55 protein-coding genes and 2 riboswitches (1 of these 57 cut by a window edge) are annotated in these 56,503 nt (G+C 72.8%); of the genes, 26 read left to right on the forward strand and 29 right to left on the reverse strand.

Annotated elements, in window-relative coordinates:
* The first annotated feature begins 216 nt into the window (after window positions 1–216).
* Window positions 217–636, forward strand: coding sequence for a hypothetical protein (locus ACFQ46_RS09335; RefSeq protein WP_380259241.1), 420 nt, complete (start codon window positions 217–219; stop codon window positions 634–636).
* A 130-nt stretch (window positions 637–766) separates the two neighbouring features.
* On the opposite strand, the gene ACFQ46_RS09340 is transcribed toward ACFQ46_RS09335, so the two are convergent.
* The gene (locus tag ACFQ46_RS09340) at window positions 767–1,246 is read right to left on the reverse strand and encodes a hypothetical protein (RefSeq protein WP_380259242.1); all 480 of its coding nucleotides are present in this window, start codon (window positions 1,244–1,246) and stop codon (window positions 767–769) included.
* Window positions 1,247–1,483: 237 nt separating this feature from the next.
* Here ACFQ46_RS09340 and ACFQ46_RS09345 point away from each other — a divergent pair, with 237 nt between their 5' ends.
* Window positions 1,484–1,891, forward strand: a complete 408-nt coding sequence (locus ACFQ46_RS09345; RefSeq protein ID WP_380259243.1) for a hypothetical protein — start codon at window positions 1,484–1,486, stop codon at window positions 1,889–1,891.
* A 52-nt stretch (window positions 1,892–1,943) separates the two neighbouring features.
* Here the strand turns inward: ACFQ46_RS09345 and ACFQ46_RS09350 are convergent, their stop codons facing one another.
* The 3 genes from ACFQ46_RS09350 to ACFQ46_RS09360 form a co-directional block, all read right to left on the reverse strand.
* Window positions 1,944–2,567, reverse strand: a complete 624-nt coding sequence (locus ACFQ46_RS09350) for a nucleotidyltransferase domain-containing protein (RefSeq protein ID WP_380259244.1) — start codon at window positions 2,565–2,567, stop codon at window positions 1,944–1,946.
* A 276-nt stretch (window positions 2,568–2,843) separates the two neighbouring features.
* On the reverse strand, window positions 2,844–5,036 hold the full coding sequence (locus ACFQ46_RS09355) for an MMPL family transporter (protein WP_380259245.1): 2,193 nt from the start codon (window positions 5,034–5,036) through the stop codon (window positions 2,844–2,846).
* 1 nt (window position 5,037) lies between these two features.
* Window positions 5,038–5,619, reverse strand: a complete 582-nt coding sequence (locus ACFQ46_RS09360; RefSeq protein ID WP_380259246.1) for a TetR/AcrR family transcriptional regulator — start codon at window positions 5,617–5,619, stop codon at window positions 5,038–5,040.
* A gap of 106 nt (window positions 5,620–5,725) precedes the next feature.
* Here ACFQ46_RS09360 and pcrA point away from each other — a divergent pair, with 106 nt between their 5' ends.
* A complete protein-coding gene (gene pcrA / locus ACFQ46_RS09365) occupies window positions 5,726–8,056 on the forward strand; it encodes a DNA helicase PcrA (protein ID WP_380259247.1) in 2,331 nt (776 codons plus the stop codon).
* On the opposite strand, the gene ACFQ46_RS09370 is transcribed toward pcrA, so the two are convergent.
* From ACFQ46_RS09370 to ACFQ46_RS09380, 3 genes are read right to left on the reverse strand one after another with little or no spacing between them, the layout of a single operon-like run.
* Window positions 8,028–8,771, reverse strand: coding sequence for an alpha/beta fold hydrolase (locus ACFQ46_RS09370; protein ID WP_380259248.1), 744 nt, complete (start codon window positions 8,769–8,771; stop codon window positions 8,028–8,030). The two genes, pcrA and ACFQ46_RS09370, sit on opposite strands and share 29 nt — an antisense overlap.
* A 55-nt stretch (window positions 8,772–8,826) precedes the next feature.
* Complete coding sequence (locus ACFQ46_RS09375; RefSeq protein WP_380259249.1) at window positions 8,827–9,189, reverse strand: hypothetical protein; 363 nt, start codon at window positions 9,187–9,189, stop codon at window positions 8,827–8,829.
* Window positions 9,190–9,193: 4 nt separating this feature from the next.
* Window positions 9,194–10,102 carry an acetamidase/formamidase family protein gene (locus ACFQ46_RS09380; RefSeq protein WP_380259250.1) on the reverse strand — a complete coding sequence of 303 codons (909 nt, stop codon included), beginning with the start codon at window positions 10,100–10,102 and terminating at the stop codon, window positions 9,194–9,196.
* 2 nt (window positions 10,103–10,104) lie between these two features.
* Between ACFQ46_RS09380 and ACFQ46_RS09385 the strand changes: the two genes are divergently transcribed.
* Window positions 10,105–10,497, forward strand: coding sequence for a PPOX class F420-dependent oxidoreductase (locus tag ACFQ46_RS09385; protein WP_380158321.1), 393 nt, complete (start codon window positions 10,105–10,107; stop codon window positions 10,495–10,497).
* A gap of 32 nt (window positions 10,498–10,529) precedes the next feature.
* On the opposite strand, the gene ACFQ46_RS09390 is transcribed toward ACFQ46_RS09385, so the two are convergent.
* Window positions 10,530–11,882, reverse strand: a complete 1,353-nt coding sequence (locus ACFQ46_RS09390; protein ID WP_380259251.1) for an alpha-L-fucosidase — start codon at window positions 11,880–11,882, stop codon at window positions 10,530–10,532.
* Window positions 11,879–12,790 (reverse strand): MurR/RpiR family transcriptional regulator, encoded by a 912-nt coding sequence (locus tag ACFQ46_RS09395; RefSeq protein ID WP_380259252.1) that lies wholly within the window; start codon window positions 12,788–12,790, stop codon window positions 11,879–11,881. Before ACFQ46_RS09395 ends, ACFQ46_RS09390 begins: the two co-directional genes overlap by 4 nt.
* A gap of 226 nt (window positions 12,791–13,016) precedes the next feature.
* Between ACFQ46_RS09395 and ACFQ46_RS09400 the strand changes: the two genes are divergently transcribed.
* From ACFQ46_RS09400 to ACFQ46_RS09420, 5 genes are read left to right on the forward strand one after another with little or no spacing between them, the layout of a single operon-like run.
* Entirely contained in the window at window positions 13,017–13,784 is a 768-nt protein-coding gene (locus ACFQ46_RS09400; RefSeq protein ID WP_380259253.1) for a sugar isomerase domain-containing protein, read from the forward strand.
* Between the two features lie 31 nt (window positions 13,785–13,815).
* Window positions 13,816–15,222, forward strand: a complete 1,407-nt coding sequence (ngcE, locus tag ACFQ46_RS09405) for an N-acetylglucosamine/diacetylchitobiose ABC transporter substrate-binding protein (RefSeq protein ID WP_380259254.1) — start codon at window positions 13,816–13,818, stop codon at window positions 15,220–15,222.
* Window positions 15,219–16,148: a carbohydrate ABC transporter permease gene (locus ACFQ46_RS09410; RefSeq protein ID WP_380259255.1), complete on the forward strand. Its 930-nt coding sequence runs from the start codon at window positions 15,219–15,221 to the stop codon at window positions 16,146–16,148. Before ngcE ends, ACFQ46_RS09410 begins: the two co-directional genes overlap by 4 nt.
* Window positions 16,145–17,041 carry a carbohydrate ABC transporter permease gene (locus ACFQ46_RS09415; RefSeq protein ID WP_380259256.1) on the forward strand — a complete coding sequence of 299 codons (897 nt, stop codon included), beginning with the start codon at window positions 16,145–16,147 and terminating at the stop codon, window positions 17,039–17,041. The genes ACFQ46_RS09410 and ACFQ46_RS09415 overlap by 4 nt, the downstream gene beginning before the upstream one ends.
* On the forward strand, window positions 17,038–18,000 hold the full coding sequence (locus ACFQ46_RS09420) for an N-acetylglucosamine kinase (protein WP_380259257.1): 963 nt from the start codon (window positions 17,038–17,040) through the stop codon (window positions 17,998–18,000). Before ACFQ46_RS09415 ends, ACFQ46_RS09420 begins: the two co-directional genes overlap by 4 nt.
* On the opposite strand, the gene ACFQ46_RS09425 is transcribed toward ACFQ46_RS09420, so the two are convergent.
* On the reverse strand, window positions 17,978–18,580 hold the full coding sequence (locus tag ACFQ46_RS09425; protein WP_380259258.1) for a LysE/ArgO family amino acid transporter: 603 nt from the start codon (window positions 18,578–18,580) through the stop codon (window positions 17,978–17,980). The two genes, ACFQ46_RS09420 and ACFQ46_RS09425, sit on opposite strands and share 23 nt — an antisense overlap.
* Window positions 18,581–18,651: 71 nt before the next feature.
* Here ACFQ46_RS09425 and ACFQ46_RS09430 point away from each other — a divergent pair, with 71 nt between their 5' ends.
* On the forward strand, window positions 18,652–19,506 hold the full coding sequence (locus ACFQ46_RS09430; RefSeq protein WP_380259259.1) for a LysR family transcriptional regulator ArgP: 855 nt from the start codon (window positions 18,652–18,654) through the stop codon (window positions 19,504–19,506).
* Between the two features lie 26 nt (window positions 19,507–19,532).
* The gene (locus tag ACFQ46_RS09435) at window positions 19,533–20,015 is read left to right on the forward strand and encodes a DUF427 domain-containing protein (RefSeq protein ID WP_380259260.1); all 483 of its coding nucleotides are present in this window, start codon (window positions 19,533–19,535) and stop codon (window positions 20,013–20,015) included.
* A gap of 20 nt (window positions 20,016–20,035) precedes the next feature.
* Here the strand turns inward: ACFQ46_RS09435 and ACFQ46_RS09440 are convergent, their stop codons facing one another.
* The 7 genes from ACFQ46_RS09440 to ACFQ46_RS09470 form a co-directional block, all read right to left on the reverse strand.
* Window positions 20,036–21,304, reverse strand: coding sequence for a cation:proton antiporter (locus ACFQ46_RS09440; RefSeq protein WP_380259261.1), 1,269 nt, complete (start codon window positions 21,302–21,304; stop codon window positions 20,036–20,038).
* A gap of 5 nt (window positions 21,305–21,309) precedes the next feature.
* Complete coding sequence (locus ACFQ46_RS09445; RefSeq protein ID WP_380259262.1) at window positions 21,310–21,576, reverse strand: GlsB/YeaQ/YmgE family stress response membrane protein; 267 nt, start codon at window positions 21,574–21,576, stop codon at window positions 21,310–21,312.
* 189 nt (window positions 21,577–21,765) lie between these two features.
* The gene (locus ACFQ46_RS09450; protein ID WP_380259263.1) at window positions 21,766–22,386 is read right to left on the reverse strand and encodes an L-threonylcarbamoyladenylate synthase; all 621 of its coding nucleotides are present in this window, start codon (window positions 22,384–22,386) and stop codon (window positions 21,766–21,768) included.
* A gap of 84 nt (window positions 22,387–22,470) precedes the next feature.
* Complete coding sequence (locus ACFQ46_RS09455) at window positions 22,471–23,169, reverse strand: GNAT family N-acetyltransferase (RefSeq protein ID WP_380259264.1); 699 nt, start codon at window positions 23,167–23,169, stop codon at window positions 22,471–22,473.
* A complete protein-coding gene (locus ACFQ46_RS09460; RefSeq protein ID WP_380259265.1) occupies window positions 23,166–23,630 on the reverse strand; it encodes a hypothetical protein in 465 nt (154 codons plus the stop codon). Before ACFQ46_RS09460 ends, ACFQ46_RS09455 begins: the two co-directional genes overlap by 4 nt.
* Window positions 23,627–25,609 carry a primary-amine oxidase gene (locus ACFQ46_RS09465; protein ID WP_380259266.1) on the reverse strand — a complete coding sequence of 661 codons (1,983 nt, stop codon included), beginning with the start codon at window positions 25,607–25,609 and terminating at the stop codon, window positions 23,627–23,629. Before ACFQ46_RS09465 ends, ACFQ46_RS09460 begins: the two co-directional genes overlap by 4 nt.
* Window positions 25,606–27,117 (reverse strand): APC family permease, encoded by a 1,512-nt coding sequence (locus ACFQ46_RS09470; protein WP_380259267.1) that lies wholly within the window; start codon window positions 27,115–27,117, stop codon window positions 25,606–25,608. The genes ACFQ46_RS09465 and ACFQ46_RS09470 overlap by 4 nt, the downstream gene beginning before the upstream one ends.
* Before the next feature lie 223 nt (window positions 27,118–27,340).
* Between ACFQ46_RS09470 and ACFQ46_RS09475 the strand changes: the two genes are divergently transcribed.
* Both ACFQ46_RS09475 and ACFQ46_RS09480 read left to right on the forward strand, forming a co-directional pair.
* The gene (locus tag ACFQ46_RS09475) at window positions 27,341–28,771 is read left to right on the forward strand and encodes an APC family permease (RefSeq protein WP_380259268.1); all 1,431 of its coding nucleotides are present in this window, start codon (window positions 27,341–27,343) and stop codon (window positions 28,769–28,771) included.
* A complete protein-coding gene (locus tag ACFQ46_RS09480) occupies window positions 28,768–29,394 on the forward strand; it encodes a helix-turn-helix domain-containing protein (RefSeq protein ID WP_380259269.1) in 627 nt (208 codons plus the stop codon). The genes ACFQ46_RS09475 and ACFQ46_RS09480 overlap by 4 nt, the downstream gene beginning before the upstream one ends.
* 9 nt (window positions 29,395–29,403) lie before the next feature.
* Here the strand turns inward: ACFQ46_RS09480 and ACFQ46_RS09485 are convergent, their stop codons facing one another.
* From ACFQ46_RS09485 to ACFQ46_RS09495, 3 genes are read right to left on the reverse strand one after another with little or no spacing between them, the layout of a single operon-like run.
* Complete coding sequence (locus ACFQ46_RS09485; RefSeq protein WP_380259270.1) at window positions 29,404–30,333, reverse strand: NAD-dependent epimerase/dehydratase family protein; 930 nt, start codon at window positions 30,331–30,333, stop codon at window positions 29,404–29,406.
* A 9-nt stretch (window positions 30,334–30,342) separates the two neighbouring features.
* On the reverse strand, window positions 30,343–32,010 hold the full coding sequence (locus ACFQ46_RS09490; protein ID WP_380259271.1) for a dihydroxyacetone kinase subunit DhaK: 1,668 nt from the start codon (window positions 32,008–32,010) through the stop codon (window positions 30,343–30,345).
* Complete coding sequence (locus ACFQ46_RS09495; protein WP_380259272.1) at window positions 32,007–33,425, reverse strand: aldehyde dehydrogenase (NADP(+)); 1,419 nt, start codon at window positions 33,423–33,425, stop codon at window positions 32,007–32,009. The genes ACFQ46_RS09490 and ACFQ46_RS09495 overlap by 4 nt, the downstream gene beginning before the upstream one ends.
* A gap of 406 nt (window positions 33,426–33,831) precedes the next feature.
* Here ACFQ46_RS09495 and sucC point away from each other — a divergent pair, with 406 nt between their 5' ends.
* From sucC to ACFQ46_RS09510, 3 genes are all read left to right on the forward strand, one after another.
* Window positions 33,832–35,004: an ADP-forming succinate--CoA ligase subunit beta gene (sucC, locus tag ACFQ46_RS09500; RefSeq protein WP_380259273.1), complete on the forward strand. Its 1,173-nt coding sequence runs from the start codon at window positions 33,832–33,834 to the stop codon at window positions 35,002–35,004.
* A gap of 3 nt (window positions 35,005–35,007) precedes the next feature.
* Entirely contained in the window at window positions 35,008–35,907 is a 900-nt protein-coding gene (gene sucD, locus ACFQ46_RS09505) for a succinate--CoA ligase subunit alpha (protein ID WP_380259274.1), read from the forward strand.
* 120 nt (window positions 35,908–36,027) lie between these two features.
* Window positions 36,028–37,275 (forward strand): DUF6350 family protein, encoded by a 1,248-nt coding sequence (locus ACFQ46_RS09510; protein ID WP_380259275.1) that lies wholly within the window; start codon window positions 36,028–36,030, stop codon window positions 37,273–37,275.
* Here ACFQ46_RS09510 and ACFQ46_RS09515 read toward each other — a convergent pair whose 3' ends face one another.
* Entirely contained in the window at window positions 37,276–37,926 is a 651-nt protein-coding gene (locus tag ACFQ46_RS09515; RefSeq protein ID WP_380259276.1) for a VOC family protein, read from the reverse strand. It abuts the gene before it with no gap.
* Between the two features lie 151 nt (window positions 37,927–38,077).
* Between ACFQ46_RS09515 and purN the strand changes: the two genes are divergently transcribed.
* From purN to ACFQ46_RS09530, 3 genes are read left to right on the forward strand one after another with little or no spacing between them, the layout of a single operon-like run.
* Window positions 38,078–38,656, forward strand: coding sequence for a phosphoribosylglycinamide formyltransferase (purN, locus tag ACFQ46_RS09520; protein ID WP_380259277.1), 579 nt, complete (start codon window positions 38,078–38,080; stop codon window positions 38,654–38,656).
* Window positions 38,657–38,674: 18 nt separating this feature from the next.
* Window positions 38,675–40,255, forward strand: coding sequence for a bifunctional phosphoribosylaminoimidazolecarboxamide formyltransferase/IMP cyclohydrolase (gene purH / locus ACFQ46_RS09525; protein ID WP_380259278.1), 1,581 nt, complete (start codon window positions 38,675–38,677; stop codon window positions 40,253–40,255).
* A gap of 22 nt (window positions 40,256–40,277) precedes the next feature.
* A complete protein-coding gene (locus ACFQ46_RS09530; RefSeq protein ID WP_380259279.1) occupies window positions 40,278–40,562 on the forward strand; it encodes a DUF3017 domain-containing protein in 285 nt (94 codons plus the stop codon).
* 87 nt (window positions 40,563–40,649) lie between these two features.
* Here ACFQ46_RS09530 and ACFQ46_RS09535 read toward each other — a convergent pair whose 3' ends face one another.
* Genes ACFQ46_RS09535 through ACFQ46_RS09545 form a run of 3 tightly spaced genes read right to left on the reverse strand, consistent with a single transcriptional unit; the run spans window position 40,650 to window position 43,307 of the window.
* The gene (locus tag ACFQ46_RS09535) at window positions 40,650–41,564 is read right to left on the reverse strand and encodes a MetQ/NlpA family ABC transporter substrate-binding protein (protein ID WP_380259280.1); all 915 of its coding nucleotides are present in this window, start codon (window positions 41,562–41,564) and stop codon (window positions 40,650–40,652) included.
* Window positions 41,554–42,315, reverse strand: a complete 762-nt coding sequence (locus ACFQ46_RS09540) for a methionine ABC transporter permease (protein WP_380259281.1) — start codon at window positions 42,313–42,315, stop codon at window positions 41,554–41,556. The genes ACFQ46_RS09535 and ACFQ46_RS09540 overlap by 11 nt, the downstream gene beginning before the upstream one ends.
* On the reverse strand, window positions 42,312–43,307 hold the full coding sequence (locus ACFQ46_RS09545) for a methionine ABC transporter ATP-binding protein (protein WP_380259282.1): 996 nt from the start codon (window positions 43,305–43,307) through the stop codon (window positions 42,312–42,314). Before ACFQ46_RS09545 ends, ACFQ46_RS09540 begins: the two co-directional genes overlap by 4 nt.
* Window positions 43,308–43,474: 167 nt before the next feature.
* Window positions 43,475–43,585, reverse strand: a riboswitch (SAM riboswitch).
* 169 nt (window positions 43,586–43,754) lie between these two features.
* A riboswitch (SAM riboswitch) is annotated at window positions 43,755–43,838 on the forward strand.
* Window positions 43,839–43,847: 9 nt separating this feature from the next.
* On the opposite strand from ACFQ46_RS09545, the gene sfnG reads away from it, so the two are divergent.
* From sfnG to idi, 3 genes are all read left to right on the forward strand, one after another.
* Window positions 43,848–44,993 carry a dimethylsulfone monooxygenase SfnG gene (gene sfnG / locus ACFQ46_RS09550; RefSeq protein WP_380259283.1) on the forward strand — a complete coding sequence of 382 codons (1,146 nt, stop codon included), beginning with the start codon at window positions 43,848–43,850 and terminating at the stop codon, window positions 44,991–44,993.
* Window positions 44,994–45,104: 111 nt separating this feature from the next.
* Window positions 45,105–45,893, forward strand: coding sequence for an N-acetylmuramoyl-L-alanine amidase (locus ACFQ46_RS09555; protein ID WP_380259284.1), 789 nt, complete (start codon window positions 45,105–45,107; stop codon window positions 45,891–45,893).
* Between the two features lie 19 nt (window positions 45,894–45,912).
* Window positions 45,913–46,458 carry an isopentenyl-diphosphate Delta-isomerase gene (gene idi, locus ACFQ46_RS09560; RefSeq protein ID WP_380259285.1) on the forward strand — a complete coding sequence of 182 codons (546 nt, stop codon included), beginning with the start codon at window positions 45,913–45,915 and terminating at the stop codon, window positions 46,456–46,458.
* On the opposite strand, the gene ACFQ46_RS09565 is transcribed toward idi, so the two are convergent.
* From ACFQ46_RS09565 to ACFQ46_RS09580, 4 genes are all read right to left on the reverse strand, one after another.
* Window positions 46,415–49,069 carry an AAA family ATPase gene (locus ACFQ46_RS09565; protein WP_380259286.1) on the reverse strand — a complete coding sequence of 885 codons (2,655 nt, stop codon included), beginning with the start codon at window positions 49,067–49,069 and terminating at the stop codon, window positions 46,415–46,417. The two genes, idi and ACFQ46_RS09565, sit on opposite strands and share 44 nt — an antisense overlap.
* Window positions 49,066–50,205, reverse strand: a complete 1,140-nt coding sequence (locus ACFQ46_RS09570) for an exonuclease SbcCD subunit D (RefSeq protein ID WP_380259471.1) — start codon at window positions 50,203–50,205, stop codon at window positions 49,066–49,068. The genes ACFQ46_RS09565 and ACFQ46_RS09570 overlap by 4 nt, the downstream gene beginning before the upstream one ends.
* Window positions 50,206–50,314: 109 nt before the next feature.
* Window positions 50,315–50,566 (reverse strand): acyl-CoA carboxylase subunit epsilon, encoded by a 252-nt coding sequence (locus ACFQ46_RS09575; protein WP_380259287.1) that lies wholly within the window; start codon window positions 50,564–50,566, stop codon window positions 50,315–50,317.
* A complete protein-coding gene (locus ACFQ46_RS09580; protein WP_380259288.1) occupies window positions 50,563–52,167 on the reverse strand; it encodes an acyl-CoA carboxylase subunit beta in 1,605 nt (534 codons plus the stop codon). The genes ACFQ46_RS09575 and ACFQ46_RS09580 overlap by 4 nt, the downstream gene beginning before the upstream one ends.
* A gap of 116 nt (window positions 52,168–52,283) precedes the next feature.
* Here ACFQ46_RS09580 and ACFQ46_RS09585 point away from each other — a divergent pair, with 116 nt between their 5' ends.
* The 3 genes from ACFQ46_RS09585 to ACFQ46_RS09595 all read left to right on the forward strand — a co-directional run bounded on the left by ACFQ46_RS09585 (window position 52,284) and on the right by ACFQ46_RS09595 (window position 55,270).
* Window positions 52,284–53,498 (forward strand): NADP-dependent isocitrate dehydrogenase, encoded by a 1,215-nt coding sequence (locus ACFQ46_RS09585; protein ID WP_380259289.1) that lies wholly within the window; start codon window positions 52,284–52,286, stop codon window positions 53,496–53,498.
* A gap of 93 nt (window positions 53,499–53,591) precedes the next feature.
* Window positions 53,592–54,584, forward strand: a complete 993-nt coding sequence (locus ACFQ46_RS09590; RefSeq protein WP_380259290.1) for a nucleoside hydrolase — start codon at window positions 53,592–53,594, stop codon at window positions 54,582–54,584.
* Window positions 54,581–55,270, forward strand: coding sequence for a tyrosine-protein phosphatase (locus tag ACFQ46_RS09595; RefSeq protein ID WP_380259291.1), 690 nt, complete (start codon window positions 54,581–54,583; stop codon window positions 55,268–55,270). Before ACFQ46_RS09590 ends, ACFQ46_RS09595 begins: the two co-directional genes overlap by 4 nt.
* A 3-nt stretch (window positions 55,271–55,273) precedes the next feature.
* Here the strand turns inward: ACFQ46_RS09595 and ACFQ46_RS09600 are convergent, their stop codons facing one another.
* The gene (locus ACFQ46_RS09600) at window positions 55,274–56,323 is read right to left on the reverse strand and encodes an ABC transporter substrate-binding protein (protein ID WP_380259292.1); all 1,050 of its coding nucleotides are present in this window, start codon (window positions 56,321–56,323) and stop codon (window positions 55,274–55,276) included.
* A 135-nt stretch (window positions 56,324–56,458) separates the two neighbouring features.
* Between ACFQ46_RS09600 and ACFQ46_RS09605 the strand changes: the two genes are divergently transcribed.
* Window positions 56,459–56,503 carry the beginning of a magnesium and cobalt transport protein CorA gene (locus tag ACFQ46_RS09605; protein WP_380259293.1) on the forward strand. It continues 1,086 nt past the right edge of the window, so only the first 45 of its 1,131 coding nucleotides appear in the window; the start codon lies at window positions 56,459–56,461; its stop codon lies beyond the right edge, outside the window.

Raw genomic sequence — 56,503 nt, forward strand, 5'->3', positions numbered from 1 at the left:
CGCCTTGCACGGGTCGCGAAGCCGTGCCCTCGATGTGGTCCATGACCTCAGCGTGGCACCAACTGGTCACTTCCGTAGGCGGGATGACCTCACGGTCATCCCGCGTTGTGCGCGGTCGGCGACGTCGCGCTCACTGGCCAGACTGCAGGCCGTCCGCCAAAACCGTGCGCTCCACGGTGAGCAATAGCCCTGAGCCGCTCCGGGAAGATGACGAACATGCCCCTCGACGATCAGACCTACGCATGGAACGACCTGCTAGGACGTCTGGTCGGGTTCCGCCTCTTCTCGGTCCAGTTCGTCATGGACTACGTCCAGCTTCGCTTCGACGGTCCGACACACGATGCCCCGGTCCTCAACTGCGACGTCATGCCCGTCGTGGAGGCAGCCGGCCGACGGATCGTGCCCGGAGAGACCGGCTACGCCGATGCCCTGGTCTCGCTCATACCAGGGGCCGTGACCGCGACGACCGAGGCGAGGGCCCAGGGGCTACGCCTGGAGCTCACCGGCGGAGCGATCGTCCTGCTGCCCACCCCTGACGAGATCGAGGGGCCAGAGATCGCCATGCTCTTCGGCTTCGAGGACAGGAGTTGGATGTGTTGGCGGCCCGGCGAGGAAGCCTTCGAGCACCTCACCTGATCTTCTGGTCTCACCACGAGCTGCGTTCCCTCGGCGTGCTCACGACTTCACGGTCATCCCGCGTTGTGCGTGCTGTCGCTGGCGGCCGACGACGTCACGGTCCTGACGAGAAGCGGACGAGGCGCGACGGTCAGCACATGGCGCCGACGACCACTCGGTCCGAGGCCACGTCGTACGTCAACATCACCATCGAGGGCGCACCCTCCTCAGCCATGATCACCGGCTTGCGCAGCTGCTGCCCGAGGGTTCGCAACCAAGCACACAGCGCATCCAGCTGGCCTTGATCCCGCACCGCCGCGACGTTGACGTCAAAGTTGACCTGGCCGGTCTCCAGGAACCAGAAGATCACGTGGAGCTCCTCCGTCAGCCACACCTGCAGGGAGGCGTCGAGCATCCGCTGCGAGGAGGTGAACAGCTCTGCGGCAGCAGGCAGTGACTCCACCGGACGACCCGCCTCGCGGTACTCCCACCTCAACGTCCCCGCGCTCACCAGGTCGAAGACGGCCTGCCAGTCGGCGACGCTGCCACCCTCCACCCAGGCGTCAGGGAGATCGCCCACCTCCTTGGGACTGAAGGCTTCACAAACCTCATTCCACTCCACATCAGGCACCTGACGATCATGCATCGACGACCGCTGAGCTGCGGCGAACGCACGGTCATCCCGCGTTGTGCGCGCTGTCGCTGGCGACGACGGCTTCACGGACTTGTCGATGACCAGATGGTTGCCAGATCCAGACCCACCTTCGAGTGACTCCTCAAGGTGCTCCTGGTTGCCCTGCCAGCTGACACGATGCAGAGACCACCGGCTGCAGGAGGACCCATGCAACACCCCCGGCGACACCTCGCTGTGCTCGTACTCACCGCAGCGGCCTTCCTGCCCATCACCGCGTGCTCCAACGGCCTGGACCCGGACAGTCCCACCGCCCTGGCCCTGGAGGCGGTCGACGACCCCGCGGCCATCGCGCAGCTGGCCCAGGACGCTCCCGCCCCACAGGCGGCGATCCTCGACGACGGCCAGGTGAGCGACGGCGAGTACGAGCAAGCTCTCACCGCAGAACGCGACTGCGTCAGCGCCGCCGGCTACGAGCCCTCCAGCCTGGCCTGGGGTGATGGAGAGCTGGGCTTCACCGTCACCGCCAGCTACGAAGACGAAGCCGACCCCCAAGCAGCAGACGCCGCTTTCCGCGTTACCACGGATCAGTGCCGAGAAGAGAACAGCACTCTGGTCGCCACGATCTGGGCCAACCAGAACTGAGGTCGCACGCACCCACGGGCGAGCTCAGGAGCACCTCACGGTCATCCCGCACTCACTGCGCCCCAGACACATCCAACGGCTGCAACCAGCGGTGATCCCCTGCACTCACGCGTAGCGCCTGTGAGAGCCACGACCGCTGCTCGTCGGCGAGGACGGTGAGCAGCTGCAGGAAGTCGGCTTTGTCCTTGGGGCGCGACCCGACGCTCTTGTAGAGCAACTGCACCTCCGGTGCGAGCACCGCCCGCCCGGGTGCGGAGCTGGGACCGTCCAAGGACCGCCAAGGGCGCCGGACCCGGTCGTCGTGACGGTAGATCCACTGCTGCCCGCCGGCATCGACGTCGTCGATCATCAGCTGCAAGGCCCACGGGGACGTCTGAGTGGGCCGGCACCAGATGTCGCTGACGTGCGCCGACAAGACCTCTCCGGCTGGCCAGGGCCTGAGGATGCCGGGTGGGTCAGCGGCGTGCAGGTCCCATCCGGTCAGGTGCTCACGCAGAGCGGGTAGGTCGTCTCGCAGGACCAGGACGTCGACGTCGTCGTGGGTTCGCGTGGAGTAACCCAGGTGCAGGTCGACAGCCCAGCCACCAGCGATCCACCACGGCACCGCGACCCTGTTCAACAGGTGTGTCACCTGCGCGGGACTCAGCGGGTCCCACGGCCCGAGGTCTTGGCTCACGACTTAAGCCTGGCAGGGGGTCACCGACTTCACGGTCATCCCGCGGTGCGCGCGCAGCGCACGGTCTGTCAAGGCCTGGGTTCTGTAGACACACTGCCGGGGAAGTCGTCATCCTCGACATCACCGGTAGTCCGGTCACCGCGTACCGCGTCGTCGTCTCCGACATGCGCCCTTGACGGGCCGGGCGAACTCTGCGGACCCCCCCCGAGCCTGGACTCCACGGTCATCCCGCGATCTGCAGGACAGGCCCAGGCCAGAGGGGCCGTCAGCGACCGCTCACGCAGCCGACCTCGCCGTCAGGGCCGTGCCCTCGACGTCGAGGGTCGGCAACCACCGCAACCACCGCGGCATCCACCACGCCGCCCGGCCGAGCAGCGACAACGCCGCCGGCACCGCGACCATCCGGACGACCACGGCGTCGGCGAGGATCCCGACGGCCAGCGCGAAGGCGATGGGTTTGATCGTCGAGTCGCCCTGCGGGACGAACCCCGCGAACACCGCGAACATGATCGCCGCGGCGGCCACCACGACGGGTGCCGCCTGCCGGAACCCGGTGCGGACGGCCTGCACGGGATCGGCGCCGTGGGCGTGCGCCTCGTGCATCCGGGAGACCAGGAACACCTGGTAGTCCATCGCGAGGCCGAAGAGGATCCCGACGACGATGATCGGCGCGAGGCTCAGCAGGGGGCCGGTGCTCTCGGCCCGCACGATCTGCTTCAGCCAGCCCCACTGGAACACCGCGGTCGTCGCGCCGAGCGCGGCGCCGATGGTCAGCAGGAACCCCAGGACCCCGACGACGGGCACCAGGATCGAACGGAAGACCAGCACCAGCAGGACGAACGCGAGCCCGACGACCAGCACGAGGTACACCGGCAGCGCGTCGGACAGCGTGCTGGAGACGTCGACGCTCACCGCGGTCTGGCCGGTGACGTAGGCGGTGGTCCCCGAGGGGTCCCCGGCGATGAGGTCGCGCATCCGGTGCACGAGGTCGGTCGTGGCCGTGTCGTCCGGGGCGGTGGTGGGGACGACGGTGACGAGGGCGGCGCTCCCGTCCCGGTTCGGCGTGGGCGGTGCGGCGAAGGCGACCCCCGGCAGCGCACGGAGTTCCGTGCTCAGCGCGGTCGCGCGGTCGACCGCGCCGGCTCCCTCCCCGTCGCCGTGGACGAGGACGACGATCGGTCCGCTGACCCCCGCGCCGAAGCGGTCGGAGAGGATCTGCTGCGCCTTCGCCTGGGTGCTGCCGTCCGGCCACGCGGTGCTCAGCGTGGTCTGCATCGAGGTGACCGGGATCGCGACGACCCCGAGGGCCACGACGGCCAGCACCAGGCTGACCCAGCGCCGGGTCGTCACGGTCCGACCCCACGTCGCGAACAGCCCCTTGCGTTCGGTGCCGTCCGGGACGTGCGGCGGCGCCACGTGGCGGCCGCCGCTGTGCTCGAGGGCCTTGCGGGCCGAGCGCGGCAGCGCCCGCAGCCCGACGAACCCGAGCGCCGCGGGGACGAGGGTGAGGGCGATGAGCACGGCGACGACGACCGTCGCGGCGGCGGCGATCCCCATCTCGGTGAGGAACGGGATGCCGGCCACGGCGAGACCGGCGAGCGCGATGACCACGGTCACCCCGGCGGTCAGGACCGCCGACCCCGCGGTCCCCACGGCCAGCGGGACGGCCTCGGCCACGCTGCGCCCGTCGAGGAGTTCCTGCCGGAAGCGGGTGACGATGAACAGCGCGTAGTCGATGCCGACGGCGAGGCCCAGCATGATCGCGAGGATCGGCGTCGTGGACTGCAGGTCGACGAAACCCGTGAGGGTGGTGATCCCGAGCGCACCGATCCCGACGCCGACGACGGCCGTCAGCAGGTTCATCCCCGCGGCGACGAGCGAGCCGTAGGTGATGGCGAGGACGACGAGCGCGACGACGACACCGATGACCTCGGCGGGTCCGCCGAGTTCGGAGACCCCCTGCGTCACCTCGCCCGTCACCTCCGCGTCCAGGCCCGTGGCCCGGGCGTGCGCGACGGCGGCGAACAGCCCCTCGCGTTCGGACGCGGTGACCTCCGACGCCTGCACCGGGTAGCTGACCGTGCTGTACGCGGCGCGCAGGTCGGGGGAGACGACGGGGTTCGCGGCGTCGAGGGGGTTGCTCGCGCCCGCGACCCCGTCGAGGCCGTTGAGCTCCTGGACGGCGGCGAGGACCTTCGCCGCGTTCTCCGCCGAGGTGATCTGCTGACCCTCGGGCACCTCGAAGACGACCTGGGCCGATCCGCCGTTCGCGGTGTCGCCGAACTCCTCCCCGATGAGGCGCAGCGCGGTCGTCGACTCCTGGCCGGGGATCTCGAAGGAGTTCACCGTCTTTCCCGACAGCGTGGCCGCGCCGACCCCGGTCAGGGCGAGGAGCAGGACCCAGACCGCGACGACGAGGCCGCGGCGGCGGAACGCGCCGGCTCCGATGCGGTGCAGGAAGGTCGCCATCTCAGTTCTCCTCGGCGGTGTGCCCGAGCGCGGCGAGCGCAGCGGTGATCAGGTGGGGGCGGACGGTCGCGGCGTCGAGGTCGCAGAAGGCGAGCGAGGTGACGGCGAGCCCGCTGACGGCGGTGGTGATCCGGACGCCGCGGTCCAGGACGGCGGCGCTGGGCGGTTCCCCGCTCTTGACGATCGCCGTGCCGAAGGAGCGGAACAGCACCTCGCCGAGGTGGTCCAGCCGGTCGGAGGACAGCGCCCCCTGGCTGATCGTCGTCAGCATGAAGGAGACGAGTCCGGGACGTCGCTCGGCGAGGGCGACGAGGGCTTCGACCACGGCCCGGTCGCGCCCGGCGCCGGTCGGGAGGTCCGTCACCTGGGTGGCGATGCGCTCGAAGTGCCCGACCGTGTGCGCCACGGTCGCCTCCTCCAGCGCCTCCTTGCTCGGGAAGCGGTGCAGCAGACCGGTCTTGGAGTAGCCGACCGCGTCGGCCACCCGCTGCACCGAGGTCTGCTCGATCCCGTGGCGGGCGAACAGGGCCGCCGCCGCCTCGAGGATCTCCTCGTCGATCTGTTCCTTCGTCAACCGGGGCACCCGACCACTGTAGACCGGTGTGGACCGGATCGGTCGCACAGGGACCGGTTCGGTCCATCGCGGGGCGGTGGGTCGTGTCGGAGGCGAGGCCTACCCTTGACCCACGATGAGCACTCTCTTCGACGACCTCCCGCTGGGCCCCTCCTCGAGCGGCGACCCGAGCGGCGGCAGGACCGCGCCGACCCCGCGCCGGGGGGCGGACCCGGCTGCCCTGCTCGAGGGGCTGAACCCGCAGCAGCACCAGGCCGTCGTGCACGCGGGGTCGCCGCTGCTGATCGTCGCGGGCGCCGGCTCGGGCAAGACGCGGGTCCTGGCCCACCGCATCGCCTACCTGCTGGCCGAGGGACGCGCCACGGCCGGGCAGGTCCTCGCGATCACCTTCACCAACAAGGCCGCTGCGGAGATGCGTGAACGGGTGGCGTCACTGGTGGGCGACGTCGTGGGGATGGGGGCCCGCAGCATGTGGGTCTCGACCTTCCACTCCGCCTGCGTGCGCATCCTGCGCCGCGAGGCCCAGCACCTCGGCATGCGGACGTCGTTCTCGATCTACGACTCCGCCGACTCCCAGCGGCTCATGGCGATGGTCGGCCGCGAGCTGCAGCTGGACCCGAAGAAGCACGCGCCGCGGGCGATGTCGACGATGGTGTCGAACCTCAAGAACGAGCTCGTCGACGAGGAGACCTTCTTCGACCGGGCGAACTCCGAGAGCGGCAACGAGACCGAACGCGTCCTCGCGAAGGCCTACCGGATGTACCAGCAGCGGCTGCGCCAGGCCAACGCCATGGACTTCGACGACCTGATCATGTCCACGGTGCACCTCCTGCAGGCCTTCCCGGACGTCGCGGAGCACTACCGCCGACGCTTCCGCCACGTGCTGGTCGACGAGTACCAGGACACCAACCACGCGCAGTACATGCTGGTGAAGGAACTCGTCGGCACCGGCGAGGGCCCCGTCCCGCGCGGGGAGCTGACCGTCGTCGGTGACGCGGACCAGTCGATCTACGCCTTCCGCGGCGCGACGATCCGCAACATCGTCGAGTTCGAGCAGGACTACCCGGACGCGACGACGGTGCTGCTGGAGCAGAACTACCGCTCGACGCAGAACATCCTCACCGCGGCCAACGAGGTCATCAAGCTCAACGACGACCGCCGGCCGAAGAACCTCTGGACGGCCTCGGGCGCGGGGGAGCGGATCGTCGGTTACGTCGCCGACGACGAGCACGACGAAGCCGCCTTCGTCGCCGAGGAGGTCGACCGCCTCCACGACGCGGGATCGCTGAAGTACAAGGACGTCGCCGTCTTCTACCGGACGAACGCGCAGTCGCGCTCGCTGGAGGAGGTCTTCATCCGCACCGGCCTGCCCTACAAGGTGGTCGGCGGGACGCGCTTCTACGAGCGCAGGGAGGTCAAGGACGCCGTCGCCTACCTGCGCGTCCTCGACAACCCCGACGACACGGTGAACATGCGCCGCGTCCTCAACACCCCCAAGCGAGGGATCGGCGAACGGGCCGAGGCCGCGATCGCGGTGCTGGCCGAACGCGAACGGATCGGCTTCAACGCCGCGCTGGACCGCGCCGACGAGGCGATCGGTCTGGTGTCGCGCTCCCTGAACGCGATCCAGGGTTTCGCCCAGCTGATCCACGACCTGCGCACGCTGGCGGAGTCGGGGGCCGCCCCCTCCGTGGTGCTCGAGGCGGTCCTGGAGCAGAGCGGTTACCTCGCCGAACTCCGCGCGAGCTCGGACCCGCAGGACGAGTCCCGGGTGGAGAACCTCTCCGAACTCGTCGCGGTGGCCGAGGAGTTCTCCGAGGACAACCCCGAGGGGACCCTCTCGGACTTCCTGGAACGCGTCTCCCTCGTGGCCGACGCCGACCAGATCCCGGCCGGTGCCGAGGACGACGGTGTCGTGACGCTCATGACGCTGCACACGGCGAAGGGCCTGGAGTTCCCCGTCGTGTTCCTCACCGGCATGGAGGACGGGACCTTCCCGCACATGCGCTCCCTGGGGGACCCCGACCAGCTGGCCGAGGAACGTCGCCTCGCCTACGTCGGCCTGACCCGGGCGCGCGAACGGCTCTACCTGTCCCGCTCCGCCGTCCGGAGCGCCTGGGGCGCACCGCAGCAGTACCCGCCGTCGCGGTTCCTCGACGAGGTCCCGGCGACGCTGGTCGAGTGGAAGCGTGCGCAGTCGGCGTTCCAGAACGTCGCCTCCCCGAGCGCCGCGTCGCGGATCTCCCAACGCCCCGGGGTGCGTTCCGCCGGCAACCGGCCGGTCATCACCCTGAACCCCGGCGACCGGGTGACGCACGACTCCTTCGGCCTCGGCACCGTCGTGCGCATGGAGGGCGAGGGCGACAAGACCATCGCGCACATCGACTTCCGGTCCGAGGGGACGAAACGGCTGCTGCTCAGGTACGCGCCGGTCGAGAAGCTCTGACCACGGACGCCACCTCGCGGGGACGTTCCAGCGGCAGCAGGTGACCCGCCCCGGGCAACGTCACGAACGTCGCCCGGGGGTAGGCCACCCCGTTCAGCTCCCGCTGGGCGTTCTCGCCCAGGTCACCGTCCGCGCCGCCCGCGACGAGGACCGCGGGCAGGTCGAGGACCCCGACCCGCTCGGACCAGTCCTCCCGCGACCCGAACTCCAGCCAGTTCCGCCAGGCCAGCGGGGAGGAGCGGAGCAGGTCGGTGACGGCGCGTTCCGCGGCCGCGAGTTCCAGGGGCCCACCCACGTTCGCCGCGACGAACTCACTGGCGGCGGCGGCGTCCAGCGGGCCGTCCCGCACCCAGGACAGCATGAACGCCCGGCGTTCCTCCGCCATCGGCTCGGGCACCGGCGGGGAGCCGGCGAGCAGGACCACCCCCGAGGGGGGTGGGAGTTCCCCGGCGAGCGCCCGCGCCGCGACGACGGAGGCGATCTTCCCGCCCATGCTGTGCCCCAACAGGATCCAGTCGTCGTCCACCGCCGACAGCCGCTGCACGACGTGGTCGGCCATCGCCCGCACCGAGGTCCCGAGTTCCACCGGTGCGTCGCCGAAACCCGGCAGGTCGAGCGCGAGGAGCTCGAACTCCGGACCGAGTTCCGCGGCCAGCGCGTCGAAGGCGAGGCGGCTCGACCCGAGGGCGTGCAGACAGACGACAGTGGTGCTCACAGCGCCCATCCTCGGGGCGGAACGGGTGACCGGCGCGTCGGAGCGGCGCTGCGGGCTACTGCCCGAACGTGTACCGCAGGTTCGCGTTGGTCAGCTGGTTCACCCGGCGACGCAGGTGCCCCAGCGACGACGGCTCGGGGAGCTGGTCCTCGACCAGCAGGGTCCACCGCAGGTCCGTCCCCTGGTGAGCCGCGTCCCACGGCAGGTCGAAGCGGAGCCGCGCGTCGGGTCGGACGGGCCACAGCGACGACCACACGAGGAGGTGGGGCGCGTCGACGGTCAGGACCTCGGGTCGCTGCTCGTCGTGGAGCAGCTCCAGCCACGGGCGGTGCGGGTCGCGGTCCGGCGCCAGCAGCGCCTCGCAGACGACGTGCGGGGGTGCGGGCTGGTTCCTGCGGCGGGATCCGGCCTCGAGCACCCTCCTAGCTGGGGTGGGTGCGCCGGAGGGCATCGTGTCGCAGCGCCGCGTGCACGCCCCACGTCTCGTTCGCGACCTGGGTGATGCGCAGGTCCACGCAGGCGCTGAGCAGGGCGAACGTCGTCGACCGGTCGAGGTCGAGCTCCGCGGCGACCCACGTCACCATGTCGTCGAGCGCCGCGTCCGTCGCGGCGTTGAGGTCCGCGTCGAACCCGAAGGTCAGCCGCTCGGTCGGGGTCGTGGCGTGCACGGAGGGGAGGGCGGGCACCGCGACGACGGAGACCGTGAGGTCGGTGGTCGTGCCGCACTCCACGGCCGTCCCGCAGACCTCGCCGTCGCCCTGGGCCGCGTGCCCGTCGCCGAGGCAGAGCAACGCGCCGGGGACGTGGACGGGCAGGAACAACGTCGAGCCGGCGACGAGGGAGCGGCAGTCGATGTTGCCGCCGTGCCCGGGGCGCGGCGGGGTCGTCGAGTGCTGGCCCGGTTCGGCCGGGGTCGTGCCGATGACGCCGAGGAAGGGGGCGGTGTCCACCGTGAACCCCAGCTGGTTCGTCGCCGTGCGCGCGTCGTCGTCGATGTCCCACAACAGGTCCGCGCGCTCCGTGATGCCCAGGCGCACGTTCAGCGGGCTGTCCACCGCGCCGGCGGACGTCCACCCCCACCCCGACGTGGTGATCGAGTGCAGGGTGACGGCCAGGACGTCCCCGGGGCGCGCACCCCGCACGGAGACCGGCCCGACGAGGCAGTGCCCGCGCGCGCCCTCGAGGCGACGGGGCGTGGGGGCCCCGGGGTGTTCCGGTCGGCGGAGGTAGCCGCGGGCGTCGAGCGCCTCGACGGTGAAGCGTTCGCCGTCGTCGACGACGAGCGCCGGTTCGAGGGCAGGGTCGAAGACGTCGGTCGGGGTAGCGTCCACGCATGGATCTTCCCCCCGAACTGCTCGTCCTGCTCCGTGAACGCGCCACCTGCTACCTCGCGACGACGATGCCCGACGGCTCGCCCCAGCTCACCCAGACCTGGGTCGACACGGACGGGACGAACATCGTCATCAACACCGTGCAGGGCTTCCAGAAGCTGCGCAACGTCGAGCGGGACGGCCGGGTCGCGGTCACCGTGGCCGATCCGGCGAACCCGAGTCGCTACTTCTCGGTGCGCGGCCACGTCGTGGCGTCGACCACGGAGGGGGGAGTCGAGAGCATCGAGGCGCTGTCGCAGAAGTACCTGGGCGCCCCCTACCCGTGGTTCGGGGGCCGCGACCAGGTGCGCGTCGTCCTGACGATCGCCGCCGACCGGATCCACGCCGTCGGCTGACGCGTCGTCCTCGCCGGAACGGGCGACCCGTTTCAGGCGGTGGTCGTCCGGATCCCCGCCAGGACCGGTCGCGCGCGGAACCGTTCGAGCACCACGTCGACCCGGTCGGCGAGCACGTCCGGGACGTCGAGGATCCGCAGGTGACCGACGACACCGGCGCCGCCCCGCCACACGACCTGCCCGGACAGCGACAGTTCCACCGTGGACTCCTCGATGCGCTGACCGTGGTCGAGGTCCTCGGCGAGGTCCACCGAACGGAACCGCAGCGGGGCGGCGAAGGTCAGCGTGGTCCGGGGCCTCCCGTCGGCGTCGGAGGTCGAGACCACGGCCTCACCGGAACGGTCGGCGGCCCGGTGGGCGCGGATCAGCTCACCCAGCCCGTGCAGGGACGCCACGTCGGGGGCCGCCAGCACGCCGTCGGCGCTCGGGGGGACGTTGAGCAGGAAACCCGCGTTCCCGCCGACCGCGGCCCGCCACAGGTCGAACAGTTCCGTCGCGCCGCGCACCTGCCCGTCCTCGCCCGGGTGGTGGAACCAGCCGGGCCGGATGGAGGTGTTCACCTCGGCGGGGTACCAGACGCACTCACCGGCGTACCCCGCCAACGCGGCGCGGCTGCCGAGGTCGACCTCGTCGGAGCGGACCGCCCGGGAGAACCCGTCGTCGTCGGCCTGCTGCGAGCGGGACGCGACCCGTTCGGCGTCGCGGAGTTCGTGGGGGACGACGCTCCACTCGTCCGGACGGGTCTGCCCGGCCTCGTTGCCGCACCAGCGGACGTCGGGACCGCAGACGCTGATGACCGCGTCCGGTTGCAGGGCACGGATCACCCGGTGGTAGCGGTCCCAGTCGTAGAACTGCCTCCGTCCGTCCGGACCCTCGCCGTTGGCGCCGTCGAGCCAGACGCAGAACACCTCGCCGTAGCCGGTGAGCAGTTCCGTGAGCTGGGCGACGAAGTAGTCGTCGTAGTCGGTGCCCGTGCCGTAGCGGGCGTCGGTGCGGTCCCACGGGGAGAGGTAGACGCCGAACGCCAGACCGCGCGCGGCGCACGCGGAGGCGACCTCGGCGACGAGATCACCGCCACCCCCGCGCCACGGGCTGGCGGCGACGGTGTGGGTGGTGTGAGCGCTGGGCCACAGGCAGAACCCGTCGTGGTGCTTGGCCGTCAGGACCACCCCGCGCATCCCGGCCGCCGCCATCGTCGTGACCCAGCCGTCCGCGTCGACGTGGGCGGGGTCGAACAGCGCCGGGTCCTCGTGCCCGAGCCCCCACTCGCGGTCGGTCACGGTGTTCATGCCGAAGTGGACGAAGCCGTAGAACTCCAGTTCCTGCCAGCGCCGCTGCCGGGCGGAGGGACGGACGCCGGCGAGGTAGCGCAGGTCGAGGCTCACCGCGTCCGCCGCCGGGGTCGGGAGGAGCGGACGGCGTGGTCCTCGGGGATGTGGTGGGTCAGCGCCCGGGCGGCGCTCGCCCGGTCGTAGGTGAGTTGCGCGACCCGCACGTAGAGGCAGTCGATGACGAACAACTGGGCGTGCCGGGCCGCGAAGGGACCCTCGCGGAACGTCGTCCCACCCGGTGCGACGGTGAGCACCACGTCGGCGGAGCGGGCCAGGGGGGAACCGGGCTCACCGGTGACGGCGATCGTGGTGGCCCCGCGCCGGGCGGCCAGGGCGGCGGGTTCCACGACCTCCCGGGTGGCGCCGGACACCGAGACGGCGATGACGACGTCGGCCGGGGTGAGCAGCGCCGCGGAGGTGGTCGCCGCGTGCACCTCGGTCCAGTTCCGCACCGGAACGCCGATGCCGAACAACCGCGAGTCCGTCTCCGCGGCCATCGCCGCGCTGCCGCCCACGCCGTACACATCGACGCGACGTGCCCGGGCCACGGCCTGCGCCGCCCGTTCCAGCGCGACCAGGTCGAGGCGGCGGGCGGTGTCCTGCAGGCTGCGGACGTCCGCAGCCGCGACGACCGCGACGACCCGTTCGAGGTCGTCGTGGGGGAGGATGTCCGGCCCGACCTCGGCCCCGCCCCAGACCGGGTCACCGGCGCGGCGTCCCTGTTCGCGGGCCAGCAGCAGGACGAGCCCCTGGTACCCCTCGAGCCCGATGGTCTGGCAGAAGCGGGTGACCGCGGCCTGCGAGGTCCCCGCGCGACGCGCGAGTTCCGCCGCGGAGCAGCGCTCGACCGCCTCGGGTTCGGCGAGCACGAAGTCGGCGACCTTGCGCAACGACGGCGGCAGTTCCGCGTGGACGGCGAGGATGCGCTGGGCCGGGTCGGGACCGTGGGTCGACACCGTCACCTCCGGTTCTCCACTGGTTGACCGATGCACCAGCACGGTCGTGCGACGGAGAGTAGCAGCGGATCCCGGCACGGCTCGGGATCTCGTGCATCCCACCACACAGCCTGCCACGCAACACGAACGTAACCAGGATGTGACGGGAAGCCCTTGACTTCACCACCGCCGTGGATGAAACATTCATCCACCCGATGTCGACTCGCTGAATCACCGACCCAGGAGTTCCGCTGTGGCAGCCTTCCCGCAACACGTCGACGAGTTCCAGCGGGAAGTGGTGTCCCGTCTCGAGGCGCTCTCCGCGCTCGCCGGTTCCGGTGGTCTCGACGCAGCGGTCGACCTGCTCAGCACCTGCATCTCCACCGGCGGGGTGGTCCAGGCCTTCGGCACCGGGCACTCCGAGGGTTTCGCCATGGAGATCGCCGGCCGGGCGGGCGGGCTGATCCCGACGAACAAGGTCGCCCTGCGCGACGCGGCGCTCGTCGGGGACCACGCGATCGCCGAACTCACGGGGGAACCCCCGCTGGAACGCGACCCGAACATCGCCCGGGACGTCTTCGCGACCGTGGTCCGCGACCCCCGCGACGTCTTCGTCATCGCCTCCAACTCCGGGGTCAACGGTTCCGTCGTCGGGCTCGCCCTGCTGGCCCAGGAGCACGGCCACCCGGTGATCGGGGTCACCAGCCTCGCCCACACCCACGCCGTGCAACCCCAGCACCCCAGCGGGAAGCGCCTCGCCGAGATCGCCGACGTCGTCATCGACAACCTCGCCCCCTTCGGCGACGCGACGCTCGACTCCGTCGGGGACGTCACCGTCGGTGCGGTGTCCTCGCTCACCTCCGGCTACATCGCCCAACTGCTGACCATCGGCACCGTCGCGACCCTCACCGCCCGCGGCGAGGAGGCCCCGCTCTACGTCTCGGCCAACGTCCCCGGTGGGCACGACCGCAACCTCACCTTCGAGGCGAGGTACGGAGACCGTCTGCGCCGCAGCGCTTGAACCCATCGTCCGCAGTCCGAGAGGAAGCACCGTGAGCGAGTCCCCGTTGTTCCAGCGTCGTCGGTTCCTGGGTCTGGTCCTGGCCGGCACCCTCGTGCCCGTCGGCGTGAGCGCCTGCGCCGCCGGCGGCGGCAGCGACACCCCCGCCGACTCCGCCCCCACCGGTGAGGTCAGCGACACGAACCCCTTCGGCGTCGGCGAGGGCGCCGCCGTCGAGGCCGTCATCTTCGACGGCGGGTACGGCACGGACTACGTCAGCGCCGTGGCCGCCGCGTACGCCGACCTGCACAAGGGGGGCAAGCTCACCGTCGCACCCTCCACCCAGATCTCCCAGCAGATGCAGCCGCGCTTCGTCGGCGGAAACCCCCCGGACCTCCTCGACAACTCCGGGGCCAACGCCATCGGGCTCGCCACGATCGCGAAGCAGCTCGAGGACCTCGCCCCGCTCACGAAGGCCAAGAACACCGAGGGCGACGTCATCGCCGACACCCTCTACCCGGGGATGCTCGACGACGGCTACTACGACGGTCGCCTCGTCCAGCTGAACTACGTCCTCACGGTCTACGGGCTCTGGTACTCCAAGTCCCTCTTCGACGCGAACGGCTGGAAGGCGCCCACGACGTGGGACGACGTCCTCGCCCTGGGCGCCTCGGCGAAGACGGCGGGCAAGTACCTGTTCTGCTGGGGCAAGGAGGCCGCGTCCTACTACCTCACCCTCGCCGTAGAGTCGGCGATCAAGGAGGGTGGCGACGAGGTCCGCGTCAAGCTGGGGAACCTCGACGCCGACGCCTGGAGCCATCCCGCGGTGCAGGCGGTCTTCGCCAAGATGGAACAGGCCGTGCAGGCCGGGTACTTCCTCCCGGGCGGTGCCGGCACCCAGTTCACCGCCGCGCAGGCGCAGTGGACCCAGGGGCAGCAGGCGGTCCTGTACCCCTCCGGTTCCTGGATCGAGAACGAGATGAAGAGCCAGACCGCGGCGGACTTCCAGATGACCGGGTGTCCCGCGCCCGCGGTGTCGAGCGGGGCGGCGATGCCGGCCGAGTCCTTCCACGCCAGCGCCGGGGAGCCGTTCGTCGTCCCGAGCCAGGCGAAGAACAAGGCCGGCGGCATGGAGACGCTGCGGCTGATGCTGTCGAAGGAGGGCGCCACGAACTTCGCCAAGGCCAAGCTCTCCTCGACCATCGTCAAGGGCACCGTCCCCGCGGACGCGTTCGGTTCCACGGCCCTGGCGTCCCAGGTCGCCATGCTCGACGCGGCCGGCGAGAACACCTTCACGTTCAACTTCAACGACATCTACGGCTTCACCAGCCAGAACAACGTCCTCTGGAACAGCTTCCTCTCGGGTGAGCTCGACGCCGCCGGTCTCACCAGCGGCCTGCAGAAGCAGTTCGACGACACCCGTGCGGACGACTCCGTGGTCAAGGTCAAGGTCTCGTGAGGACCCGCCGCAGGCTGACGTTCGACCGCGTCAGCCTGATGGTGGTGTTCCTCGGGATCCCCGTCGCGCTCTACCTGGCCTTCGTGCTCTACCCGTTCACCCAGGCCGCCTGGTACTCGCTGACCTCGTGGTCGGGGTTCACCTCGACCCAGCAGTTCATCGGCCTCGACAACTACGTGCACCTGGCGCAGGACGACCTGTTCCTCAAGGCCGTCGGCAACAGCCTCGTGCTCCTCGTGGTGGTGCCGATCGTCACCCTGGTGCTGAGCTTCGCCCTCGCCTGCCTGCTGACGTTCGGTGGGTCCTCGACCGGGGCCGTGCGGGGACTGTCGGGGTCGTCGTTCTACCGGATCGTGTCCTTCTTCCCCTACGTCGTCCCCGCGATCGTCATCGCGATCATCTGGGGGCGCGTCTACGACCCCAGCGCCGGGTTGCTGAACGGTGTCCTCACCGGACTCGGCCTCGACCACTTCGAGAAGTTCGCCTGGCTGGGCCGTTCCTCGACGGCGATGGCGGCCACCGTCGTCGTCATCGTGTGGACGTTCGTCGGTTTCTACATGGTCCTCTTCGTCGCGGCGATCCGCGGGATCCCGGCGGAGACGTTCGAGGCCGCGCGCCTCGACGGTGCGGGCCGGTTCCGCACGGCGGTGTTCATCGCCGCACCAGGGGTCTCGGGCGCGCTGCGCACGGCCTACGTCTACCTCGGGATCTTCGCCCTCGACGCGTTCGTGTTCCTGGCCGGGCTCAACCCCGACGGCGGTCCGGCGAACTCGACCCTGGTCATCACCCAGCAGATCTTCAGCACCGCGTTCAAGGACGGCCGGTTCGGGCTGGCCTGCGCGATGGGCGTCGTCCTGGCGCTGGTGACGTTCGCCTTCACCGGTGTGGTGTTCGGCGTCGCCCGGTGGCGGGAGAAGCGCGCGTGAGCGGGGTGACGCAGCGACCGCGGGTCCAGTCGGCGCCCACGGCCCGGCCGGTCCGCGGGACGGGGCGCGGGGAGCGCGCCGTCGCCGTCAGCTCGCACACCGTGCTCGGGATCTGGTCCCTGCTCGTCCTGGTTCCGCTGCTCTGGACCATCGTCTCCAGCTTCAAGACGACGAACGAGATCTTCGCCTCGCCGTTCTCGCTGCCGCGGGAGTGGCAGTTCCAGAACTACGTCACCGCGTGGCGGACCGCGGGCATCGGGACCTACTTCCTGAACTCCGTGATCGTGGTGTCGTGCGCGCTGGTGCTGACCATGGTCATGGGGTCCATGTCGGCCTACGTGCTGGCCCGGTTCCAGTTCCGCGGCCGCACGCTGATCCGCTACCTCGTCGTCGCGGGTCTCACCTTCCCGGTGTTCCTCGCCGTCGTCCCGCTGTTCTTCATCCTGCGCCAGCTGGGTGTCCTCAACACCCTGCCCGGGTTGATCATCAGCTACGCCACCTACGCCTACCCGTTCACGGTGTTCTTCCTCACCAGCTTCTTCGAGGAGCTCCCCGGCGAGATCGCCGAGGCGGCCTCCATCGACGGGGCGAGCGAGTGGCGCACGTTCTTCCAGGTCATGCTCCCGATGGCCAGGCCCGGCATGGCGTCGGTCGCGATCCTCAACTTCGTCGGGCTCTGGAACCAGTACCTGCTACCGGTGGTGCTGAACTCGGACCGGCAGAACTACGTCCTCACCCAGGGGATGGCGTCCTTCGCCTCCGCGGCCGGCTACGACGTGGACTTCGGTGCCCTGTTCGCCGGGGCGGTCACGACCATCGTGCCGGTGCTGGTCGTCTACCTCGTCTTCCAGCGACGGTTGCAGGGGGCCGCGTCCGCGGGCGGGCTCAAGTGACGCGGTTCCTGCTCGCGCTCGACGCCGGTGGCAGTTCGACCCGGGCCCTCGTCGCCACCCTCGACGGACGTCCCTGCGGACGGGCCGTGGCGGGGCCGGGGAACCCGACCGCGGTGGGCGCTGCCGCCGCGTTGGCCGCGGTGCGGACCGCCGCCGCCGCGGCTCTCGCGCAGGCGGGGCCCGGTGAGGTCGTGTCGGCGGTGCTGGCCGCGGCGGGCTCCGACCGCGTGCTCACCCTCGAGGACCTGCGACGGGTCCTCGACCTCCCCCCGCACGCACGGTTCCGCCGCGCCTCCGACCTGCTCGCGATGTACTACTCGGCCGCCGTCGAGGACTCCGGGGCGGGCCTGATCGCCGGGACGGGTTCCGTCGCGGCGCGGGTCGTCGACGGAGACCTCGACCGCGTCGTCGGCGGCAACGGCTGGCTGCTGGGGGACGCCGGGTCGGGGTTCTGGATCGGGCGGCGGGTGGCCCGGGCCGTCGCCGCCGCCCTCGACGGCACCGGACCCGCGACGGAACTGCTCGGCGCGACGCTGGAGACGTTCGGGCTCGAGGACGACCGCCGCCCGCGCGAGGGGCGCCCGTACGCGCTCGGCGAACTCGTGGACCTCGTCTACGCCCAGGACCCCGTCGGTCTGGCCCGCCTCGCCCCGGTCTGCTTCGCGGCCGCCCGGGTGGGGGACCAGGTGGCGGCGGGGATCGTGTCGGGCGCGCAGGACGAACTGGCCACGCTGCTCGACGCCGTCGCCGGGCCGGGTCCCCTCGTCGTCGGCGGCAGCGTCTGGCGGTTGGGGATCGAGCGCACCGGCCGGTCGGAGGCGTTGCAGCGTGCGCTGGCCGGGCGGCAGGTCGCCGGCGCCGACGACGGTCTGCTGGGCGCCGCCGTCCTCGCGCTGCGCGAACTCGGCCACCCCCCGACGCGGTTGCGCGAGCAGCTCACGGCGCTCGCAGCAGGCTGACCGCGAGGACCGTCATGATCAGCGCCACCCCGAGGTCCAGCACCCGCCAGGCGGCGGGACGGGCGAAGAGCGGTCGCAGCAGTCTCGCCCCGTGACCCAGGACGGTGAACCACACCAGGCTCGCGAGCATCGCGCCGGCGGCGAACCACCAGCGCGCCCCGCCGTGGGTGGCGGCGACCGACCCGAGCAGGACCACGGTGTCGAGGTAGACGTGCGGGTTCAGCCAGGTGAGGGCGGCGGTCGTGGCGAGCACGGTGCCGAGGCGCGCGGGTTCCCCCGCGGTGTCGGCGCGCAGGGCGCCGGGGCGCCAGGCCCGGCGCAGCGCGAAGGCGGCGTAGGCGAAGAGGAACGCCGCGCCGACCCACCGCACGACCTGGAGGACGTCGGGGGAGCGGGTGAGGAGGGCCCCGGCGCCGCCGACGCCCGCGGCGATGAGGACGACGTCGCTGGCGACGCAGACCGCGACGACCGCCCCGACGTGCTCCCCGCGGACCCCCTGCTTGATCACGAGGGTGTTCTGGGCGCCGATGGCGACGATGAGGGAGAGGCCGAAGAGGATCCCGGCCAGGAACGTGAGCACCCTCCGACGCTAGAGAGCCGAGCCCGACGACTCCAGCTCAGGATCCTTCACCGGCATTAGCATCGCTGTTCGTGGACCTCGACCTCGGGCAGTTGCGCGCGCTGGCGGCGGCCGTCGCCGAAGGCACGTTCGAAGCCGCCGCCCGTGCGCTGCACGTGACCCCCTCGGCCGTGAGCCAGCGGATCCGGGCGCTGGAGTCCTCGGCCGGTCGGGTGCTGCTCGTGCGCTCGAAACCCGTCGTCCCGACCGTGGCCGGCCGGACGGTGCTGCGCCTGGCGCGCGAGGTCGAACTGCTCGCCGCGGATGCGGGACGCGAACTCGGCGACGCGTCCGGCATGCCCGTGCTGCCCGTCGCGGTCAACGCGGACTCGCTCGCGACCTGGTTCCTCGCGGCCATCGCCCCGCTGGCGGGGGACTTCTGCTTCGACCTGCGCCGTGAGGACCAGGAACGCACCAGCGAACTGCTGCGCGACGGCAGCGTCGTCGCGGCCGTCACCGCGCAGGCCGAAGCGGTCGCGGGGTGCTCGGTCACCCGCCTCGGGGCCGTGCACTACCAACCCTGCGCGTCGGTGGACTTCGCCCGCCGGTGGTTCCCCGGCGGGGTCGACCGGGACGCGCTGGCGCGGGCGCCCGTGGTGGTCTTCGACCGCGACGACGACCTGCAGGACGACTGGTTGCGCGGGTTCGGGCACCCCCTCCCGCCCCGTCACCACGTCCCGGCGACGGCGGACTTCGGGGAGGCCGTCCGGCGGGGGTTCGGCTGGGGGATGCTGCTCCCGGCGCAGATCGGGGCCGTCGGGGCGGGGGAGCTCGTCGACCTCGCGCCCGGCGGCGGGGTCGACGTCGTCCTGCACTGGCAGCGGTGGAAGATCCGTTCCCCGTCGCTGGACCGGCTCGGCGACGCCGTCCTCGCCGCCTGGCGCTGACCCCGTCCCGGCCGCACGCTGTGCGGGTGAGCGAATCCTGCTGGGACTACCCCCGCCCGCCGCGCCTGGAAGTCGCGACGCGACGGGTGCGGATCCACGACCCCGAGGGTCGACTCCTCGTGGACGTGGCTCCCGAGGAGGGGCGTGCGTGGCGGGTCCTGGAGACCTCCCACCCGCCGACGTACTACGTCGCGCGGGACGCGGTGCCCGCCGACGCGATCGCCCGCGGGGACGGCAGGTCGTGGTGCGAGTGGAAGGGGCAGGCGTCCTACGTGGACCTGCTCGCCGCGGACGGACGGGTGCTGCGACCCCGCGCCGCCTGGACCTACCCGCGGCCGACCCCGGGTTTCGAGGCCCTGACCGACGCGCTGGCGTTCTACCCCTCCGGGGTGCGCTGCCTGCTCGACGACGAGGAGGTGCTGGCGCAGGAGGGCGACTTCTACGGCGGGTGGATCAGCTCCGAGGTGACGGGCCCCTTCAAGGGCGCGCCGGGCACCATGGGCTGGTGACCCGTTGACCAGCTGATCCGTCAGAGGTGGGTTCCCGCGACGTCCCCGCGGTGGTCGGTGGGGGCGTTGCGGAACCTCGCCGCGTCGAGTCGGCGCACGATCGGGCCAGCCGTGAGGCCGTGGACGAAGACCGACAGGGCAATGGTGAAACCGACGGCGGCCCACAGCTCCTCGCCGGGGAACTCGCCCTCCCCGAGGGCGTAGGCCAGGTAGAACAACGAGCCGATGCCACGGACCCCGAAGCTCCCGATGACCCAGCGCTCGCGGGGTCCGCCGGCGGTGCGCGCCAGGCTGAGGTACCCCACGACGGGGCGGATCACCACGATGAGCAGCACACCGACCAGGGCCAGGCGCCACGTGAGCGCGGCCAGCAACCCGTCGCTGAGGGCCGCCCCGAGCAGCAGCAGCAGCCACGAGGTGAGCATCCGCTCGATCTGCTCGACGAACTCGTGGGCGACCTTGTGCGCTCCGTGGGCCCGCTCGGCGGAGCGGATCGTGCAGGCGGCCACGAAGACCGCGACGAAGCCGTACCCGTGGACGAGTTCGGTGACCCCGTAGGCCAGGAAGGTCACGGCGAGCGCGGTGAACCCCTCGGCGTTGTCGGCGAGACGCAGCGACGGGAGCGGGGAGTGGAAGAACAGCCGCCCCAGGACCCAGCCGATGAGCAGACCGGAGGCCACCCCGACGACGCCACGCAGGGCGACGTCCTCGAGGAACCAGTCGCGCAGCGCCACGACGGAGAGTCCCGTGCCCGCGAGGACGACGGCGAGGTGGACGATCGGGAAGGCCGCGCCGTCGTTCAGGCCGGCCTCGCTGGTCAGGGCGAAGCGGACCTCGTCCTCGGTGTTGTCCTCGTCGGCGGGTTCCCCCACCTGGACGTCACTGGCGAGGACGGGGTCGGTGGGGGCGAGGGCCGCGCCCAGCAGCAGGGCCGCGGCCACCGGCAGACCGGCCAGCCACCCCGCCCACGCGACGGCCGCGATCGTCAGCGGCATCGCCACGGCGAGGAGCCGCCAGGTGGACGCCCAACGGCGCCACCCGACGGCTCGGTCAAGGGCGAGTCCCGCCCCCATCAACGAGATGATGACGACCAGCTCGGTGACGTGCTGGGTCGCCTCGCGGTGCTTCAGCGGGTCGACCGACGGCAACCCCGGGACGAGGCCCAGCAGGACCCCGGCCCCGAGGAAGGCCATCGGCAGGTTGACCGGGAGCCGGTCCACCACCCGCGGCAGCAGGGCCGCGACGAGGGCACTGGCCCCCGCGAGGGTGAAGAGGACCGGCGACAGCACCTGGGTCAGCGACGACGGCCGCGGAGCGACCCGACGATCGAGACGCCGATGGCGGCGATGACCACCTGGAAGATCAGTTCGATCCAGTCGAAGCCCTTGGTGTCCGCCACGCCGGTGCCGCGGGCGATGGCGGTGCCGATCAGGGCGGCGACGATACCGACGACGATCGTCAGCAGGATCGAGATGTTCTGGCGGCCGGGCAGGACCAGGCGCGCGAGCGCTCCGATGATGAGCCCGACGACGATGGCCGTGATGATGCCGGTGACAGTCATGTGTTCCTCCAAGATCAGTTCAGCCCACGGGGTGCCTGTGGACCTGGCGCGGAAACGGTGTTCGCTTCCGCGACGCGCTGAGAACCGTGCCACGAGAGGCACGTGATCGCTCGTTGAACCTGGTGTCACACACGCAGTCACGGTTCGGTCACAGGCCCGGGCGGCCCCCGGCGCCCGCCCGGACCCGGGTCAGGAGAAGCGGTCCGGGTCGCCGGCTCCGACCCGGACGACCTCGGGGTACCCCTCCGACCAGTCCACGACCGTCGTCGGCAGGGTCCCGCACTCGCCGGCGTCGACCACCGCGTCGACGACGTGGTCGAGTTCCTCCTTGATCGTCCAGCCGTCGGTCGGGGGTTCCTCGTGGCCGGGCAGCAGCAGGGTGCTGGAGAGCAGGGGTTCGCCGAGTTCCGTGAGCAGCGCCCGCACGAACCGGTGGTCCGGGATCCGGACGCCCACGGTCTTCTTCTTGGGGTGCGCGAACCGCCGCGGGACCTCCTTGGTCGCCGGCAGGATGAAGGTGTACGGGTTCGGCGTCGCGGCCTTGATGGCGCGGAACTGCGCGTTGTCGAGGTGCACGAACTGCCCGAGCTGGGCGAAGTCCGAGCAGATCAGCGTGAAGTGGTGCTTGTCGTCCAGCTGCCGGATGCGACGGATGCGGTCGGCGCCGGTGTGGCTGTCGAGGCGGCAACCCAGCGCGTAGCAGGAGTCCGTCGGGTAGGCGATCAGGCCGTCCTCGCGCAGCACCGCCGCGAGTTGCGCGATCGACCGGGGTTGCGGGTTCTCGGGGTGGACCTCCACGAAACGCGCCATGACCCGACTCTAGAGGAGTGCGGTCCGGGTCACCGCCGCGCCGGGACGGACACGGGCCCGCACCCACGGCCGCCTCCCGCTCGCTCAGGGAGCGGGCGTCCCCGGGGTGCGGACGGTGGCGAAGTCGAGCGTCCGTCGCAGGGCGAAACCCAGGTTCTCGTAGAGCCGGATCGCGCCGGTGTTGTGCGCGGCGGCGTGCAGGAAGGGGAGCTCGCCGCGGTCGCGGACGCCCTGGGCGACGGCCCGGACCAGCGACGTCGCCAGCCCGCGACCGCGGGCGCTCGGATCGGTGCAGACGGCGCTGATCTCGGTCGCCCCGGTAGGGTGCAGGCGTTCGCCGGCCAGGGCCAGCAGCCGGCCGTCCTCCCGGATCCCGAGGTAGCGGCCCAGCAGCCGGGTCCGCCGCCCGAACGGGCCGGGCTGCGTGCGGGAGACCAGGTCGAGCATGTCGTCGACGTCCTGGTCGTCCAGTTCCACGGCGTGCGGCGAGGGTTCGGTGCGCAGCGCGTCGGTCGCCACCAGCTGCACGCCGGGGAGGCGGGCCGTCACCGCGAAACCCTCCGGAGGGGTCACGGCCAGGGCGGGGACGAGGAGCAGGACGCCCGGGCCGGCGACGTCGGCGAGGTCGTGCCAGCCCCGGGGGTCGCGCTGGTCGGCGACCCCGGAGAAGGGGGACACGTCCACCGGGAACCGCCGGCCGTCGCCCGTCCCCTCGGCGAGGTGGGCGTGGGTCGTCGCCAACGACGACCAGACGGGGTTGTCGAGGGGGTGGTGCTGCGTCACCCCGGCATCGTTCCACGCCCCCGCAGGAGGTGGGGCCGGCCGGCCAGGAGGTGGAGGCACGTCGCGACCTGGGCCAGCGTGAGGACCGACACCAGCGCGAGCAGGACGGGCGAGTGCCAGGGATCGGCCAGGGTCGTGGTGTGGCCGGCGTGCCCGCTGGGGGGGAGCACCGACGCGGAGCCGCCGGCGGGGGTCACCAGCAGGGCCGCGTGGGTCACCAGCATCACCGTGCCCGCCGCGGCGACCAGGGTCCAGGTCCGGGGGGACGGGCTGCGCCACAGGTGGCCCGCGCACGGCAGGCAGACCAGCGACATCACCAGCAGCACCCCCGCCAGGGGGAGGGAGGCTCCTGCGTGGGCGATCGCCAGCGGCACGTGCAGGACCGCCGCGACCACCCCGGTCACCGCGACCCACCGGGAGGCGTGGACCTCCCGGGGGGTCGCGGGACGCGGACGGTTCACGAGGTGCAGCATCCCCCTCCGCCCGACCCGTGGGAGGGCTTCGCCACCGGTACGCCCAGCGCGGGGTTGCGGTCGAAGAACCCGACCGGCTTCAGGGTGAACCCGGCGTAGTCGACCGGCATGATCGGCCAGTCCTCCGGGCGGGGGAAGTGGGTCAACCCGAACGTGTGCCACAGGACCAGGTCCTGGCCGTCGAGGTCGCGGTCAGCCGCGACGAACGCGGGCAACCCGGCCCCGCCCGGGTTCTGGTTCACCAGGTCACCCGCCGGGTAGCGCTCCTCCGGGTCGTACTGCGTCACCCACAGGTGCTTCGTGCCGAACGTCGCCCGGTCGTGGACCGAACTCGTCTCGTCGGCCAGCAGCAGCGGCTGGTGCTCGGGGTGCAGGGCGTAGCCGGTGGGCTGCCCCAGCGCGTTCTTCCGCTCGGTGTTCAGCACGTGCCACACCCGGCCCGCGGCGCCGTTGGCCTCGCGCTGGGCGTGGGCCTCGCTCGTCAGCCGGGTCGCCTTGCGGGCGAACGCGTTGCCGTAGGGGTTCCCCTCACCGCGGGGGACCCGCACCGCGTCGACCTCCTCGACGGCGTTCGCGAGGCCGTCGACCATCATGTCGAGCCGGGCCGAGAAGAGGTGCTGGTGGAACGGTGCGGCCAGACCGGGGGCGATCTCGGTGGAGAACTCCAGCCCCTCCTCGGGGTAGGCGGCGGTGAACACGACCCCGGTGGCCTTGGCCTCGAGCTCGATGGTGCCGTCGAGGTAGAGGTACCAGTAGAACCCGTAGTCGTAGTTCCCGATGGTGGTGAAGAAGGAGATCACCAACCGTCGCTGACGACGCGTCTCGTTCATCCCGTTGAACATGTCGGAGTGCTTCCAGAGCACCCCGTAGTCTTCCTCGTGCAGGCAGATCGCGTTCTGCACGTCCTTCGGGTGACCGGTCTCGTCGGACATCACGGCGTCGAAGTAGTGGATCTCGCCGAGGCAGTCGCAGCCCAGCGCGAGGGAGTTCACGAACCGGCCGAAGAGGTACTCGCCGGTGTCGAAGTAGTTCTGCCAGAACCGCACCGGCGACGGGTCGGCGTAGGGCACGACCATCTCCGCGATCGAGGCCCGGTACACCACGTCGCGCCGGGCCTGCGGGTCCGGTCCGGTGACGTCGGCGACGGAGAGCTGGTGCAGGGTCAGACCCTCCCGCGGGTCGAAACCGACCCGGACCTTCCAGCCCTGCCAGGTGATGACGTCACCGTCGACGGAGAAGCTCGGACCCTCGGGCTGGGTGATCGAGATGGGTTTGAGGTCGGTGCGTTCCGGCTGGGCGTGCGGGGCCTCGTTCCAGTTCCCGGTCTGCTGCGGGACGGTGAACCGCTGGTGGTCCAGGACGTGCAGGACCTTCTGGGCGGAGAGGTCGACGTAGGCGACGACCCCGTCGACGGGGTGCGCCCAGGGCAGCGCCTGCGCGTCCGGCTGCTGGAACGCGAACACCCGCATGATGCGCGAGGCGCCCGGGTCGGTCGCGGGGATGTCGTCGTAGTGACCGGCCGAGAGCGGGACGGTCACGACGTCGGAGACGGTGAGCCCACGGGCGGCGAGGGCGGCGACCCAGCGTTCGTCGGCCGCGACGATCGGGTCGATCGCCGCGAACTCCTCCTCGAGGATCGGGACGTGTCCCTGCGTCGGGCCGTCGACGGTGTGGTCGGAGAGGACCCGGTGCTGCGACAGCGAGACCCGCACGTCGCGCCCGACGCCGGTCGCGGTGTCCAGCAGCAGCGCCCGGACGGTCCGTGAGATCGGGTCGCCGGGGGAGAACGCGAGGACCTCGGCCTTCGGGGGTTCCAGCAGCCCGAGGTAGGCGAACCGCGTCGTCGGGGTCAGGGTGTCGGCCAGCAGTTCGCGGGTCGCGTCGATCTCGCCCGCGCTCAGGCGGTCGAGGGGGTGGTCCGGACCCGAGGTCAGCGAGAGGTCGGTGGGGGTGTCGAGCAGGCTCATGCGTGGTCCTCCGTGGCGGACGTGGAACGGATCTGCGCGGGCACCTCGGCACCCGCGTCGAGGGCGGCTTCGAACTCGGAGACGGCCATCGGGTCGGCGCTGGGCTTGAGCAGTCCGACGAGCGGGCCCACGAGGTAGGAGGCGATCGTCAGGACGAGGAAGACGGCGCCGACGGTCCACCCGCCGACGAGCAACCCGAAGTTCGTCGCCGTGAGGTAGGCGGTGAAACCGAGACCCACGACCCCGACGGCCGGGGCGACCTTGGTGTTCCAGACGCGGGTGTCGACGCGGTTGCGTGCGAAGAACACCAGGACGGCGACGCAGGTCAGCAGCATCAGCAGGATGAACCCGAGCGTCGCGACGCCCGACATCCACGTGTAGACCTGCAGGATCGGGTCGAGGCCGGCCGCGACGAACACCGCGACGAGGACGACCGAGGCCCCCGTCTGCAGCAGCGAGGCGACGTGCGGGGAGTGGTGGCGGTGGTGGCTGCGCCCCCACGAGCGCGGCAGGACGCCCGTGTTGGCCATGGAGAACACGTAGCGGTTGATGACGTTGTGGAAGGACAGCACGCAGGCGAAGAGGCTGGTCAGCAGCAGCGCCTGGACCACGTCGCCGGCGACCGTGCCGACGTAGTCGGTCGCGGTCTGCACGACCATGCCCTCGGGGTCGCTGCCCGCCTCGGCCAGCGCCCCCTGGTCGCCCCAGGCGGAGACGATCGACCACGCGGACAGCGTGTAGAAGACCCCGATGAGGGCGAGTGAGGCGTAGGTCGCGCGGGGGATGGTCTTGTCGGGGTCGCGGGCCTCGTCGCGGAAGACCGCGGTGCACTCGAACCCGATGAACCCGGCGAGGGCGAACATCAGGCCGATGCCGGGGGCGCCGGACGCGATCCCGGACGGGGTGATCGACGCGGTCGAGAAACCCTCGTCCCCGCCGCCGGAGAGGACGACGCCCGCGTCGACCACGAGGACGATGCCGATCTCCGCGACGAGCAGGATGCCGAGGACCTTGCTGGAGAGGTCGATGTGGCGGAACCCGAGCAACCCGACGACGGCGATCGAGAGACCCGCCCACACCCACCAGGGGAGGTCGGGCCCGCCGAGGTCGTCGTGCACGACCCCGCCCAGCGCCGCGCCGAGGTAGCCGTACACCGCGGCCTGGATGGTCTGGTAGGTCAGCAGGGCGAGGAACGAACCGCCGAGGCCGTGCAGCCGGCCGAGGCCGGCGCCGATGTAGGTGTAGAACGCGCCGGCGTTCGGGACGTAGCGGGTCATCGCCACGAAACCCACGGCGAAGAAGAACAGGATGACCGCGCCGATCGCGTACATCGCGGGGTACCCGGCGCCGTTGCCGATGCTGATGCCGATCGGGACGCTGCCGCCGACGACGGTCAGCGGGGCCGCCGCCGCGACGACCATGAAGACGATCGAGCCGACGCCGAGCTTCCCGCTCAGCCGGCGTTCCTCGACCGGTGGCGCAACGGTGCTGTTCGTCGTGGACGCCATGACGCTCCTCAGGAGGGCCTGCGGGCGGTCGGCCGACCGCCCGCACCGATCCTCGCGGGCCCCGGTTTCCACGACGTTGCCCGCGTGTGACGAGGGGTTCCACCGATCGGGACAGGATCTCGCCCGCCGTCCCGTTCGCCGCGCACGAGGCGAAACACCCGCGCAACACCGACGAAACACGGGCCGGGCACGGTGCCCTCGTGAGGTCCTCGTGACGGTACCGGTGCTGCGTCCCACCTCCCCGGTCACCGGGTTGCACCGCCGACGCCTCGGCCCGCTCGAGGTGCTCGCGCAGTCCGTCGCGGCCACCGCACCCGCCGCCGCGATGGCCACCTCACCCGGGCAGGCGTTCGCCCTCGCCGGTGCCCCGCCCTCGGCCCTGGCCTACCTCGCGGCCACCGTCGTGGTGCTCCTCGTGAGTTCCTCCGTCGGGCAGTTCAGCCGGCGGATGGTCGCCCCGGGTTCGCTGTACTCCTTCACCGCCAAGGGTCTCGGCGGGACGGCGGCCACCATCGCGGGGGGCGCCCTCGTCGTGGGGTACGGGTTCCTCGTCGCGGGGGCGTTGACGGGGGCGGCGACCTCGGCCGTCGCGCTCGTGGAGAAAGTGGCGCCCGGGGTTCCGGGACCGGTTCCCGTCGTGGTCGGCATCGTGCTGCTCGGAGTTCTCGTCGCGGGTTTCTCGGTCCGGGGGGCGGGGGTCTCGGCCCGGCTGGGACTGGCCCTGGAGGTCGTCTCGATCTCGATCGTCGTCGTGGTCCTGGGGATCGCGCTCGCCGCGGCGTTCTCCCGGTACGGCGTCCCGCACCCCTCCGTCGTCCTCGACGGCGGGGGGCACCCGTTCGGTCCCGGCGGGCAGGGTCTGCTGCTGGCGGTCACGGCCTTCGTCGGTTTCGAGAGCGCCGGGTCGCTGGCCAGCGAGAGCCGTCGACCGCTCTCCGTCGTGCCCCGGGTGGTCCGCTGGACCGCGCTGACCTCCGGCCTGCTCTACGTCCTCGCCGCCGCCGCGCAGGCCGTCGTCTTCGCGGGCACCCCGGGGCTCGGCGGGGCACCGCTCCCGCTGGCCGCCGCCGTGTCGGTGCTCGCCGACCCGACGCTCGCCGCCGTCCTCGAACTCGGGATCCTCGCCTCCTTCGTCGGGTGCGCCTCCGGGTCGCTCACCGCCCTGGTGCGACTCGTGTTCACGATGGGCCGCGAAGGGGTCGTCCCCCGTGCGCTCGGCCGCACGGGACCGCGCGGGACCCCTGCTCTCGCCGTGGTCGTCGCGACGGCCCTCGCCGTCGCGGTCCCCGCAGGGGTCCTGCTGCTCGGGGTCTCCCCGGCCGACACGCTCCGGGGTCTGCTCGTCGTCGGCACCTGCGGCTACGTCGGCGGGTACGTCCTGGTCTGCCTCGCGGCACCGTTCTTCCTGCACCGCATCGGGGAACTGACCACGCCGCCGGTGGTGGTCGCCGCCGTCGCCTCGCTCGCGCTGGTCGCGGTCCTCGGCGCCTGCACGGCGTGGGCCGTGTCCGCCGGGGGCGGGTGGGTGCTCACCGCGTCCGCGCTGCTGGCCCTCGGCGTCGTGCGGGCCGTCGTGCTGCGGGTGCGGCGGCCGTCGCTGGTCGCCGGGATCGGCCTCTACGACGAGACCAGCCGGCGGGACGTGCTGTCGTGAGCGACCTCACCGGACGCCAGCCGAAGGCGATCACCTCGGCCGTGCACCTGCTCGAGGCCGTCGCCCACGCCGGACCGGGGGTCAGCGCCGCGGAACTGGCCGCGGCGACCGGGATCCCCCGGGCGACGGCCTACCGGCTGCTGAACCTCCTGGTGGCCGAGGAACTGCTCGTCCGGATGCCCGACCTCTCGGGCTTCGCCCTGGGAGCGCGGGTCGGCGCGCTCGTCGACGCGGCCGCCCCGGTCCGTCTGGTGAGCGCCGTCCGCGAGGAACTGCGTCACCTGCGCAGCGGGGTCCGGGCGGCCGTGCACCTGCTGGTCGTCCGCGGCGGCCTCGTCCGGGTGGCCGACGCCGACCCCGACGTGGGTCTGCCCGTCGGCCACGGCGGTCTCGCCCCGATCGGGTCGGCCGTGGCCGAGGTCCTCGCCGGCTGCGCCGAGTGCCGGTACGACGACGACCCCGTCCGCGGGCTGACGGCGCTCGCCGTCGCGGTGCGCAACCCCGACGACGAGCTCGTCGCCGTCCTGCTCGCGACCTGCCCGACGACCGCGACGATCGGCGTCGCCGGCTACGCCTCGCGCCTGCACGGGGTCGCGAAGGCGCTCGGACCGCTGCTGGGCTGAGACCGGGGGTCAGCCGGGCAGCAGACCCATCGCCTCCACCGCCGAGCGGGCCGTCTCCAGCGAGCTGAACCCGGGGGAGTAGCCGAGGAGGCGCCGGGCCTTCTCGGTGCTGGCGGAGTGGCTGCGGGACAGGTGCTCCCAGCTCGCGTCGGCATGCTCGCCGTAGGCCACGCGGAACTCCTCCCAGCTCACGAACCGCAGGTTCGCGGTCCGTCCCCACCACCCCGCGGCGGCCTCGGCGAAACCGCGCGCGGTCAGCGCCCGGTCGGAGACGACGTGGAAGCTCTCACCGGTGGCGGCCTCCGGGTTCGCCACGGCGAGCTCGAACCCCTGGGCCACGTCGTCGGCGTGGACGTGGTGCATGGTCTCCAGCCCGAGCCCGGGGACGAGGAGTTCCCCGCCGCTCGACAGCCGCTCCCACACGGTGGGGTCGAGGTTGCCCAGGGGAGTGATGACGGGCCAGCCCGGACCGCTGATGTGCCCGGGGTGCAGGACGGTGCTGCGCAGCCCGCCGGAACGGGTCTCCGCGAGCAGCAGTTCCTCGATCGCGTTCTTCTGCGTCCCGTACTCGCCGAACGGCTCGCGGGGGTCGTCCTCGCGCAAGGGCGAGAACGCCGCCCGGCCGTGGACCCAGATCGTGCCGCAGTGGGCCAGGAACGCGCCGGTCGGGCGCAACGCCTCGACCAGGCGGCGCGCGGAGTCCGGGGTGAAGCAGACCAGGTCGACGACGGCGTCGGGTCGCAGGTCCACGAGGTCCGCGCCGAAGGTGTCGGCCTCGCGGTCGAGGACGACCCGTTCGACCTGTTCCCACGCCGGGTCCGGGTGGTAGGGCTCACGGGTTCCGCGGGTCACCGCGCTGACGCGGTGCCCGGCCCGCACCAGGCGCGGGACGAGGTAGCTGCCGATGTGGCCGGTGGCCCCGGTGACGACGACGTGCACGGTTGCTCCTCAGGTCCAGGGGTTGACGAGCCCGGCCGCGTCGACCGTCGGGTCGATGACCTCGACGAGCGCGGCGAGCACGATCGCGACCCCGACGGCGCCGGGGTCGGGGGTTCCGAGGGCGCGTTCGCCCAGGTAGCTCGCGCGGCCCCGGCGGGGCAGCAGGTCGGCCGTCGCGGCCGCCCCGTCCACCGCGGCGCGCAGCAGGTCCGCGGCGTCACCGCTGGAGTTCGCGGCCGCGTGCAGGGTGTCTGCCATCGTCCGGTCGCCCGGCCGGGCACCACCGACGCGCTGCACGGCCTCGAGCGCGGAACGCAGCCCGGCGCGCACGGCGTCCACGCCCGAACCGTCGGTCAGCGCGGTGCGCAGGTTCTGGAAGAGCAACCCGTAGAGCGGACCGCTGGAACCCCCGACGTGGTCGAGGAACGCCTGCTCCACCGCGCGCAGCCCCGGTTGCGGTTCGTCCTCGGCCACGCGCGAGGCGAGGGCCGTGCGGGTTCCGCCGTCGAGGTTGTCGCCGAAGTCGCCGTCGCCGGTGACCTGGTCGAGGCGCGTCAGCTCGGGTTTCGCCGCGCTCACGAGACGGCCGAGCGCGGTGAGGAACGGGTCGTCGCGGACCTCCCGTCCACCGGCGTCGGCCTGCGCCGCCGCCGGGACCACGGTGCCCACGGGTTCGGTGCTGGGTAGCGCGGGGGTGGCCGTGGGGGCGGCGAGGTGCTCGACCCACCCGGGTTCCAGGGCCGTCAGGGTGATCGAGAAACCCCGCATGTCCAGGGCCGCCACGTAGGTCCCGGCCAGCGCCGCCGCCAGCGTGAGACCCCGCGCGTCCAGTCCCTGCGCCACCCGGTCCAGCACCGAGTAGACCTCCAGCCCGGTCGCGGCGCCGAGACCGTTCACCAGGACCGCGTACCCGGTGGGGGTGGCGGGGACCGCGGCGAGGAGTTCCTGCAGCATCCGGTCCACGACCTCCTCGCTGCCGGGCCGGTCGATGGTGGAGACCGCCCGTTCGCCGTGGATCCCGACCCCGTACTCCAGCTGCCCTGCGGGCAGGTCGAACGCGGGTCCGGTCCCGCCGGGAGCGGTGTGCGCCCGGGAGGCGACGGCGAGGCTGCGGGAGGCCGCGACGACGCGGCGGCCGAGGTCGGCGAGGTCGGCGAGCGACGCCCCGGAATCGGCGGCGGCGGCGAGGACCTTCTCGACGAGGACCGTCGCCCCGGTTCCCCGCCGGCCGGTCTCCGTCGACTCGCTCTCGGTCGCGAGGTCGTCGTCGACGAGGACCGTCTCGACGTCGATCCCCTCGGCGCGCAGCCGTTCCGCGGCGATGCGGAAGTTGATGACGTCCCCGGTGTAGTTCTTCACGACCAGCAGGACACCGCCCGGCAGGGCGGCCGCGCGGGCGCCGGCGAAGATCTGCTGGTTGTGCGGGGAGGCGAACACCTGACCGGGGATCGCGGCGTCCAACCCGCCCCGGCCCACGAAACCCGTGTGCAGCGGTTCGTGGCCCGAACCCCCGCCCGAGACGAGCGCCACCCGACGGGTCGGTGCGGGGTCGGCGGCGACCACGTAGGCCGGGTCGAGGCTGACCCGCACGGTGGCGCCGTGGGCGCGGGCGAAACCTGCGAGCGCCGAGGCGATCGGGTCGTCTCCGGTGCTGAACTGGTCGGGTCGGGTGCTCACGGGTTCCTCCGGTCCTCGGTCTGTTCCCCGTCGCGCAGCTGCGCGGGGAGGGCGGCGGTGGGAACCCCCTGGAAGGCCACGGGACGTTGCCACCGCTCGATCGCGGCCGTACCCACCGACGTCGACAGCGGTGCGGTCGTGGCGGGGTAGGGACCGCCGTGCTGCTGGGCGGCGGCGACGGTGACGCCGGTCGGCCAGTCGTTCCAGACCACCCGGCCGACGTGGTCGGCGAGCACCAGGGCCACCTCGGCGGCGAGCTCGTCGTCGTCCGCGGCGTGCACGGACCCCGTGAGCTGGCCGGGGAAGACGTCGAGGACCTGCAGGAGTTCCTCCGGCGAGGAGTACCCGACGACGAGGCCGGCGGGGCCGAACGCCTCGATGTCGAGGACGTGGGGGTTCTCGAGGACCTCCGCCGCCGAGGTGGTGAGGACCTCGGCCCGGACGCCCTCGGCGCTGGGCTCGCCCTGCAGGGCCGTGCCGACTCCGGGCTGGGAGCGCAGTTCGTCCGTGCTGCGGGCGAAACCCTCGACGATGGCGGGGTTGAGCATCGGGCCGGGGACGGGGAGTTCGACCGCGGTGGTGAAGGCGTCGACGTCGGGCACCAGGACGACGCCGGGGTTGGTGCAGAACTGCCCGGCACCCAGGGTGAGCGAACCCGCCCACCCCTGCGCGATGTCGGCGGGCCGTTGCGCCCAGGCCGACGGGGTGACGACGACGGGGTTGACGCTGCCGAGTTCGCCGTAGAAGGGGATGGGGTCGGGCCGGGAGGTCGCGATGTCGAACAGCGCCCGCCCGCCGCGCAGCGAACCGGTGAAACCCGACGCCTTGATCCGCGGGTCGCGCAACGCCGTGACGGAGGCGTCGACGCCCTCGACGAGGGCGAACGACCCGTCCGGGGCACCGGCCGCCCGCAGGGCCCCGACGACGAGGTCCGCCGTGCGGCGGGACAGCTCGGGATGACCGGGGTGCGCCTTCACGACGACGGGACACCCCGCCGCGAACGCCGAGGCGGAGTCGCCGCCGAAGACGCTGAACGCGAACGGGAAGTTGCTGGCGGCGAAGACGAGGACGGGACCGATCGGCACGACCGTCCGCCGGATGTCGGGACGGGGACCCATGCCCCAGTCCGGGTCGGCGTGGTCGACGGTGGCGGGGACGAGCGAGCCGTCGCGCAGGCCGGAGGCGAACAGCCGGGCCTGGAAGGCGGTGCGGGTCAGTTCCCCGTTCAGCCGGGGTTCCGGCAGGTGCGACTCGGCGGCCGCGAGCGCCACCAGTTCGGTGCGGGCGTCCTCCAGGGCCCGGGCGACGGCGTCGAGCGCGTCGGCGCGCCAGGCGGGGGTGGTGCGGGCCAGCGGACGTCGTGCGGCGGCGGCGGTGGCGAGCACGGTTTCGAGGTCGGCAGCTGTGGTGTCCATGGTGTCGCCATCCTGGCGCGGTCGTCGGAGCGCCGCGAACGGGGTCCGCACCCGACGCGGGCGTGACGGCACGGTCGTGGCGACCCTGCGTCGGCGCTCGCCGTGGTGACCCTGCGTCGGCGCTCGCCGTGGTGACCCTGCTCGGGGGTCGGCTCCTGGTCGCTGCTCGCGGTCCTCCTGCGGCTCACCACGACGTCGGGGGCGTCCGCGCCCCGTCCGGCGGAGGTCGATCACCGCTGTGACGGGGGTCTCCCGCCCTGGTCGCGAGCGTTCCCGGCCCCGGGGCTAGGGTGCTGAGCGCCCGGTGCCGGCCGACGAAGGACGCCCGACCAGTGACCCTGGAGAGGTGCCCGTCCGGCACGTCAGTTCAACTTCCGACCGAAGACGAGGAAGACGGAGAACACTGGTGGACCTCTTCGAGTACCAGGCGCGCGACCTCTTCGCGGCGCACGGCGTACCCGTGCTGGACGGCAAGGTCGCCACCACCCCCGAGGAGGCCCGGGCGGCCGCCGAGGCGATGGGTGGCGGCACGGTCGTGGTGAAGGCGCAGGTGAAGGTCGGCGGCCGCGGCAAGGCCGGCGGCGTCAAGCTCGCCCACAGCCCCGAGGAGACGGCCGAGAAGGCCGGCGAGATCCTCGGGATGGACATCAAGGGACACACCGTCCACCAGGTGATGATCGCCGAGGGCGCGAAGATCGCCGAGGAGTTCTACTTCTCGGTGCTGCTCGACCGGTCCAACCGCACGTACCTGGCGATGGCCAGCGTCGAGGGCGGCATGGAGATCGAGCAGCTCGCGGTGGAGCGCCCCGAGGCGCTGGCCCGGGTCGCCGTCGACGCGCTGACGGGCATCGACGCCGCGAAGGCCGCCGAGATCGCGGAGGCCGCCGGGTTCCCGGAGGAGCTGCGGGCGAAGGTCGCCGACGTGTTCGTGAAGCTCTGGGCGGTCTTCACCGCCGAGGACGCCACGCTCGTCGAGGTGAACCCGCTGGTGCGCACCGAGTCCGGCGACATCGTCGCCCTCGACGGCAAGGTGACGCTGGACGAGAACGCCGACTTCCGCCACCCCGCCCACCTCGAACTGGTCGACGCCGCCGCGGCGGACCCGTTGGAGGCCAAGGCGAAGGCGCTCAACCTCAACTACGTCAAGCTCGACGGTGAGGTCGGCATCATCGGCAACGGCGCCGGGCTGGTCATGTCGACCCTCGACGTCGTCGCCTACGCGGGGGAGGAGCACGGCGGGGTGAAGCCGGCGAACTTCCTCGACATCGGCGGCGGTGCCTCCGCGCAGGTCATGGCCAGCGGCCTCGACGTCATCCTCAACGACACGCAGGTCAAGAGCGTGTTCGTCAACGTCTTCGGCGGCATCACGGCCTGCGACGAGGTCGCCAAGGGCATCGTCTCGGCGCTGGGGATCCTCGGCGACGAGGCCACCAAACCCCTCGTCGTCCGCCTCGACGGCAACAACGTCGAGGAGGGGCGCCGCATCCTCGCGGAGGCGGCCCACCCCCTCGTGACGGTCGTGGACACGATGGACGGTGCGGCCGACAAGGCCGCCGAGCTGGCGAACGTGGGGGCCTGAACGATGTCGATCTTCATCAACTCCGACTCCAAGGTCCTCGTGCAGGGGATGACCGGGTCCGAGGGACGCAAGCACACCCAGCGGATGCTGACCTCCGGCACGCAGATCGTCGGCGGGGTGACCCCCGGCAAGGGCGGTCAGTCCGTCGAGTTCACCGGGGCGGACGGCTCGCCCGTCCAGATCCCGGTGTTCTCCTCCGTCGGTGAGGCCCGCGAGGCCACCGGCGCCGACGTCACCGTCATCTTCGTCCCGGCGAAGTTCACCAAGGGCGCCGTGGTCGAGGCCATCGAGGCCGAGACCCCGCTCGTCGTCGTCATCACCGAGGGTGTCCCGGTGCACGACTCGGCCGAGTTCTACGCGCTCGCGGCCGCCTCGGGCACGACGCGGCTGATCGGGCCGAACTGCCCCGGCCTCATCAGCCCCGGCAAGTCGAACGTCGGCATCATCCCGGCCGACATCACCCCGCCCGGGCGCATCGGGCTGGTCTCGAAGTCGGGGACGCTGACCTACCAGATGATGTACGAGCTGCGCGACATCGGCTTCTCCTCCGCCGTCGGCATCGGGGGCGACCCGGTCATCGGGACCACGCACATCGACGCCCTCCAGGCGTTCCAGGACGACCCGGACACCGACGTCATCGTGATGATCGGTGAGATCGGTGGCGACGCCGAGGAACGCGCCGCGAAGTTCATCGAGGCCAACGTGACGAAGCCGGTCGTCGGCTACGTCGCCGGTTTCACCGCGCCCGAGGGCAAGACGATGGGCCACGCGGGCGCCATCGTCTCCGGCTCCGCGGGTACCGCCCAGGCCAAGCAGGACGCCCTCGAGGCGGCCGGGGTGAAGGTCGGGAAGACCCCGTCCGAGACCGCCAACCTGGCCCGGGAGATCTTCAAGGCCCTCTGAGGCCTCCGCACGGACCGTCGGCTCCGCGCTCCGCCCGATCGGGGGCGGGGAGCCGACGATCCGGACCCCGCGGGTGTCGGTCCCGCGGTTCGACCCCCCGCCGGGGGAGCATCGGTGGTGATGTCCACGCCCACCGACACCTCCGCCGCTCGCCGCTCCGCCAAGGTCCCCCGGACCACCCCGGCGGACCTGCTGCCCCTGCTCACCGCGTCCGTGCGCGCGGTGCTGACCCTGCTCGTGCCGATGGTGGCGCTGTGCGTCCTGGGGTGGATCGCCTCGGTGCGCTCCACCTCCTCCCTGGCCGCCGTGGCCCGGGTCGGGGTCGACCTCTGGCTGCTCGCGCACGGCAGTTCCGTCGCGATCGTCGGGGGCAGCGTCGGGATCGCCCCGCTGGGACTCACCGTGCTCGCGGTCCTCTCCTCCCGGCGTGCGGTCCGGATGTGGCTGCGCGACCAGCTCGAGGCCGAACGTGACGTCCCGTTCTGGCGGGGTCTCGGGGTCTTCGCCGGCGGCTACGCCGTGTTCGCCGTCCTGCTGGCCCTGGTCTCGCGCAGCGGGGTCGGGGCGGCGTCGCTGTCGATGTCGCTGCTCGGTGGGTTCCTCGTCGCTGCGCTCGGCGCGCTCGTCGCCCTGTGGGCGCACCGACCCGCTCTGCCCGCGGCCGTCCCCGCCGTCGTGGTGGCCGCCCTGCGTCCGGCCGTGGCCGCGTGCGCGGGGCTCGTCGGGACCGGGGCGCTGCTCGTCGCCGTGGCCCTCGTGCACGGTCGCAGCGAGGTCCTCGCCCTGCACGCGGCGCTGGACCCGGGGGTGTTCGGCGGGTTGCTCCTGACCCTCGCGCAGGCCCTGCTGCTGCCCACGTTCGCGGTCTGGGGCCTGTCCTGGGCCACCGGCGTCGGCTTCGCCGTCGGGACCGGGACGTCGGTCGCGCCGGGGGGGACGACGCTCGACACCCTGCCGACCGTGCCCGTCCTCGGCGCCCTGCCGACCCCCGGCGTCACCCCGGCGTGGGCGTGGGCCGTCGTCGCGGTGCCGGTCCTCGTCGGTGCCGCCGCCTGGGTGCTGCAGAGCCGTCGCGGGCGTCCCGTCCACGGACTCCTGACCCGCTGCGGCGCCGCGCTGCTGACCGGTGCGGGGACGGGGGTCCTGGTCGCCGGCCTGGGGTTCTTCGCCGGGGGAGCGCTCGGTCACGGCCGCATGGCCGACCTCGGACCCGACGCCCTGCTCACCGGAGCCGCGGCCGGCGGTGAGGTCGCCGCCGGGGCCCTGATCGCCGTCCTGCTGTCCCGCGCCTGGACGGCCTGGCGCGGGACGAAGGTCGTCGTGACGATGCCCGACGCCGGCGGTGGGGCACCCCGCAAGCTGCTCTGATCAGCGGTTCGGCTGCGGCGCACCGGGGAGCGGGGTGAAGACGGCGAACCCCGCACCCCACGGGTCGCGCACCTGCGCCATCCGGCCGAAGTCGCTGTCGTGGGCCGCGTGCACGACCTCACCGCCCCGCTCGAGCGCGGCCCGCAGGGTGGCGTCGACGTCGGGGACGCCGAAGTGCACCAGCCACCCGGGCGCCGAGCCCCAGAGCGGGCCGACGCCGCCGATGGGGTGCGGCGCGTCGACGTTGGCCGCGACGGCGTAGCCCTCGAAGAGCTCCCGGAAGGTCCAGCCGAACACGGCGGCGTAGAACTCCCGGGAGAGAACCGGGTCGGACGAGCGCAGGTCCTCCCAGGTCAGGCCGCCCGGGGCGTTCACCCAGCTCGCGCCGACGCGGGTCCCGGCCTCCCACAACCCGACGACGGCCCCGGTGGGATCGGCGACCACCGCCGAGCGCCCCGCGTCGTCGACGTCGCCCGGCCCGCTCAGGACCGACCCGCCCGCGGCCGTGACGACGGCCAGGGTCGCGTCGAGGTCCGTGGTCGCGATCGACAGCGTCCAGCCGGAGGTGGTGCCGGGCCGGCTTCCGCGGCGACGGCGCCGTCCACCCCGAGCAGCAGGGAGCCGTCGGGACCGCGCCCGACGACGGTCCACCCGAGGACCGCCCCGTAGAAGGTCGCCGCCGCCCCGGGGTCGTCGGTCGCGAGGTCCGCCCGGGCCGGGACGCCGGCGGGCCAGGGGTGCGTGCGCAGGGTCATGCCACGAGTTTCTTCCCCGGCGACCGCGACGGCTAGAGTCTCGCCACGTGCCCGTACGAGTGGTCGTCCTCGCCTCCGGATCGGGCTCGACCCTGCAGGCGCTCCTCGACGCCGGCGACCCCGCCTACGAGATCGTCGCGGTGGGCTCGGACAAGCCCGGGGTGCCCGCGCTGGAGCGGGCCGCCGCCGCCGGTGCCGACACGTTCACCGTCGCCCCCGCCGACTTCGCCGACCGCCCGGCCTGGGACGCGGCGCTGACCGCCGAGGTCGCCCGTCGCGCACCCGACCTCGTCGTGCTCGCCGGGTTCATGCGCATCCTCGGAGCGCCCATGGTCGAGGCGTTCGGCGGGCGCATGGTGAACACCCACCCCGCGCTGCTGCCGTCCTTCCCCGGCGCCCACGGCGTCCGGGACGCCCTCGCGCACGGGGTGAAGGTCACCGGGTGCACCGTGCACCTCGTCGACTCCGGCGTGGACACCGGCCCCATCCTCGACCAGGTCGCGGTCCGCGTCCTGGACGGCGACGACGAGCACTCCCTGCACGAACGCATCAAGAGCCACGAGCGCGAGCTGCTCGTCGACGTCGTGGGCCGACTGGCCCGCACGCTCAGCACCACCCACCCCTGAGAGGACGGCATCCCGCCGATGGCACCGGAAACCCGCGAGGCACGCCAGGTCCCCGTCAAGCGCGCGCTGGTCAGCGTCTACGACAAGAGCGGCCTGGAGGAACTCGCCCAGGGGCTGCACGCCGCGGGTGTCGCGATCGTCTCCACCGGTTCGACGGCCTCGCGCATCGCCGCCGCCGGCGTGCCCGTCACCCCCGTGGAGGAGCTCACCGGGTTCCCCGAGTGCCTCGACGGGCGGGTCAAGACCCTGCACCCGCGGGTGCACGCGGGGATCCTCGCCGACCGCCGGCTGCCCGACCACGTGCGCCAGCTGGCCGAGCTCGACGTCGAACCCTTCGACCTCGTCGTCGTGAACCTCTACCCCTTCGCCGCGACCGTCGCCTCGGGCGCCGGCTACGACGAGGTCGTCGAGCAGATCGACATCGGCGGCCCGTCGATGGTCCGCGCGGCCGCGAAGAACTACCCCAGCGTCGCCGTCGTCGTCGACCCCGCCCGCTACGCCGACGTGCTGAAGGCCGTCGGCGACGGGGGCTTCGACCTGAGCGACCGCAAGCGCCTGGCCGCGGCCGCGTTCGCGCACACCGCCGCCTACGACACGGCCGTGGCCGGCTGGTTCGCGCAGCAGACGCTGGCCGCCGACGACGAGGGCTGGCCCGCGGTGACGGGGATGGCGCTGGAACGCAGCGCGGTCCTGCGCTACGGCGAGAACCCGCACCAGCAGGCCGCCGTCTACGCCGACCCGACCGCCGAACCGGGCATCGCGCAGGCCGTCCAGCTGCACGGCAAGGCCATGTCCTACAACAACTACGTCGACGCCGACGCCGCCCTGCGCGCCGCGTTCGACTTCGCCGGTCCCGCCGTCGCCGTGATCAAGCACGCCAACCCGTGCGGCATCGCGACCGGTTCCGACGTCGCCGACGCCCACGCCAAAGCGCACGCCTGCGACCCGGTCTCCGCCTACGGCGGGGTGATCGCCGCCAACCGCGTCGTGACCGCGGCCATGGCCGCGCAGGTCGCGCCGGTGTTCACCGAGGTCGTCATCGCCCCGGGCTTCGAACCCGAGGCGCTGGAGGTGCTGCAGGCCAAGAAGAACGTCCGGCTGCTGCAGCTGCCGGAGGGCTACGGCCGCCGCCCGCAGGAGTGGCGCATGGTGTCCGGCGGGGTGCTCGTGCAGAGCCTCGACCTCGTCGACGCCGAGGGCGACGCCCCCGCGAACTGGACCCTCGCCGCCGGTGAGGCCGCCTCGCCCGAGGTCCTGGCCGACCTCGAGTTCGCCTGGCGCGCAGTGCGTTCGGTGCGCTCGAACGCGATCCTGCTGGCCAAGGACGGCGCCTCCGTCGGCGTCGGCATGGGTCAGGTCAACCGCGTCGACTCCTGCAAGCTGGCCGTGGAACGCGCCGGCGTGGAGCGGGCCACCGGTTCCGTCGCCGCGTCCGACGCGTTCTTCCCCTTCGCCGACGGGGCGCAGATCCTCCTCGACGCCGGGGTGCGCGCCATCGTGCAGCCCGGCGGGTCGATCCGGGACGCCGAGGTCGTCGAGGCCGCCACGAAGGCCGGGATCACCATGTACTTCACCGGCGCGCGCCACTTCGCCCACTGAGCGACCCCGGTAGCGTCGGCCCATGACCCAGGCCCCCGAGCGGGTTCCCACCCCGGGCAACGCGGTCCTGCTGACCCTCGTCGGCGGGGTCGTGCTGGCCCTGGGGCTGACCCTGCTCGCGGGGCCGACGTCGGGCGGGATGCTGCTCGGCGCCGACCTCGCGGTCGCCGCCGTGCTGCGCCTCGTCCTGCCGGTGCGGGTGGCCGGATCGCTCGCGGTCCGCTCCCGCCCGGTGGACGTCGCCATCCTGCTGGTGCTGGCGGTGGCCTGCCTCGTGCTGGCCGGACTGGTGCCGACCCCGCAGTAGTTCTGCAGCCTCGCGTCGACACGCCGACGTCCAGGCGGTGGCCGTCGGCGTGTCGTCGCAAGGGTGCATCACCGCTGCGGGTCTGCCTCAGCTGGCGTCGAGGGGCAGCAGGACACCCTTCACGTCGGCGTCGTTCGAGAGGTACTCCTGGACCTTCGGGTCCTGGAACGTCGCGATGAGCGCCTTGACGTTGTCGGTGTCGATCCACTTCGTGCCCACCGTCAGCTGACCGGCGAACTCGTCCGGGGCGGCGGGGGCGAAGATCTGCTGCTCGATCGGGATCTTGGCCGCGAGGTAGTACTCGGTGTAGCCGACGGCGGCGTCGAGGTCGGGCAGCGCGCGGGACTGCGCGCCGAAGTCCAGCAGCGTGAACTGCAGGCCCTTGGGGTTCTCGGCGATGTCGTCGACGGTCGCCGTCCCGATGTCCGTCCCGGGCTTGAGGGTGATGAGTCCCGCCTTCTCGAGGACGAACAACCCCTGCGACTCGTTCGCCGGGTCGGAGTACAACGAGATCGTGCCGCCCTGGGGGATCTCCGCCGGCGTCTTCCACTTCGAGGACCACAGGCCGAAACCCCACCGGAAGACCGGCGTCGCCGCGGTCTCCTGGAACCCCGGGTTGGCCTGCAGGACCTGACCCAGCCACAGCTTGTGCTGGTAGATCGTGCCCGCGACCTCGCCGTCGTTCACCGCGCGGTTGATGGTGTTGCTGTCGGCCAGCGCCTTGAACTCGACGTGGATGCCGTGCGCCGGGGCGACGTCCTTCGCGATGTAGTCGATGAGGGCCTCTTCGCGGGCGTTGCCCTCGGCGGTCGCGACGTAGAGGGTGGCACCGGCCTGGGTGTTGGCGGTGTCCTCACCGCCGAGACGGGGCACGACGACCGCGGCGGCGATTCCGAGCAGGACGACGGCACCGCCGGCCACGAACGGCCACAGGCGTCGGCGGCGGACCTCGAAACCGTGGTCGTCGGCGGGCTTGGCGTCGGGGCGGGTCTCAGTGGACAAGGGAGTTCTCCAGGTCTGCGGTGGGGGAGTTCGTGGGGGTGTCGCTGCGGCGACGGGTCCGCGGGTCCGCGAGGCGGGCCAGGGCGTCGCCGAGGAGTTGCACGGAGGCGACCAGGGCGACGAGGACGACGATGGTCGCGATCATCACGGCGTGGTCGAAGCGCTGGTACCCGTAGGTGATGGCGAGGTAGCCGACCCCGGGGGCGCCGATCGTCCCGGCGATGGCCGAGTACTCGATCATCGCGATGGTGTTGATGGTGAGGCCGCCGATGATCGAGGGCAGCGCCTCGGACAGTTGCACGCTCGTGATGACCTGCAGCGGAGAGGCGCCCGAGGCCTTCGCGACGGCGACCACCGACGGGGGCACCGAGCGCAGCGAGTTCTCCACGATGCGGGCGAAGAACGCCGTGCCGGCCAGGACCATCGGCACGACGGCCGCCCGGATGCCGATGTTCGTGCCCGTGACGAACCGGGTGAACGGCACGAGCGCCGCCATCAGCACGAGGAACGGCAACGAGCGCCCGGTGCTGACCACCCAGCCGAGGACGCGGTGGGCCGGGCGGTTCTCCAGCAACCCGTCCGGTGCGAGGTTGTGCAGCAGGACCCCCAGCGGGAGCCCGAGCAGCACGACCAGGGCCATGACGATGCCGACCATCAGCAGGGTGTCGCCGAGGGCGGGCAGGACCAGCGCCGGTATCTCCGGCAGGGGCGTGTCCAGGTTCGAGGCCAGCGGGAGGGCGGCGGGGCTCACGGGACCAGCTCCAGGGTCGAGGGCACTTCGGCGGCGCGGGCGTGCAGCCCTCGTCGCTCGAGGGCGGCGATCAGCAGCGCGGGGTCGAGCGAGGCCGGGACCCCGAGGGTGGCGTGCCCGACGGTCCGTCCCGTGACGGCACTCACGGAGGCGCCGAGCAGGGCGAGGTCGTGGCCGAGTTCGCGGGCCGTGCTGGTCAGCCAGTCCGCCGGCACGTCGTCACCGCGGTAGTGCACCGTCCAGGTGACGAGCCGGGGATCGGTGGCGACGGCCCGCCGGGGCAGCAGCGCCGCCCCGACCGGCGACCCCGGGTCGCGCAGGACGTCCAGCAGGGGCGCCGACTCGACGATGCGGCCCTGCTCGAGGCGGGCCACGGAGTCCGCGACCTCGACGACCGTGTCCATCTCGTGGGTGATGAACAGGATGGACAGCCCCAGGTCGTCGCGCAGTTCGCGCAGCAAGGCCACGATCGAGGCCGTCGAGCGCGGGTCCAGCCCGGAGGTCGCCTCGTCGGAGAGCAGGACGCTCGGGCGCAGGGCCAGGGCGCGGGCGATCCCGACGCGCTGGCGCTGACCGCCGGAGAGTTCGTGCGGGTAGCGGCCGGCCAGGTCGGCCAGGCCCACCCGTTCCAGCAGTTCGGCGACCCGGGCGCGCCGCTCGCGGGGGACGACCCCGAGGTAGCGCAACGGGAGTTCGACGTTCTGGGCGGCGGTGCGCCGGGTCTGCAGCCCGTCGGACTGGAAGATCGTGCCGATGCGGCGACGGGCTTCGCGCAGCCGTCCCTCCCCGAGGTGGGTGAGGTCCTGGCCGCCGACGAGCACGGAACCCGACGTGGGCCGGGTCAGCAGGGTCACGCACTGGGCGAGGGTGCTCTTGCCGGCCCCGCTCGGCCCGACGACGGCGGTGATGCTGCCGGCGGGGACGAGCAGGTCGAGGCGGTCCAGGACGGTGGTGCTCCCGTAGGTCTTGGTGAGCTGTCTCAGCTCGATCATGGCTCGATCACGTCGTCTCCAGGGCGGCGTGGGGCGCGCGAGGGCGCGGCGGGGGAGCGTCGGGCGGACCGGCGCAGGGGGGACCGCCGGACGGGGTGGCCCGGGGTGTTCAGCGGGGAGTGCGGACGCTCAGCGTCGACAGGTCTGGTGGGACACGTGCGTCTCCTTCAACGTCCTTACCCGCGACACCCGCGGGTCGGGTCATCACCCGGAGCACCCCACGACGGAAGGAGGGTTGCCGACCAGCGAGCCGGGGCTTCGCGCTGGTACTCATGACCTGATCCGACAGTGACAGTCGAACCGGGGTCCGTCAAGCGGTTCGGGAAGGTACCGGATATCCGCACCCGGCTTCGAAATCGTTCGTGCGCAACGGCTTGCGCCGGACCCCTCCGGTGCCGGGCCGGCCCGAGTCGCTGCGGGGCCGCCGGCGAGGCGTTACAGTTCGCAGGACCATCCAGAGCGGCCGAGAGATCTGGCTCGACGACGCCGCAGCAACCCGAGCCCGGGTGCTACCGCCAGGACCGATGGAGGAGCACCACCATGTCCGTGAACGAGCCGCTGAAGTTCGCCTACTGGGTCCCGAACGTGTCGGGCGGTCTGGTCGTCTCCACGATCGAGCAGCGCACCAGCCACGACCCGGCCTACAACGTCGCCGTCGCCCAGGCCGCCGAACGCGTGGGTTTCGAGTACGCCCTGACCCAGGTCCGCTACCTCGCCTCCTACGGGGCGGACGCGCAGCACGAGTCGACGTCGTTCTCGCTGGCCCTGCTGCTGGCGACGCAGAAGCTCAAGGTCATCGCCGCGGTGCACCCCTTCTTCTGGCACCCCGGGGTCCTCGCGAAGTTCGCCGCGACCACCCAGGAACTCACCGACAACCGCCTCGCGCTGAACGTCGTCTCCGGCTGGTTCAAGAACGAGGCGACCCAGCTCGGGGTCACCTGGCACGAGCACGACGACCGCTACCGCCAGTCCGAGGAGTTCATCGCCCTGCTGCGCGGGGTGTGGACCGAGGACGGTTACAGCCAGCAGGGTGAGTTCTTCAGCGCCGAGGACATCACGTTCCGCCCGCAGCCCAAGGTGCAGCCGGAACTGTTCCAGGGTGGCAACTCGACGGCTGCGCAGGCGATGGCCGGCCGGGTCAGCGACTGGTACTTCATGAACGGCAAGTCGATCGCCGCCGCCGCCGCCGGGGTGCGCGAGGTCAGCGCCCTCGCCGCCGGCAACGGCCGCTCGGTGCGGTTCGGGCTCAACGGTTTCGCCGTCGTCCGCGACACCCGGGACGAGGCCGAGGCTGTCCTCGAGGAGATCATCGCCAAGGCCGACCGCACCAAGGTCGAAGGTTTCGGCGCCGCCGTCCAGGAGGCCGGGAACTCCACCAGGGACGGCAAGGGCATGTGGGCCGACAGCGAGTTCCGCGACCTCGTCCAGTACAACGACGGTTTCCGCACCGGTCTCGTCGGGACGCCCGACGAGGTCGCTCGCCGCATCCTGGCCTACCGCCTGGTCGGGGTGGACCTGCTGCTGCTCGGCTTCCTGCACGTCAAGGAGGAGGTCGAGGCGTTCGGCGAGCTCGTCATCCCGAAGGTGCGCGAACTCGAGGCCCGCCTCGTCGCGGGCGAGGACCTGGACCTCGGCGCGGAACTCGACGAGGCCGTCGTCGCGGCGACCACCCCGGTCCCCGCCTGACGCTGCGCCCACTCGCGGGGGTGGAAGCTCACCTCGTGCACCGCCGTGGCGGAAGACCACCCAGCCCGCCCGTGGCACCCTGGGTGCGTGCGGTGCGGACCGGGACTCCTCGTGATCACCCTCGCGGCGCTCCTGGCCGCGTGCTCGCCCGCCGCCTCACCGGCCCCCGCACCGACGCCCGCCGCGAGCGCCGAGGTCCGGGTGGCGGCCCCCTCGCCGAGCACCCCTGCGCCCGTCGTCGTGCTCGACCCCGGCCACAACGGCGGGAACGCCGCGAACCCCGCAGCGATCGACGCACTGGTGCCCGCGGGCGGCTTCGAGAAGCCCTGCAACACGACGGGGACCAGCACCGACGCCGGCTACCCCGAGCACGCCTACGCCTTCGACGTCGCCCTGCGCACCGCTGACCTGCTGCGGGCCCGGGGCGTCACCGTCGTGCTGACCCGCGACGACGACACCGGGGTCGGGCCCTGCGTCGACGCCCGTGCCGCCATCGCCGACGCCGCCGGTGCGGCGCTCACGGTCTCCATCCACGCCGACGGGGCCGCGGCGAGCGCCCGCGGGTTCCACGTCGTCGAACCCGCGCTCGCCCCCGACGGCGGCAACGCGGCCGTGCTGGCCGTCTCCGACGTCGCGGCGCGGGACCTGCTCGCGTCCTTCGGGACGGCCACCGGCCTGCCCCGGGCCGACTACCTCGGCGACCTCGTCGAACCGGGGCTGACCCGGCGTTCCGACCTCGCCGGGCTCAACCTCGCGCGGACGCCGTCGGTGCTGCTGGAGTCGGCCAACATGCGCAACGCCGAGGAGGCCGCCCTCGTCTCGGACCCGGACTTCCGGGCCACCGCCGCCCGGGGAATCGCCGACGGTGTCACGGCCTTCCTCGCGCGCGACGGGTCCTGAGACCGTTTACCGTTCGGGGGTGACCCTCGCACCGACCGCCGATCTGACCGAACTCGTGGTCCTGCTGACCGAGGACGGCACACCGTGCGGGACCGCGCTGAAGTCCCAGGTCCACCACACCTCGACGCCGTTGCACCTGGCCTTCTCGTGCTGGCTGCTCGACGACGCCGGCCGCACCCTGCTGACCCGACGGGCGGCGACGAAGCGCACCTGGCCGGGGGTCTGGACCAACTCCTTCTGCGGCCACCCCGGTCCGGGGGAGGAGCCCGCGGACGCCGTGGTCCGCCGCTCCGTCCAGGAGCTCGGGATCGAGGTGGAGGGCGTGACGTCGCTGCTGCCGAGCTTCCGCTACCGCGCGGTCATGGCGGACGGCACCGTCGAGAACGAGGTCTGCCCCGTCTTCACCGCGCGCATCGCCACCGGGTCGGGGGAACTGGTCCCCGACCCGAGCGAGGTCGACGAGTTCCGCTGGGTCCACCTCGACGAGCTCCGCGAGCAGATCGCCGCGGACCCCTCGCCGTTCAGTCCGTGGATGTTGTGGCAGTGGGAGCAGTTCCCCCGCTGACCTCCGGGTCCAGGCGGATGACGGTCGCCCCCGCGATCGACGTGTGCACCCCCGGGCCGGGGGTGAGCAGCAGGACCTGGGTCGAGGGTGCGACCCGTTCGAAGACCACCCCGAGTCGTTGCAGCCGTAGCGGATCGGAGTGGCCGAGGGCGTCGTCGAGGACGACGGGGACCCCGTCGGCGGGGTCGACGAGCGTCGCGCACGCCAACCGGGTCAGCACGGCGAGCTGTTCGCGCGCGCCCGTCGACAACTGCTCGTAAGGGACGGTGCGACCCTCCAGCGTGCGGTCGAGGATGCGCAGTTCGTCGTCCAGGCCGATGCGGAAGCTCTCGCCGTAGACGGTGCGGCCGAGTTCCTCGAGCCGGTCCGCGAACGGTGACACGTAGCGGCGCCGCAACACCCCGCGGTGACGTTCCAGGGTGTCGCGCAGCAACCGGGCCGCGGCCGCCCGCCGGGTGAGGCTCTCGAGTTCCCCCTCGAGGCGGGCGACGCGGGACTCCGCCTCGTCCCAGACCTCCTGGCGGGCCTCACCGCCCATGACGGAGAGCCGGGCCTCCAGCCGCAGCAGGTCGCTGGTGAGCCCGTCGCGCCGTCCCACCAGCTCGGTGAGCCTGGACTGGACCTGCTGCGCCCGCCGCAGGGTCGCGTCGGCGTCGCGGGCCGCGAGGTCGGCCTCGAGGTCGGCGACCTCCGCCGCGGCGGTGTCCGCCGCGGTGTCCGCGGCGGTCAGGGCGCGGGCCAGCGCGTCGTCGTCCTGCTCGGCACGGGACTGCTCGAGCCGGAGCGCGGCCCCCTCGACCTCGGTGCGGGCGACCTCGAGAGCGGCCGTGCGGGTGGCGAGCTCGCCGGCGAGGGCGTCGGCGTGCCGGGCGGCCGCGGCCGCCGTCGTGGCCGCCTCACGGGCCCCGCGGCGGCTGCGCAGCGACGTCTCCCGGGTCTCGGCCTCCCGCGTCCGGGCCGCAGCCAGGTCGGGGACCTCACCGTCGCCGATCACCAGGTCGGCCGCGAGCCGGTCGACCTCGGCGCGCAGCTCGTCCGCACCGGCCTCCGCGCTCAGCTGGGTCAGGTGCGCGCGGGCCAGGTCGAGGGCGCTCTGCGCGCTGCGGCGCTCCTCGTGGGCGGCCCGGGCGGCGGCGACGTCCTCGACACCGGCGTCCTCCAGCCGCGCCGCGAGGTCCCGCTCGGCGCGTTCCAGGTCCTCGGCCAGGGGACCGGTGTCCGCACCGGGCAGCACCCGGACGGCGGCGAAACCCGCGACGTCGATCTCCAGCGGCCGCGTCGCGGAGAGCTCGGCCACGGTGCCGGCCGGGACGGGGACGCCGTCCACGAGGACCTCGACGGCGGTGGCCTCGACGACGACCCGGGCGGCGACGGCCTCGGCGCGGGCGCGCAACCCGCCGGCCGTGTCGGCGGCGACCTCGACGGCGCGCACAGCGGCGGCGTCGACCCGGTGCCGGGCGAGCGCCTCGGTGGCCGCCCGGACCTCCTCCGCGGCGGTGGTGACGGCGGCGAGCCGCCGGCGCACCTGCCGCAGCGTCGCGCCGTCCTGACTGCGACGCAGCGTGTCCTGGGCCCCGTCGGCGGCGTCCTGGGCGTCGTCGGCGGCCTGCGCGGCCTCGGTGGCGGCGCTCGCGGCGGTGGTCGCGACCGCCCGGGCGCGCTCGGCCTCCCGGGTCAGGGTGGCGAGACGGGTGGTCTCCTGCTCGACCGCGAGCGCCCGGGCGTGCACGTCCGCGACCGCACGCGAGCGACGCTCCTGCGCGCCGGCGACCTCGGCCCGGGCGCGGCGGGTGTGCTCGGCGCGGGTGCGGGCCTCGAGGAGCTTCGAGCGCCGGTCGCCGAGGTCGGCGACGAGCTGCACCAGCGACTCCGCCTCCGCGGTCGTGGCCTCCACCTCGATCTGGAGCGTCCGGCGGGCGGCGCTGAGTTCGGCGTGCTCGCGCGAGTCCTCGGCGAGGAGGTCGAGGGCCTCCCGGGCGTGCGTGGCCGCCACGCGCGCCTCGGCGAGCTCCTCCGCGCACGTGCGGTGCCGGGAGGTCGGACGCCCCGTGCTCGTCCAGAACTCCGCGTAGCGCTCGCCGATAGCGTCGAGCAGGGTCTGCGCACCGTCCCCGTCGTGGTCCTCGCCGGAACCGGCGGCCGCGTCGAGGGCGGCGGCGAGCGCGGAGCTGCCGCTGAGGCTCGCGTCGAGGGAGGCGCCCTGCAGCATCCGCAGCGCGTCCCAGAGCCGCGTGTCCAGGGTCTCGGTGAGGATGTCGCGGACGCGGCGGTGCGCGTCGTCCCCCGTCAGCTGCTCCAGCCGCGGGCGGTGGACGGTGAGCGTGGTCGCGGGCCGGCTGTGCCACTGCTTGCGCAGGGTGAACCGGTAGGGGCCGGTGCTGATCTCGGCCTCGACGGCGCTCGGGGCGTCGCGGTGCACGGGCTTCACCGCGAGGACGGACGCCTTCTTCGAGGAGTGCTTCTCGGTGAGCAGCATGTCGAGCGCCTCGAGCATCGAGGACTTCCCGACCTCGTTCGCGCCCTCGAGGACGACGACCCCGGTGTCGGGCAGGGTCAGTTCGCGGTGCCGGACACCGCGGAAGTCGTCGAGCACCAGGCGGTGGAGCCTCACGCGCGGGTCCCTCCACCGGCCAGGCGGAACACCAGCGACAACGCGTCGCGCGCGGCCTCGGCGTCCGGGCCGTCGCCCTGGGCGAGCGCGGAGAGCTCCGCGACCGCCGCGTCGGCGAACCCGCCGATGCCGAGGTCGGCGAGCTCGTCGGCGTCGGCCCGCACGACGAGGTCGCTGTGGCGCTCCCAGTGCTGCACCCCGGCCAGCAGGTCACCCTGCACGGCCAGCAGGTCGTCCAGCGTCGCCTTCGCCCCCACGGTGAGCGTGCCCGTGAGGCTGAGGGTGACGACGGTGCGGTCCTTGGCGGGCAACGACTCCAGCTGCCGGCGCAGGGCCTCGACGTCGCTCGCGGAGTCCAGTTCCGCGCGGACGTGGGGGAACGCCCAGCGCCCCACCCGGACGGGTTCGACCTTGGGCGGGGAGGCGTCGCCGACCTCGACGACGAGGACGTTGCCCGGGTCGGTCTCCAGCCGGTCGGTGACCTCCTGGGTGCCCGCGTACCAGACCGCCCCGGACCGTCCGACCTGCGTCGTGGAGTGCCGGTCGCCCAGGGCGACGTAGTGGATGCGCCCGTCCGCGATCGCCTCCTCGAGGGGGGCCAGCGCGATGCGCGCCGGGTCGTCGCGGTCGGGGGAGAGCTCGTCGACCGCGCCGTGCCCGACGACGATGCGCAGGGTGCCGTCGGCGACGAGGCCCTCGGTGGCCTGCGCGAGCAGGTCCCCGGTCGGGTGCTTGGAGGTCCACGGGGCCGCGACGAGCTCGACGCCCGGGCGGACCTCGTGCGGGCCGGCGGTGTCGAGGACGTGCACGCCGGGGGTGTCGCGGACGGCGGGGGAGGCGAGCAGCGAGCTCGCGTCGAGCGGGTCGTGGTTGCCGGGGAGGAGGTAGACGGGGACCCCGACGTCGCTGAACGCGCGCAGGGCCTCCAGCGTGCGGGACAGGACCCGCGGCCCGACGGCGTTGGACTCCAGGACGTCACCGCAGACGACGACGAACTCGGCCCCGTGCTCGCGGGCCACCTCGGCGATGCGGTGCAGGGCGTCGATGCGGGCGGCGGTGTAGCGGGGCTGGGCGTCGGCGTCGAGGAAGTGCCGGGTCATGCCCAGCTGCCAGTCCGCGGTGTGCACGAAGCGCACCTCACGCACCGCGCCCACCCCGACCCCGCGGTTCGAGCTCCCGTTCGACGCCATGGGCACGACGGTAGGTCAGAGCTCCGACACGCTCCCGCAGACGCACCGCCACCCCTCAGCGGGGGAGGGCGCTGGCCCGCCAGCTGCCCCGGCCGGGCACCGGCGGCAGACCGAGCACGTGACGCGGGTCGGCCCAGCGCGAGCGCGGGGCCGGGACCGGGGGGATCCCGTCCGGTGCCGACGGCTGCGACAACCGCGACGTCAGGACGACGGTCAGCGCCGCGAGCTCCTCCGGCTCGGGGTGGCCGCGTTCGATGCGCAGCGCGGTCAGCAGTTCCCGGACGGCCTGCGGGTCGTCGCCGGTCACAGCGGGATGTTCCCGTGCTTCTTGGCCGGCAGCGTCGCGCGCTTCGTGGCCAGCGCCCGCAGGGCCCGGACGACCTGGACCCGCGTCTCGCTCGGTGCGATCACCCCGTCGACGTAGCCGCGTTCGGCGGCGACGTAGGGGTTGGCCAGCTGCAGCTCGTAGTCGTCGACGAGTTCGCGGCGCTTCGCCTCGACGTCCCCACCGGCCTCCGCGGTCTCCTTCAAGGTGCTGCGGTGCAGGATGTTCACCGCGCCCTGGGCGCCCATCACGGCGATCTGCGCGCTCGGCCAGGCCAGGCACACGTCGGCGCCCATCTCCTTGCTGCCCATCACGATGTACGCGCCGCCGTAGGCCTTGCGGGTGATGACCGTGACCAGCGGGACCGTCGCCTCGGCGTAGGCGTAGAGGAGTTTCGCACCGCGGCGGATGATGCCGTTCCACTCCTGGTCGGTGCCGGGCAGGAAGCCCGGGACGTCGACGAAGGTGAGGACGGGGACGTTGAACGCGTCGCACAACCGGACGAACCGGGCGGCCTTCTCGGAGGCGTCGATGTCCAGGGTCCCCGCGAGCTGGGAGGGCTGGTTCGCGACGATGCCGACGGGACGGCCCTCGACCCGGCCGAAACCGGTGAGGACGTTGGGGGCGAAGAGCTCGTGGACCTGGAGGAACTCGCCGTCGTCGAGGACGGCGGCCAGCACCGCCGTCATGTCGTAGGGCTGGTTGGGGGAGTTCGGGACGATCTCGTCCAGGAACAGGTCCTCCTCGTCGACGTGCAGGCCGCGGACGTGCTCGGCCGGCAGCAGCGGCGCCTCGGAGAGGTTGTTCGAGGGCAGGAAGGACAGGAGCTCGCGGACGTAGGCGATCGCGTCGTCCTCGGACTCCGCCAGGTGGTGCGCGACGCCGGAACGGGTCGCGTGGGTGCGCCCGCCGCCGAGCTCCTCGAAGCCGACGTCCTCGCCGGTGACCGTGCGGATCACGTCCGGGCCGGTCACGAACATGTGCGAGGTCTCCTCGACCATCACGGTGATGTCGGTGAGGGCGGGGGAGTAGACGGCGCCGCCGGCCGAGGGACCGAGGATGAGCGAGATCTGCGGGACGACGCCCGAGGCGTGCACGTTGCGGCGGAAGATCCGGGCGTACTGCACCAGGGAGGCGACCCCCTCCTGGATGCGCGCGCCGCCGCCGTCGTTGATGCCGATGACGGGGCAGCCCGTCGTCGCGGCGAAGTCCTGCAGCTCGGCGATCTTGGCGCCGTGCTCCTCGCCCAGCGAGCCGCCGAAGGCCGTGAAGTCCTGGGCGTAGACGCAGACGGGACGACCGTCGACCGTCGCGTAGCCGGTCACGACCCCGTCGCCGTCGACGTGCTTGGCCGCCATCCCGAAGGCCGTCGAGCGGCTGCGGACGAAGCCGCCGCGCTCGACGAAGGAGTCCTCGTCCACCAGCGCCGCGATGCGCTCGCGGGCGGTCTTCTTGCCCCGCGGGTGCTGCTTCGCGGCGGCACGTTCGTCGGCGGCGTGCACGGCCGCGTCGGTCCGGTCGTGCAGCGCCGCGACCTGACCCGCCGTCGTCCGCAGGTCGTGGGGGGTCTCGAGACTGCTCACGGGGCGGCAGCGTACGGGACCGCGGGGGTGCCGTGGCAGGAACGCGGGCGGGGACCGGTAGCTTGACGTCGAGAAAGAGCTCCATGCAGCCGGGTGAAGTCGGAGGGGACAGCACAGTGGCCAAGATCAAGGTTCAGGGACCGGTCGTCGAGCTCGACGGCGACGAGATGACCCGGATCATCTGGCAGTTCATCAAGGACCGCCTGATCCACCCGTACCTCGACGTCGACCTGGAGTACTACGACCTCGGCGTCGAGCACCGCGACGCGACCGACGACCAGGTGACGATCGACGCGGCCCACGCCATCCAGAAGGCGGGCGTCGGCGTGAAGTGCGCGACGATCACGCCGGACGAGGCGCGCGTGGAGGAGTTCGGCCTCAAGAAGATGTGGCGGTCCCCGAACGGGACGATCCGCAACATCCTCGGCGGGGTCATCTTCCGCGAGCCGATCATCATCTCCAACATCCCGCGCCTGGTGCCGGGCTGGACGAAGCCGATCATCATCGGCCGTCACGCCTACGGCGACCAGTACCGCGCCACCGACTTCACGTTCCCGAGCGCGGGCACCCTGACGGTGACCTTCACGCCCACGGACGGCTCGGAGCCCATCGAGCACGAGGTCTTCCAGGCCCCCGGGGCCGGCGTCTCGCTCTCGATGTACAACCTCGACGCCTCGATCGTCGACTTCGCCCGCGCGTCGCTGAACTACGGGCTCTCGCGCAACTACCCGGTGTACCTCTCGACGAAGAACACGATCCTCAAGGCCTACGACGGCCGGTTCAAGGACATCTTCGAAGAGGTCTTCCAGAACGAGTTCAAGGACAAGTTCGCCGCGGCGGGCATCACCTACGAACACCGCCTCATCGACGACATGGTCGCCGCGTCCCTGAAGTGGGAGGGTGGCTACGTCTGGGCCTGCAAGAACTACGACGGTGACGTCCAGTCCGACACCGTCGCACAGGGTTTCGGTTCGCTCGGGCTCATGACGTCGGTCCTCTCGACCCCGGACGGCTCCGTCGTCGAGGCCGAAGCGGCGCACGGCACCGTGACCCGCCACTACCGCCAGCACCAGCAGGGCAAGCCGACGTCGACGAACCCGATCGCGTCGATCTACGCCTGGACCCGGGGCCTCGCGCACCGCGGTCTGCTGGACTCGACCCCCGAGCTCATCGGGTTCTCCGAGACCCTCGAGGACGTCGTCATCAAGACCGTCGAGAGCGGCAAGATGACCAAGGACCTCGCGGCCCTCGTCGGCCCCGAGCAGGCCTGGCAGACGACCGAGGAGTTCCTCGGTTCGCTCGACGAGAACCTCGCGTCCCGCCTCGCCTGAGTCCCGCCTCTCAACTTCTGGGGAGCTCTCCACCCTTCCGCACCACGGGAAGGGTGGAGAGCTCCCCAGAAGTCGTTCTGGGAGACTCGGCCGGTGACCGAGACCCCCGAACGCCGCCAGGTGATCGTCGACACCGACACCGGCCTCGACGACGCCCTGGCCCTGCTGCACCTCGCGGGGTCGCCGCGGGCCGACATCGCCGCGGTCACGACCGTCTACGGCAACTGCCACGTCGAGGACTCCCTGCGCAACGCCGCCCACGTCCTGCGGCTGGCGGGCCTGGCGGACGTCCCGCTCTCCCGGGGCGCGGCGGGACCCTTGCGGGGCGAGGCGCACATCGCCGGCTACGTCCACGGCGACGACGGCCTCGGCGACCTCGGCTTCGAGCGTCCCGACCCGCAGACCACGCAACGGACTGCGGCGCAGCAGATCGTGGCGCTCGCCAACGACGCCCCCGGCCGCTACGACGTCCTCGCCCTCGGGCCGCTGACCAACCTCGCCCTCGCCCTGCGCGAGGACCCCGACCTGTTGTCCAAGGTCCGCAGCGTCACGATCATGGGCGGTTCCGGTCCGTACCAGCCGCTCGGCCGCTCGCTGATGATCGACGCGAACATCCAGAACGACGGCGACGCCGCGCGCGTCCTGTTCAGCGCCGCCCGTCCCGCCGACGACACCGTCACGATGGTCGGCGTCGACGTGACCGGCACGGTCGTCCTCGACGAGGCGATGACCTCGTCGTTGCGGCACGCCGGTACCGCGTGGGGCACCTTCGCGGCCGACGTCCTCGACGCCTACTACCGCTTCTACGTCCACGAGTGGGGCCGTCGGGTCGCGCCGGTCCACGACCCGCTGGCCGCCGCCGTCCTCGTCCACCCGGAGCTCGTCACGCGTCGGGTCACCGCGCCCGCTGCGGTGACCAGCAACGGGTTCGCGACCCGTGCGCGCCTGCTCGAACTCCCCGACGGGACACCGCCCGCGCTGCCCCGGGACCTCGCCCTCGCCCCGGCGACGGCGGTCACCGACGTGGACCGCGACGCCTTCCTCGCCGAGTTCGTCACCGGGCTGGCGCACGGGGTCGCCCGGTGAGCGAGCAGGTCGCGAACCTGCGCGACGTCGCCCACGCCGACGCGCGGCTGCGCCCGGACGTGCTGTGGCGCAGCGCCCAGCCCCTGGCGGGGGACGGTCCGCCGCGTGAGGTGACGACCTGGCCCCCGGCGACCGTGCTCGATCTGCGCTCGGCCGCGGAGATCCCCGCCGGCCCGCACCCGCTGCCCGGGGCGGGGGTGCACCACGTCGCGCTGCTCGACCACGCGGGGGACCCGGGCGCCAACGCGCAGCGCCGCCGCCCCCTGGTCGAGGTCTACCGCTCGATGCTGGAACCCGGGACCGGGCTGCTGCGGGCCGTGGCGCTCGTCGCCTCCGGGCCCGCTCCGGTGCTCGTGCACTGCGCCGCGGGCAAGGACCGCACCGGACTGGTGGTCGCACTGGTGCTGCGGTTGCTCGACGTGCCCCGCGAGGCCGTGCTGGCCGACTTCGCCCTGACCACCCAGGCGATGCCCGAGGTGGTGCGGCGGCTGCTGGCGAGCTCACCGCTGCCCGCGGGGGCCGACCTCTCGCCGCTGCCGGCGGAGTACTTCACGGCCCCCGTGGAGGCGCTGGCGGCGGTCCTCGACGTGTGGGACGCGCACGCGGGCGGCACCGCGGGCTGGGCCCTGGCGCACGGCGCGGCCGGCGACCTGCTCGACCGGCTGCGGGAACGGCTGCTGGCCTGAGGGTCACGCCGGGAGGGTGGCCTCGAGCTCGTCCAGCACCAGCCGCGCGGCCGTGGGGCCGGTGTTGAGGTAGAACGCGTCGTCGTCGACCTCGACGGCCCTCCCGGCGGTCACGACGGGCAGCGGGTCCCACAACGGCAGCGAGGTCAGTTCCGTCACGTCGCCGCCCTGCACGCCGAAGAACAACCAGTCCGCGTCGGCGAGGGGCAGCTGCTCGGGACTGAGGTCGCGGGACGTGTCGTCGGTGAAGCTCTGCGTCGGCGGCCGTCCCAGGCCCGCGTCCTCGGCCACCGATCCGCTGAACGAGGCGACGCCGAACACCCGGGTCCGGTCCCCGTTCCTGCGCAGGAAGGAGACGGTGGGGACGGGGGAGAGACGGGCCCCGAGCCCGGCGGCCCGCTCCTGGTGGTCGGTGAGCCAGCGCTGCGCCTGCTGTCGCCGGCCGAGGGCGTCGGCGAGCAGCTGGAAGTCCTGCTTCCAGTACAGCCCGGTGCCCCGGGTGACGACCGTCGGGGCGATCGCCGACAGCGTGCCCAGGAGCTGCTCGGCGTCCTTGGCCGCGGAGTTCACGAGGATCAGGTCCGGGGCGAGGGCGGCCAGCGCCTCCAGGTTCGGTTCGGTGCGCTCCCCGAGGTCCGCGACCTGCTCGAGCGCCGCCCGGTCGTCCGGGAAGAGGTCGAGCAGGTAGTCCGGGACCCGGTCCGCACCGTCGCCCGCGGTCGAACCGGCGGGGACGACCCCGAGGGTCAGCGCCGCGTCCACCTGCCCGGTCGAGAGGACGGCGACCCGGGTGGGGGCGGTCGCGACGACCGTCGACCCCAGGACGTGGACGACGGTGCGCGGGAACACCCCGTCGTCCTCGCCGCTGCCCCAGCCGTCGGGCAGGACGCGGGGGGTCACCCAGGTCCCCACCCTCGCGGAGGCGGTCGACGCGGGGGCGGAAGGGGCGGCGCTCGACCCGTCGGTGCTGCAGCCCGCGAGCGCCCACAGCCCGGCGACCCCGCCGCCGGCACCCAGCAGCGCCCGACGGCTCATCGAGGGAGGGAGAGTCATGCTTAAGAGGTTAGCCTCACCACAGTACGAATCAGTTCAGGGTCTGGAACCGCGGGAGCACGGGGGGCGGCACACTGGCTGCTGCTGCACCACACGTCCCGGTCGCGAGGCCGGGGGAACGCCGGAGGTCCGCCCATGGCCAAGCGCCGACTGTCGTTGCCGTCGATGGGACGTCGTGGG

This window comes from Kineococcus sp. GCM10028916 (assembly GCF_042674865.1).
Classification (GTDB): domain Bacteria; phylum Actinomycetota; class Actinomycetes; order Actinomycetales; family Kineococcaceae; genus Kineococcus.

Excerpts from the sequence above, each read along its gene's own strand:
- ACFQ46_RS09465 (WP_380259266.1), bottom strand. The coding sequence starts at position 25,609 with ATGAGCCTGCTCGACACCCCCACCGACCTCTCGCTGACCTCGGGTCCG.
- ACFQ46_RS09445 (WP_380259262.1), bottom strand. The coding sequence starts at position 21,576 with ATGACTGTCACCGGCATCATCACGGCCATCGTCGTCGGGCTCATCATC.
- ACFQ46_RS09530 (WP_380259279.1), top strand. The coding sequence starts at position 40,278 with ATGACCCAGGCCCCCGAGCGGGTTCCCACCCCGGGCAACGCGGTCCTG.
- ACFQ46_RS09385 (WP_380158321.1), top strand. The coding sequence starts at position 10,105 with ATGGATCTTCCCCCCGAACTGCTCGTCCTGCTCCGTGAACGCGCCACC.
- sucD (WP_380259274.1), top strand. The coding sequence starts at position 35,008 with ATGTCGATCTTCATCAACTCCGACTCCAAGGTCCTCGTGCAGGGGATG.
- purH (WP_380259278.1), top strand. The coding sequence starts at position 38,675 with ATGGCACCGGAAACCCGCGAGGCACGCCAGGTCCCCGTCAAGCGCGCG.
- ACFQ46_RS09495 (WP_380259272.1), bottom strand. The coding sequence starts at position 33,425 with ATGGACACCACAGCTGCCGACCTCGAAACCGTGCTCGCCACCGCCGCC.
- ACFQ46_RS09600 (WP_380259292.1), bottom strand. The coding sequence starts at position 56,323 with ATGACTCTCCCTCCCTCGATGAGCCGTCGGGCGCTGCTGGGTGCCGGC.
- ACFQ46_RS09510 (WP_380259275.1), top strand. The coding sequence starts at position 36,028 with ATGTCCACGCCCACCGACACCTCCGCCGCTCGCCGCTCCGCCAAGGTC.
- ACFQ46_RS09450 (WP_380259263.1), bottom strand. The coding sequence starts at position 22,386 with ATGGCGCGTTTCGTGGAGGTCCACCCCGAGAACCCGCAACCCCGGTCG.
- ACFQ46_RS09335 (WP_380259241.1), top strand. The coding sequence starts at position 217 with ATGCCCCTCGACGATCAGACCTACGCATGGAACGACCTGCTAGGACGT.
- ACFQ46_RS09470 (WP_380259267.1), bottom strand. The coding sequence starts at position 27,117 with ATGGCGTCCACGACGAACAGCACCGTTGCGCCACCGGTCGAGGAACGC.
- ACFQ46_RS09355 (WP_380259245.1), bottom strand. The coding sequence starts at position 5,036 with ATGGCGACCTTCCTGCACCGCATCGGAGCCGGCGCGTTCCGCCGCCGC.
- pcrA (WP_380259247.1), top strand. The coding sequence starts at position 5,726 with ATGAGCACTCTCTTCGACGACCTCCCGCTGGGCCCCTCCTCGAGCGGC.
- ACFQ46_RS09545 (WP_380259282.1), bottom strand. The coding sequence starts at position 43,307 with ATGATCGAGCTGAGACAGCTCACCAAGACCTACGGGAGCACCACCGTC.
- sfnG (WP_380259283.1), top strand. The coding sequence starts at position 43,848 with ATGTCCGTGAACGAGCCGCTGAAGTTCGCCTACTGGGTCCCGAACGTG.